51 protein-coding genes and 1 pseudogene (1 of these 52 running past the window's edge) are annotated in these 57,671 nt (G+C 43.7%); 19 read left to right on the top strand and 33 right to left on the bottom strand.

Translation table 11 applies throughout. The features are described from left to right. Window positions 1–526, bottom strand: the 5' end (the start) of a protein-coding gene (locus NG798_RS21360; RefSeq protein WP_261225731.1) for an ATP/GTP-binding protein. It extends 593 nt beyond the left edge of the window; 526 of the gene's 1,119 nt are visible here — the first part of the coding sequence; it begins with the start codon at window positions 524–526; its stop codon lies beyond the left edge, outside the window. Window positions 527–774: 248 nt separating this feature from the next. On the opposite strand from NG798_RS21360, the gene NG798_RS21355 reads away from it, so the two are divergent. Continuing rightward, window positions 775–1,848, top strand: coding sequence for a GUN4 domain-containing protein (locus tag NG798_RS21355; protein ID WP_261225730.1), 1,074 nt, complete (start codon window positions 775–777; stop codon window positions 1,846–1,848). A gap of 95 nt (window positions 1,849–1,943) precedes the next feature. Here NG798_RS21355 and NG798_RS21350 read toward each other — a convergent pair whose 3' ends face one another. Both NG798_RS21350 and NG798_RS21345 read right to left on the bottom strand, forming a co-directional pair. Further along, window positions 1,944–2,408 (bottom strand): regulatory protein RecX, encoded by a 465-nt coding sequence (locus NG798_RS21350; RefSeq protein ID WP_261225729.1) that lies wholly within the window; start codon window positions 2,406–2,408, stop codon window positions 1,944–1,946. Window positions 2,409–2,506: 98 nt separating this feature from the next. After that, window positions 2,507–3,085, bottom strand: a complete 579-nt coding sequence (locus tag NG798_RS21345) for a DUF4126 domain-containing protein (RefSeq protein WP_261225728.1) — start codon at window positions 3,083–3,085, stop codon at window positions 2,507–2,509. A 167-nt stretch (window positions 3,086–3,252) separates the two neighbouring features. On the opposite strand from NG798_RS21345, the pseudogene NG798_RS21340 reads away from it, so the two are divergent. From NG798_RS21340 to chrA, 5 genes and pseudogenes are all read left to right on the top strand, one after another. Further along, window positions 3,253–4,746, top strand: a pseudogene (locus NG798_RS21340) (pseudouridine synthase); the annotation flags it as partial. Window positions 4,747–5,018: 272 nt separating this feature from the next. Then, window positions 5,019–6,959, top strand: a complete 1,941-nt coding sequence (locus tag NG798_RS21335; protein ID WP_261225726.1) for a lipopolysaccharide assembly protein LapB — start codon at window positions 5,019–5,021, stop codon at window positions 6,957–6,959. A gap of 302 nt (window positions 6,960–7,261) precedes the next feature. After that, on the top strand, window positions 7,262–8,056 hold the full coding sequence (locus NG798_RS21330) for a DUF2993 domain-containing protein (RefSeq protein WP_261225725.1): 795 nt from the start codon (window positions 7,262–7,264) through the stop codon (window positions 8,054–8,056). A gap of 167 nt (window positions 8,057–8,223) precedes the next feature. Further along, window positions 8,224–8,868: a MotA/TolQ/ExbB proton channel family protein gene (locus NG798_RS21325; RefSeq protein ID WP_261225724.1), complete on the top strand. Its 645-nt coding sequence runs from the start codon at window positions 8,224–8,226 to the stop codon at window positions 8,866–8,868. Window positions 8,869–9,041: 173 nt separating this feature from the next. Then, on the top strand, window positions 9,042–10,277 hold the full coding sequence (gene chrA, locus NG798_RS21320; protein WP_261225723.1) for a chromate efflux transporter: 1,236 nt from the start codon (window positions 9,042–9,044) through the stop codon (window positions 10,275–10,277). Window positions 10,278–10,320: 43 nt separating this feature from the next. Here chrA and NG798_RS21315 read toward each other — a convergent pair whose 3' ends face one another. Beyond that, entirely contained in the window at window positions 10,321–12,309 is a 1,989-nt protein-coding gene (locus NG798_RS21315) for a response regulator (protein WP_261225722.1), read from the bottom strand. A gap of 3 nt (window positions 12,310–12,312) precedes the next feature. Next, the gene (locus NG798_RS21310; RefSeq protein WP_261225721.1) at window positions 12,313–13,479 is read right to left on the bottom strand and encodes an ATP-binding protein; all 1,167 of its coding nucleotides are present in this window, start codon (window positions 13,477–13,479) and stop codon (window positions 12,313–12,315) included. A gap of 525 nt (window positions 13,480–14,004) precedes the next feature. Here NG798_RS21310 and lysS point away from each other — a divergent pair. Continuing rightward, window positions 14,005–15,567, top strand: coding sequence for a lysine--tRNA ligase (gene lysS, locus NG798_RS21305; RefSeq protein ID WP_261225720.1), 1,563 nt, complete (start codon window positions 14,005–14,007; stop codon window positions 15,565–15,567). Window positions 15,568–15,677: 110 nt separating this feature from the next. On the opposite strand, the gene NG798_RS21300 is transcribed toward lysS, so the two are convergent. The 3 genes from NG798_RS21300 to NG798_RS21290 form a co-directional block, all read right to left on the bottom strand. Then, on the bottom strand, window positions 15,678–16,670 hold the full coding sequence (locus NG798_RS21300) for a glycoside hydrolase family 104 protein (RefSeq protein ID WP_261225719.1): 993 nt from the start codon (window positions 16,668–16,670) through the stop codon (window positions 15,678–15,680). A gap of 294 nt (window positions 16,671–16,964) precedes the next feature. Continuing rightward, window positions 16,965–17,198, bottom strand: a complete 234-nt coding sequence (locus tag NG798_RS21295; protein ID WP_261225718.1) for a hypothetical protein — start codon at window positions 17,196–17,198, stop codon at window positions 16,965–16,967. Window positions 17,199–17,360: 162 nt separating this feature from the next. Continuing rightward, complete coding sequence (locus tag NG798_RS21290) at window positions 17,361–18,878, bottom strand: ABC transporter permease subunit (RefSeq protein WP_261225717.1); 1,518 nt, start codon at window positions 18,876–18,878, stop codon at window positions 17,361–17,363. A gap of 30 nt (window positions 18,879–18,908) precedes the next feature. On the opposite strand from NG798_RS21290, the gene NG798_RS21285 reads away from it, so the two are divergent. The 3 genes from NG798_RS21285 to NG798_RS21275 all read left to right on the top strand — a co-directional run bounded on the left by NG798_RS21285 (window position 18,909) and on the right by NG798_RS21275 (window position 20,890). Further along, the gene (locus tag NG798_RS21285; protein ID WP_261225716.1) at window positions 18,909–19,661 is read left to right on the top strand and encodes an amino acid ABC transporter ATP-binding protein; all 753 of its coding nucleotides are present in this window, start codon (window positions 18,909–18,911) and stop codon (window positions 19,659–19,661) included. A 177-nt stretch (window positions 19,662–19,838) separates the two neighbouring features. Then, window positions 19,839–20,375, top strand: a complete 537-nt coding sequence (locus NG798_RS21280) for a hypothetical protein (RefSeq protein ID WP_261225715.1) — start codon at window positions 19,839–19,841, stop codon at window positions 20,373–20,375. A 269-nt stretch (window positions 20,376–20,644) separates the two neighbouring features. Then, window positions 20,645–20,890 (top strand): ChaB family protein, encoded by a 246-nt coding sequence (locus NG798_RS21275; RefSeq protein ID WP_261225714.1) that lies wholly within the window; start codon window positions 20,645–20,647, stop codon window positions 20,888–20,890. 56 nt (window positions 20,891–20,946) lie between these two features. On the opposite strand, the gene NG798_RS21270 is transcribed toward NG798_RS21275, so the two are convergent. Beyond that, the gene (locus tag NG798_RS21270) at window positions 20,947–22,467 is read right to left on the bottom strand and encodes an adenylate/guanylate cyclase domain-containing protein (RefSeq protein WP_317619619.1); all 1,521 of its coding nucleotides are present in this window, start codon (window positions 22,465–22,467) and stop codon (window positions 20,947–20,949) included. Window positions 22,468–22,733: 266 nt separating this feature from the next. Continuing rightward, on the bottom strand, window positions 22,734–23,207 hold the full coding sequence (locus NG798_RS21265; protein ID WP_261225712.1) for a TspO/MBR family protein: 474 nt from the start codon (window positions 23,205–23,207) through the stop codon (window positions 22,734–22,736). Between the two features lie 166 nt (window positions 23,208–23,373). On the opposite strand from NG798_RS21265, the gene NG798_RS21260 reads away from it, so the two are divergent. After that, a complete protein-coding gene (locus tag NG798_RS21260; protein WP_261225711.1) occupies window positions 23,374–23,691 on the top strand; it encodes a zinc ribbon domain-containing protein in 318 nt (105 codons plus the stop codon). A 54-nt stretch (window positions 23,692–23,745) separates the two neighbouring features. Here the strand turns inward: NG798_RS21260 and NG798_RS21255 are convergent, their stop codons facing one another. Further along, complete coding sequence (locus NG798_RS21255) at window positions 23,746–24,765, bottom strand: N-acetylmuramoyl-L-alanine amidase (protein WP_261225710.1); 1,020 nt, start codon at window positions 24,763–24,765, stop codon at window positions 23,746–23,748. A gap of 349 nt (window positions 24,766–25,114) precedes the next feature. On the opposite strand from NG798_RS21255, the gene cax reads away from it, so the two are divergent. Beyond that, window positions 25,115–26,203 (top strand): calcium/proton exchanger, encoded by a 1,089-nt coding sequence (cax, locus tag NG798_RS21250; protein ID WP_261225709.1) that lies wholly within the window; start codon window positions 25,115–25,117, stop codon window positions 26,201–26,203. A gap of 85 nt (window positions 26,204–26,288) precedes the next feature. Here cax and NG798_RS21245 read toward each other — a convergent pair whose 3' ends face one another. From NG798_RS21245 to NG798_RS21230, 4 genes are all read right to left on the bottom strand, one after another. Then, a complete protein-coding gene (locus NG798_RS21245; RefSeq protein WP_261225708.1) occupies window positions 26,289–27,212 on the bottom strand; it encodes a DUF4351 domain-containing protein in 924 nt (307 codons plus the stop codon). 69 nt (window positions 27,213–27,281) lie between these two features. Further along, entirely contained in the window at window positions 27,282–30,506 is a 3,225-nt protein-coding gene (locus NG798_RS21240; RefSeq protein WP_261225707.1) for an efflux RND transporter permease subunit, read from the bottom strand. 64 nt (window positions 30,507–30,570) lie between these two features. Then, window positions 30,571–31,902 (bottom strand): efflux RND transporter periplasmic adaptor subunit, encoded by a 1,332-nt coding sequence (locus NG798_RS21235; protein ID WP_261225706.1) that lies wholly within the window; start codon window positions 31,900–31,902, stop codon window positions 30,571–30,573. Between the two features lie 148 nt (window positions 31,903–32,050). Then, window positions 32,051–33,151, bottom strand: coding sequence for a PAS domain-containing protein (locus NG798_RS21230; RefSeq protein WP_261225705.1), 1,101 nt, complete (start codon window positions 33,149–33,151; stop codon window positions 32,051–32,053). A gap of 547 nt (window positions 33,152–33,698) precedes the next feature. Here NG798_RS21230 and NG798_RS21225 point away from each other — a divergent pair. The 3 genes from NG798_RS21225 to NG798_RS21215 all read left to right on the top strand — a co-directional run bounded on the left by NG798_RS21225 (window position 33,699) and on the right by NG798_RS21215 (window position 37,537). Next, on the top strand, window positions 33,699–33,899 hold the full coding sequence (locus NG798_RS21225; protein WP_261225704.1) for a hypothetical protein: 201 nt from the start codon (window positions 33,699–33,701) through the stop codon (window positions 33,897–33,899). 433 nt (window positions 33,900–34,332) lie between these two features. Continuing rightward, window positions 34,333–35,967, top strand: coding sequence for a TolC family protein (locus NG798_RS21220; protein ID WP_261225703.1), 1,635 nt, complete (start codon window positions 34,333–34,335; stop codon window positions 35,965–35,967). A 250-nt stretch (window positions 35,968–36,217) separates the two neighbouring features. Further along, window positions 36,218–37,537, top strand: coding sequence for a 3-isopropylmalate dehydratase large subunit (locus NG798_RS21215; RefSeq protein WP_261225702.1), 1,320 nt, complete (start codon window positions 36,218–36,220; stop codon window positions 37,535–37,537). A 23-nt stretch (window positions 37,538–37,560) separates the two neighbouring features. Here NG798_RS21215 and NG798_RS21210 read toward each other — a convergent pair whose 3' ends face one another. The 4 genes from NG798_RS21210 to NG798_RS21195 form a co-directional block, all read right to left on the bottom strand. After that, window positions 37,561–37,689 (bottom strand): hypothetical protein, encoded by a 129-nt coding sequence (locus NG798_RS21210; protein WP_261225701.1) that lies wholly within the window; start codon window positions 37,687–37,689, stop codon window positions 37,561–37,563. 31 nt (window positions 37,690–37,720) lie between these two features. Then, window positions 37,721–39,448 carry a DUF3685 domain-containing protein gene (locus tag NG798_RS21205; protein WP_261225700.1) on the bottom strand — a complete coding sequence of 576 codons (1,728 nt, stop codon included), beginning with the start codon at window positions 39,446–39,448 and terminating at the stop codon, window positions 37,721–37,723. Between the two features lie 92 nt (window positions 39,449–39,540). Then, a complete protein-coding gene (locus NG798_RS21200; RefSeq protein ID WP_261225699.1) occupies window positions 39,541–41,688 on the bottom strand; it encodes a hypothetical protein in 2,148 nt (715 codons plus the stop codon). Window positions 41,689–42,220: 532 nt separating this feature from the next. After that, window positions 42,221–42,691 carry a Fur family transcriptional regulator gene (locus NG798_RS21195; protein WP_261225698.1) on the bottom strand — a complete coding sequence of 157 codons (471 nt, stop codon included), beginning with the start codon at window positions 42,689–42,691 and terminating at the stop codon, window positions 42,221–42,223. A 335-nt stretch (window positions 42,692–43,026) separates the two neighbouring features. Here NG798_RS21195 and NG798_RS21190 point away from each other — a divergent pair, with 335 nt between their 5' ends. Next, window positions 43,027–43,512: a CRR6 family NdhI maturation factor gene (locus NG798_RS21190; protein WP_261225697.1), complete on the top strand. Its 486-nt coding sequence runs from the start codon at window positions 43,027–43,029 to the stop codon at window positions 43,510–43,512. Window positions 43,513–43,581: 69 nt separating this feature from the next. Here the strand turns inward: NG798_RS21190 and NG798_RS28040 are convergent, their stop codons facing one another. Both NG798_RS28040 and NG798_RS21180 read right to left on the bottom strand, forming a co-directional pair. Then, window positions 43,582–44,721: a peptidoglycan DD-metalloendopeptidase family protein gene (locus NG798_RS28040; RefSeq protein ID WP_261225696.1), complete on the bottom strand. Its 1,140-nt coding sequence runs from the start codon at window positions 44,719–44,721 to the stop codon at window positions 43,582–43,584. 592 nt (window positions 44,722–45,313) lie between these two features. Further along, the gene (locus tag NG798_RS21180; protein ID WP_261225695.1) at window positions 45,314–46,288 is read right to left on the bottom strand and encodes a glycosyltransferase family 9 protein; all 975 of its coding nucleotides are present in this window, start codon (window positions 46,286–46,288) and stop codon (window positions 45,314–45,316) included. A 203-nt stretch (window positions 46,289–46,491) separates the two neighbouring features. Between NG798_RS21180 and ispD the strand changes: the two genes are divergently transcribed. Further along, window positions 46,492–47,178: a 2-C-methyl-D-erythritol 4-phosphate cytidylyltransferase gene (gene ispD, locus NG798_RS21175; protein WP_261225694.1), complete on the top strand. Its 687-nt coding sequence runs from the start codon at window positions 46,492–46,494 to the stop codon at window positions 47,176–47,178. Window positions 47,179–47,400: 222 nt separating this feature from the next. Here ispD and NG798_RS21170 read toward each other — a convergent pair whose 3' ends face one another. The 6 genes from NG798_RS21170 to NG798_RS21145 form a co-directional block, all read right to left on the bottom strand. Beyond that, complete coding sequence (locus NG798_RS21170) at window positions 47,401–49,419, bottom strand: alpha/beta hydrolase (protein ID WP_261225693.1); 2,019 nt, start codon at window positions 49,417–49,419, stop codon at window positions 47,401–47,403. Between the two features lie 19 nt (window positions 49,420–49,438). Beyond that, window positions 49,439–50,101, bottom strand: coding sequence for a hypothetical protein (locus NG798_RS21165; protein ID WP_261225692.1), 663 nt, complete (start codon window positions 50,099–50,101; stop codon window positions 49,439–49,441). A gap of 70 nt (window positions 50,102–50,171) precedes the next feature. Further along, a complete protein-coding gene (locus tag NG798_RS21160; protein WP_375338990.1) occupies window positions 50,172–50,447 on the bottom strand; it encodes a DNA cytosine methyltransferase in 276 nt (91 codons plus the stop codon). Between the two features lie 208 nt (window positions 50,448–50,655). Continuing rightward, complete coding sequence (locus NG798_RS21155; protein WP_261225691.1) at window positions 50,656–51,147, bottom strand: YajQ family cyclic di-GMP-binding protein; 492 nt, start codon at window positions 51,145–51,147, stop codon at window positions 50,656–50,658. A 21-nt stretch (window positions 51,148–51,168) separates the two neighbouring features. Next, the gene (locus NG798_RS21150) at window positions 51,169–51,591 is read right to left on the bottom strand and encodes an MAPEG family protein (RefSeq protein WP_261225787.1); all 423 of its coding nucleotides are present in this window, start codon (window positions 51,589–51,591) and stop codon (window positions 51,169–51,171) included. Between the two features lie 120 nt (window positions 51,592–51,711). Next, entirely contained in the window at window positions 51,712–52,215 is a 504-nt protein-coding gene (locus NG798_RS21145; protein ID WP_261225690.1) for a DNA-processing protein DprA, read from the bottom strand. A gap of 256 nt (window positions 52,216–52,471) precedes the next feature. Between NG798_RS21145 and NG798_RS21140 the strand changes: the two genes are divergently transcribed. After that, a complete protein-coding gene (locus tag NG798_RS21140) occupies window positions 52,472–52,774 on the top strand; it encodes a carotenoid oxygenase family protein (protein ID WP_261225689.1) in 303 nt (100 codons plus the stop codon). Between the two features lie 342 nt (window positions 52,775–53,116). Here the strand turns inward: NG798_RS21140 and NG798_RS21135 are convergent, their stop codons facing one another. From NG798_RS21135 to NG798_RS21125, 3 genes are all read right to left on the bottom strand, one after another. Further along, window positions 53,117–53,272 carry a hypothetical protein gene (locus NG798_RS21135; protein ID WP_261225688.1) on the bottom strand — a complete coding sequence of 52 codons (156 nt, stop codon included), beginning with the start codon at window positions 53,270–53,272 and terminating at the stop codon, window positions 53,117–53,119. Between the two features lie 9 nt (window positions 53,273–53,281). After that, window positions 53,282–53,578 carry a CHAP domain-containing protein gene (locus NG798_RS21130; protein ID WP_261225687.1) on the bottom strand — a complete coding sequence of 99 codons (297 nt, stop codon included), beginning with the start codon at window positions 53,576–53,578 and terminating at the stop codon, window positions 53,282–53,284. Window positions 53,579–53,937: 359 nt separating this feature from the next. Then, the gene (locus NG798_RS21125) at window positions 53,938–54,531 is read right to left on the bottom strand and encodes a DUF4417 domain-containing protein (RefSeq protein WP_261225686.1); all 594 of its coding nucleotides are present in this window, start codon (window positions 54,529–54,531) and stop codon (window positions 53,938–53,940) included. Between the two features lie 80 nt (window positions 54,532–54,611). Between NG798_RS21125 and NG798_RS21120 the strand changes: the two genes are divergently transcribed. Beyond that, window positions 54,612–55,151, top strand: coding sequence for a thermonuclease family protein (locus tag NG798_RS21120; RefSeq protein WP_261225685.1), 540 nt, complete (start codon window positions 54,612–54,614; stop codon window positions 55,149–55,151). 968 nt (window positions 55,152–56,119) lie between these two features. Here NG798_RS21120 and NG798_RS21115 read toward each other — a convergent pair. The 3 genes from NG798_RS21115 to NG798_RS21105 all read right to left on the bottom strand — a co-directional run bounded on the left by NG798_RS21115 (window position 56,120) and on the right by NG798_RS21105 (window position 57,240). Beyond that, window positions 56,120–56,413, bottom strand: coding sequence for a hypothetical protein (locus NG798_RS21115; RefSeq protein WP_261225684.1), 294 nt, complete (start codon window positions 56,411–56,413; stop codon window positions 56,120–56,122). A 239-nt stretch (window positions 56,414–56,652) separates the two neighbouring features. After that, window positions 56,653–56,970 carry a hypothetical protein gene (locus NG798_RS21110; RefSeq protein ID WP_261225683.1) on the bottom strand — a complete coding sequence of 106 codons (318 nt, stop codon included), beginning with the start codon at window positions 56,968–56,970 and terminating at the stop codon, window positions 56,653–56,655. Window positions 56,971–57,105: 135 nt separating this feature from the next. After that, window positions 57,106–57,240, bottom strand: a complete 135-nt coding sequence (locus tag NG798_RS21105) for a hypothetical protein (RefSeq protein ID WP_261225682.1) — start codon at window positions 57,238–57,240, stop codon at window positions 57,106–57,108. Window positions 57,241–57,671 lie beyond the last annotated feature (431 nt).

Below are 57,671 nucleotides of genomic sequence, written 5' to 3'. Positions count from 1 at the left end.
CATACAAAATAGAGTTTTGTCGAAACTTTGTAATATCCCTATCCAACAAAAAAATTCTTCTAGTTTTTTTTCCTTCTTTTGCTACCATGAAAATTTCCACATTAGATAAATCTTCATCAAAATTTCCATCGGGAATACGAATTTTTTTAACCCTACCTTCATCATCATTTGTATTCTGGTAAGCAGCAATACCCAGTTCCAGCTTTCTGTTTGAAGATATCTCTCCCAGAGAAATCCCCTCCTCTCCTATTTTCGGCAATTTATGACCAAAGAAAAGATGCCGTACCGCATTACCGATAAAATTTTGAGAATGTGATAAAGCCTCACTAACCCATGTTTCTTGCCTAGACTCTACAATCTCAACCAACACTGTTGAAGAAGCATTGCTGGCATAGAGTTGTACTGCTTCCAGAAACGTACTTTTACCCGAATTATTTTTGCCTACAATTAGGTTAACTCGTCCCAACTTTCTAACTTCAAGTTGTTGAAAAACCCTAAAATTATGTATCTGAAAAGACTCCAGCATACAAACTCACCTTAATTGCTTCCAACTCACTTATATCATCTCTGGTAAAAATTTACCACAAACTGATTTTAAAACATCATTCCGTAAACTCACTCAACCAAAAATCCCCCTGTGTATCCCTAGCATCAGTCTAAGCCAACAATTCCCAAAGTCTCAAAATATAATATTATCTAACTCCCTCCCACAAATTCCCGAAACCGAAACCGGCCCATCGAAAACACAAATAAACCCTTAAAACCCCCCCTACTATGAAAAACTACCCTCTCTATTTCACCATAACCGTTACCCTACTCACTATAAACCCAGCAATTTCTAACACCGCCAACAACTCATATCCTCAACTCAGCCAACACTTAAACCAACAAAACTGGAAAGCCGCCGACATCGAAACCAGAAAATTAATTCAACAATGGACTTATCCAAACGGCGACCTCTATTCCGAAGCCCAATTCAACAAAATACCCTGCGAAAATTTACGCGCCATTGATACCCTTTGGATGCAAGCCAGTAACGGGCAATTTGGCTTTAGCATCCAACAACAACTCTGGCAAAAACAACAATACACCAACCCCCGCCAAAAAGTAGAAGCATTGGGAAAAACAGCCGGTTGGATGCGAACAAAACCCCTCACCGATGCCGAATTTCAAGATAAATGGTATGCCTCAACTTGGCTCATGGAAACCGAACTGAATTACACTACAAAAGCACCCAAAGGACACTTACCTTGGAACGGAATCTCTGCGGAAACTATTAACTCCTTAACAAGTCAAATAGGCAGCGGTTGTGGCAGTTGCAGCATTGATGCTATGTATCTGCAAGAAGAACGAAATTATAAATATTTACCCGGCTTTTATGAACGAGTAAAAACTTGTGTAGCCGCCTCTCCAAGCCCTTCTAACCCCCTAGAAAAAGCCCTCACCTCAAAAAACTGGCGAGAAGCCAACCGGCTCACTTCTAACAAACTTTTAGAACTGGCCGGTCAACAACAGCAGGGATATCTCACAGCAAGTGATATTAAAAAACTTCCGTGCACCGATCTCCAAACCATAGATCAACTCTGGCTTAAAAATAGTAACGGACAATTTGGTTTAAGCGTCCAAGCAAAAATATGGCAAAATATTAACGGCAAAAACTATCAAGATTCCTTGCGCTTTGAAGAAATTGTCGGCTGGGATAAAACACAACCAATATTTGACCAAAAAACCGCACCAAAAGGCCATTTACCCCTACGACCGGCCCTTTCAGAAGGCATCATGGATGCTTGGGGAGGTTGGTGGATTCAAGAAATGTCTACTCGCTTAAAAACTTGCCGAGTTTTTTAATTTATCACCAACAATTGCTCAATCCTACTATCAGCAAAAATAGCCTTTCCTCTGCCGGCTTGTTTCATAGCCAGCCGGCACTCCAAAAATACTTGTTAATTTTCCTCCTCTTGCCATTCCCGTAACAATTGAAAAGCATTAAAACCCCTATATTGAAGATAGCTAATAATCTTGCTTTTAACTTTAGGATCAAGCTTTTGAAAATCCGTAATCTTGTATTTTCGCATCACTTTAGCTTTTAACTCCATCAAGGCCGGTGCATCTTCGTTTTCCACCTCCGCAGTTGCAGCAGCCCAAACTTTCTCAAAAAGATCGCCTGCAATACCTTTTTGCAAACACTTCCTTTTCAAAACCGGCTTACCATACTTTTTTTGATTAGCAAGAATCAAATTTTCCACTAACCGTAAATCTGATTGATATCCTAGATTTTGTAACTGCTCAATTGCTTCTGCTATTTCCTCAACCTCAAACCCTTTGTCTCGTGCTTTTTTATTCAATTCCCACGCGCTGTAATCCTTGCGTGAAACGAGCGACAAAAAATAATTAAAACACCCACTCATACAAACTCCTCCTTAAAATTTCAAACGCCATAAACATTTTAACTTTAAGGAGGAGCAAATCAGTTAATTATTTTTTCCCGCTTAGCCTTTTTTGCAAATTAATTAGGTTTTTCCACCGGCCTTATTTCAGACCACTTCTGCAACCCTTTATAACCCACAAAAATCAATCCCATTGCAAGCAAAGCTAAAGCCAAAAGCGGCACAAAAAGCGCCATAATCGATAAAATCACAGCCCCAACTAATTCCAGAGTCGAAATTACACCATTACCAAAACCTCCTGTTAACGCCGTAGAAGATAAGCGAGTCATATTCATCAAAACTTGAATAATACCCGCCGAACCGCCCCCAGCAATAGCCGCACCGGCCCATTGCCACAAAGGATCACTATCAGGAAAAAAAGCCGCCGCCATCATCGTTCCTACAGCCATTGCTCCAGGCGTAGAAAATATATCCAAAATGTGATCAACCCAAGGAATATAATAACCCGCCACCTCAAAAAAAGTAGCCGTTGCAAAAGCAATTAAAGCAGGCGTTGTACCCGCCCACTGCCAATCAGGAGAAAGCGGCAAATGTCCGAAAACTGCGGCTGCACTTATCACCAAAGGCGGTATAAAAATTCGGAAGCCGCAAGCCGCACTTAACGTAATACCAATCGCAAGGCTTAATAGTGTGTTCATAATAATTAAACTTTTGCAAAAATCACCTCATTTTGCCCTCTGCATAAAGTTAGAACTTTTCCTCGTTCTTAACAAAATTTTGTAAACTTTTTTATTGCCACTGGGAAATGGAACAATAAACTGCTAAAATTCACCCGTGCCAAACTTACACTTTTTCTTCTAGGGTGATGCTTCACGAAATCTCCGATTTTATTGATAATAATTCTGCCGACAAAAGCGCTTTTCCTAGTTATTATTATGAAGGCATTTGTCCTCAAACAGGAGAATTATTAAGACTCCCCCGCACTCGCTTATCTGAAGCCATTGCCCAAGGTTTAATGCAGCAACTCGCCAAAGATGAGCGTTATTTCTGTGAAGGCAAAATGTATGGAATCTTACTCGTAGAATTACCCAACGGTAAACAACGAGTCCTCAAAGCCTTCTCTGGTCTTTTAAACGCTCAAAGCCAAATTGAAGGATGGGTACCGCCTATTTCCGGACGCGAAAAAATTGCCCTAGAAGAAACCCGCACTTTAACTGAACTAGAAACCATTAAACAAGAATTAATTAGGCTTAAAAACCTTCCAGAAAGAGAAGAATATAAAAAGGTTTTTGACCAGTTTGAGCAGCAATTATCTCAACTAACAGAAGACCATCAAATTTGTAAAAAACAACGACAAGAAAAACGAGCGTTACTCTGCCAAAGCCTCAGCGGAGAAGCGCTGAATTTGGCTTTAGAAGAACTGACCAAAGAAAGCCAATTACAAGGCATTGAGCGGCGTAAATTTAAACAAAATCAAAATTTAGTCTTGCAACCCATTAAACAAAAAATTGAAGCCGCAGAGCAAGAAATTTCAGAATTAAAAAAACAGCGCAAAATTCTTTCTCGGCAATTACAATCCCAAATGCACTTAGCCTACAGCCTGACAAATTTTTCCGGCCAAACTCTCTCATTACAAGAATTAATGCCGGTTAATTCTATACCCACCGGCACAGGAGATTGTTGTGCGCCAAAATTGCTCAACTATGCCGCAAAACACAATTTAAAACCTTTAGCAATGGCAGAGTTTTGGTGGGGTGCGGTTTCTGCAAATCAAGATAAAATTCAAGGACAATTTTATGGAGCTTGTGCCGAACGTTGTCAGCCAATAATGGGATTTTTACTGTCTGGATTAAATTCTCAAAAATCTTCGTCCCAGCTTATTTTATCGCCAATTAATCTGCCGGTTATTTATGAAGATGAATGGCTAATTGCTATCAACAAACCCAGCGGTTTACTTTCAGTACCCGGACGTTATAGCGACAAGCAAGATAGCGTTTTAAGTCGTCTGCGTCATTTGTTAAGCGATGGCAATTCTCTGTTTGCTGTACATCGATTAGATCAACAAACATCAGGCATTTTGCTATTTGCGCGCAGCCTAGAAATATATCGTCAAATTAGCCGGCAATTTCAAAACCGGCAAGTCGAAAAAATTTATGAAGCTATCCTTACCGGCACACTTCAAAACCACCAAGGATTGATAGATTTACCCCTCTGGGGAGATCCCCAAAATCGCCCTTACCAAAAAGTAGATATAGAACACGGTAAACTTAGTTTCACAAAATTTCGAGTTATTGAAAAACTAGACAATAAAACTCGTGTTGAGTTTTTCCCTCTCACAGGACGCACTCATCAATTAAGAGTGCATTCCGCTGATTTTAGAGGACTGGGAATGCCAATTTTAGGAGATTTTCTTTATGGGTATTCTGGCGAAGTCAGCCGATTACATTTGCACGCCAGAGAACTACGTTTTGAGCATCCGCAATTAAAAAAAATTATCCATTTACAAACTACTACGCCTTTTTGAATAATTCTTAATATTTTTTTTATTTAATAACTCGCACTTCTAGCTCTAAAATTTGGTTAGGGCTTTTGTAGCTATCTTTTAACAAAATCTCAAGGAAACTAAAAATCATGGCAAAATTTAAACCAACCACCTCAGCTAAAGGATTTGGTAGCAGTAAAGGACAACTTATCGCAGAATTAACAAAAGCTCATGCTCAAATGCGCCGGCAAAACTGGGATCAAGCTATTGAAATTTTGCAAAACCTCGAAACAAAATATCCCCAAGAACCTGATGTTTATATCAGTCAAATTAATCTTTATTATGAAATAGGCGATATGCTGCATTATCAATATGCCTGCGAACGCCTAATAGAAATTCAACCCAATAATGCTGATGCAACATTAGGGTTAGCCGGCGCTTATATGACCAATGTACGACCGATGTTAGCCTTGCAAACATTTCGCCGCTTTGTTGAAACTTGGCCGCAACATAAAAAAGCCGAAGAGGTGCGAGAAACTATCAGAGAACTGGAGACTAAAACTACAGAAATTATTACAGACTTAGGATTAACCGGCCCCGATGCCATAGAAATAGCAACTCTCCACGAAAAAGCACATGGTTTCTTAGAATTAAACAAATATTTAGAAGCACGGGAAATAGAGCAAAAAATCTTAGAAATGTGTCCTGATTTTGTTCAGGCCATCAATAATATTAGCCAGACTTACTGGATGGAAGGAAACCTCCAAAAAGCCATTGAAAGCTGCCAAAAAGTTTTGCAAATCAATCCTCAAAATTATCATGCTTTGTCTAATATTAGCCGTTATTTAATCTTAAGCGGCAACATCGAACAAGCTAAACAAGAAGCAGAAAAACTTAAAGCTGTTGAATCAGAAATAATTGATATTTGGGTAAAAAAAGCCGAAGCCTTTAGCTTTTTAGGCGATGACGACAGCGTATTAGAAGCCTATAGCAACGCCGAAAAAGCCGGTTTATTAGAAGGACAAATTAGCGCTCCTTTACTATATCATTTAGCCGGTTGTGCCCAATTGCGAAAAGGTAATCAAGACCAGGCTCGGAAAATCTGGCAAAAAGCCTTAGAAATTGACCCGAATTTTTACCTTACCCGCGTTAACCTCAACGACTTAAACCAGCCGGTGAGCCAGCGTCATTCCCCTTGGCCATTCCCTCTGGCAAATTGGATTTCACAATCAACAATTGACGATTTAGTTAAAGCAGTCAATGAAGGATTTAAAGGTCAAGACGAAGAAGCAGCCCAAAAAACAACCCAGGAATATTTAAAACAACATCCAGAAATAGAAAAACTGATCCCAATTTTATTAGATCGTGGCGATCCATCAGCACGAGAATTTGCTCTACAGTTGGCAAAAATGGCAAGAACTCCAGAAATGTTAGAAGCCTTAAAAACCTTTGCTTTTGGCCAAAGAGGGCCAGATGAAAAACGGCATGAAGCCGCTATGGTTCTTAAGAAGACAGGGTTTTTAGACACTCATAAAGTCGAAATGTGGCTGAAAGGAGAATGGACAGAAATTATTTTAGTTGGGTTTGAAATCACAGACGAGCCAACTGTCACATACTCTCCAAAAGTCTTAAATATGTTAGGAAAGGCAAACCAAGCATTGAAACAACGGCAGCCATTAGAAGCAGAAAAATTGCTAAAAAAATGCCTCGAAATTGAACCAGAAAACCCATCTTTACTCAATAACCTTGCCCGTGCTTGGGAACAACAAGGACGCAAACAAGAAGCCAAAAATTTAATCCAAGAAATCTACGAAAAACATCCCGATTATGTTTTTGCCTGCACAGCAATTGCCGGAAATTATATCGAGGAGGGAGAAATAGAAGCAGCCGAAAAATTAATTACCCCCTTACTTAGCCGTCAAAAATTCCATGCAAGTGAATTTGCGGCCTTATGCAATGTTCAAGTAGAAATTGCTATGGCCAAAAAAAGCCCCCAAACAGCGAAAACTTGGCTGCAAATGTGGGAAAATTCTTACCCCGAACACCCAGGTTTAGCCTATTGGAAAAAACGCTTAAACAACGAGGCTTAATTGTCAGGGGTCAATGGTTAAAGGCAAGCCTTACTACATTTATTCGGGTTTGTCAAGGAAGAACCAATCATTAATTACTATTAGTAAATGAAGTTTAACTAATCACTCTTGACCCCTGAATTTTCCGCTCAAAACTGATGCAGTCAAAGTCAAAAGAGGTATCTTTATAGATATCTCATTGAAAATCAAAGCATTTTCACGGGAAACCTGGTTTCTTAGCCTTTCTCCTAAAGCAGAGGCATTTGCTGGAAACTTCATATTTTGTTACAAATGATCAAGACCTTCTGGAAACGAGAAACCGAATGTTTGGGAATCTCATCGGCAAAACAACTCCTACTGGCACTGACTGGGGAGAGCAAATGCTCAACACCGTCGCCAGCCAATCCATACGCCACCTATTTTCGCAAAGCGAAGCGGTGGAGGTCTTTGTACGTTGCCAACCTTCCAGCAAATTGTTGCAGGGCAGTATTGACAGCTTTAAGATGACCGGCCGCCGTTTAGTCATTCGCAGACAGTTTCCCGTTGAGGAAATGTCCTTTGAAACCGATGCAGTCGCCCTTGACTTTGGCTCAATTTTAAGCGGGCACATACGCCTCAAACAACCGACCCAAGCCGTCGCCGAAGTCACCCTCACCGAAGCTGGTATTAACCAAGCCTTCCAAGCCGAACTGGTGACAAAACGCCTGCTTAACCTCGAATCTCCCGCCCTAGAGGCAATCAGCGACGGCCAGCCAGTCTCCTTTACCGAAGTAGAGGTACGGTTATTACCACAAAACCAAGTGCAAATATACGCCAAAGCAGAATTAGCCAATCATGGAATCGTACCGCTCAGTTTAACCGTAACCCTAGCCATTGAACGTCGCAGGCGAATTGTATTTAAAGATCCTCAAATTCATCTTCAAGAGATCCCCGACACCTTGAAAGAAGTTTCGGAGGCTTTATCAAAAGCTCTCTGCGAAATTTTAGATAACATGGTTGATCTCGACCGCTTCGACCTTGATGGAGTAATGTTGAGACTAAACCGGCTCGAAACCCAAGGCGACAAGCTGCTCTTCAGCGGTTACGCACAAATTGAACGCTTCCCCCGTACACCCTAATGTGATTTTAGATGCAAGAGCAAAAACCCGGTTTTTTGGCAAGAAAAAACTGCCGTCAAGGACAATATTTTTCTGAGCAACCGGGTTTTTAGCATTCGGCAGCCAGCATTCAACTAACAGCCATAAGCATTTAAAATCTAAAGTCTGGAATATTAAGGAAAAATTCAATGGCTGTTAACAATTTGTTCGCTGCCGGCGGCGTTGTCATGTGGCCGTTGCTAGGATTTTCTGTGCTCTCACTAGCACTGATCTTAGAACGCATCTATTTTTGGTTTCGCCTACTCACCAGGCAAGACAAACTCGTGCGAGACGTTTTGGCAGTTTATCGCCGCAACCCAGACGCCGCCCGCAAACAGTTACAGGAAAATCTCGATTTACCCATGTCGCGGATCTTTCTCGCCGCGTTGAGTTTAGACCGGCCTTCCGTAGATGAATTTCGCCTCTGCCTAGAAAGCGCCGCCCAAGCAGAATTACCACTGCTGCGTCGGTTTAACACCATTTTTGACACTACAATCAGCATTTCACCTTTGCTGGGGTTATTAGGCACAGTCTTAGGCTTAATTCAAACCTTTGCCTCATTGCGACTTGGCGACATAGGCGGAAGTAACACCGGCAATGTCACCGCCGGCATCAGTGAAGCCTTAGTCTCGACCGCCAGCGGTTTAGTAGTGGCAATTTTTACCCTCTTATTTGCTAACACTTTTCGCGCCTTATACCAACGTCAGCGAGCCCTGATAATTGAATATGGAGGACAACTCGAATTACTCTACCGGCGCCAATATAGAGGACAAAAAGACAAACCGATAAAGTGATTCTATACCACCTTATTTGTAACCCGTAACGACCCTCTTGGATAATTGGCGAGGCATCCCCACAGTAAAACGGGGCATCGCCACCAAAAAATCATCAACTTATCCGCTAAATTGGGGGAAACCAGGGCAATTGCCTCTACAGTAAAAAAAACCGTTATCAACCCCTTACAAAAATGACTTCCTCCACAATACTCCACCGGCTCAAAGAACTAGCCAAAGTATTTTTTAAACTCGGAATCATAGGATTTGGAGGCCCAGCAGCCCATATAGCCATGATGCAGGAAGAAATAGTCACCCGCCGCAACTGGTTAACACAACAAAAATTTTTAGACTTATTGGGCGCAACCAACCTAATACCCGGCCCGAATTCAACAGAAATGGCAATTCATGTAGGATACACTTACGCCGGCCCTCTAGGCTTAATAATAGCCGGCATAAGTTTTATTACCCCCGCCATAGCCATAACAGGAATTTTTGCTTGGTTTTATACCCAATATGGCCAGTTACCCCAAGTAGCGCCGGCGTTGTATGGAATCAAACCCGCAGTTTTGGCAATTATATTAGCAGCAGTTTGGAAATTAGGAAAAACCGCCGTCAAAAATCGCAAATTATTGTTGGTAGCGGTGGCGGTAGCGGTGACGGTATTAGCAGGAGTGAATGAAGTTTTAGCCTTGTTGTTGGGTGGCGTGTTGGGGATGCTGTGGTTAATGGGAAATGGTGCCGGTGGTAAAACTTTAAAAGCTTTTATTCCTTGGCCGGTGTTGAGTTTATTTTCTTTCCCAAATTTGCCACCAATTGCCAGCAATTTTTCTGCCTTTGTTGTGACTTTAGCAAAAATCTCTCCCCTGGGAGAAAAAATTTCTCTGAGTGCCGGTGCTTCCCCCTCATTATGGCAGTTGGGTTTAGTTTTTCTCAAAGTTGGAAGTGTTTTGTTTGGGGGTGGGTATGTATTGGTGGCGTTTTTAGAGGGAGAATTAGTAGCAAAAGGATGGTTAACCCAACAGCAATTATTAGATGCCATAGCCATCGGACAATTTACACCGGGGCCGGTGTTATCAACAGCCACCTTTATCGGTTATATGATTTCAGGGTGGGCCGGTGCTGTCGTGGCGACGGTGGGGATATTTTTACCTTCGTTTGTATTTGTAGCATTGTCTAATCCTTTGATTGAGCGTTTGCGTTCTTCTAAATGGATGTCAGCCTTTTTGGATGCAGTAAATGTGGCGAGTGTCGCCTTGATGGCAGTAGTAGTATTGAAATTGGGATTGGCGGTGGTGACAGATTATGGGGCGCTTTTAATAGCAGTAGCGGCGGCAATAGCCGTGATCAGATTTAAAGTAAATGCAGCATTAATTGTGATGGCCGGTGCTTTGTTTGGGTTAATTTTCAATTTGGATAAATTGCTTTAATTGAATCTGCACCGGCAGCAAAAGAACCTCAAGAAGCCGCGCATCATTCCAACAATTTCACCTCAGTTAAAACAGCCACCGCAGCAATCAAACTCAAAGACTCAACCGGCTTAGTAATATGCTCTTGAAACCCCGCAGAAAAAGCACGTTGTCGATCTTCCTCTCTCGCATAAGCCGTCAGAGCAATTGCCGGAATAACTTTATCTGCCGACATCCTTGTTCTCACCCTTGCAATTAAGCTATAACCATCTTCTTCGGGCATTCCAATATCACTAATAAGCACATCTGGTTGAAAACCCTCCCAAACCTCAATTGCCGACTGAGCAGAAGTCACACCAGCCGCAATAGCACCGGCATCTTTGAGCATCCAAGTAATTAACTCCAGCGTATCGGTTTCATCATCCACCACCAAAACTCTTATCCCCGCCAGCGGTGAAATTGGTGGCAAATGTTCTCGTACCCAACTGTCAGCAGTTTCGCCGAATCTTTGCTGAGAAATCGGCTTTAGTCTTGAGGTTTTATTTTCGTTAAAAACAGGCAATTTCACCGTAAATGTTGCACCCATACCCTCTCCTGCACTTTCAGCTTCAACCACACCCCCATGTAACTCAACCAAATGGCGAACAATTCCCAAACCCACGCCCAACCCGCCAAATTTTCGAGTAGTCGAGCTATCTGCTTGACGGAAATAGTCAAACATATAGGGAAAAAAGGCCGGTTCAATTCCTTTGCCGGTATCTTTAATTTTAACTTCCACCCAGTCCTCAACTTCTTGCAAAAATATTTGTACTCGGCCCCCAGAAGGTGTAAATTTAACGGCATTAGAAAGCAAATTCCACATCACTTGCTGTAACCGGCCTGCATCCCCGCGAACTTGACCGACATTTTCCGGCATTTGAGTTTCAATTTCTATTGACTTCGCCTCTGCTGCTAATTGCACAGTTTCCAGAGCCGCAGTTATAATTAATCTCAAATCTAACAAGCGCACATTTAAACTAATTTTTCCTCGTAAAATCCGCGAAACATCCAGCAAATCTTCTATTAATTGAGTTTGTATATTCGCATTGCGTTCAATAGTTTCTAAACCCCGGATTAAAGTTTGTTCATCGGGCTTTTTCATTCTCAATAACTGTGCCCATCCCAAAATCGGGCCCAAAGGAGTCCGCAATTCGTGAGAAAGCACGGCCAAAAATTCATCTTTAATACGGTTGGCGCGATCTAATTCCTCGGTGCGCCGGCGGAGCGTTTCTTCAACTTGTTTTTGCTTATCAATATCCGTTAAAGTTCCATACCAATGAATAATCTCGCCTTGTTTATTTTTCACCGGCACCGCCCGGCACAAAAACCACCGATATTCCCCATCGCTTACCCGCTTCAAACGAAACTCTGTTTGATAAAAATCGCCACTTTTTAAACACTCTTCCCACAAAAAATTAGTTTGCTCAAAATCATCAGGATGAGTCACCTTTAAAAGAAAGCCTTTGTGGCGAGTTTCTTCTAAAGAAAAACCTGTATATTCTACCCACTGCTGATTTAGATATTCTGGTTCCCCATTTGGCAAAGCAACCCATACAATTTGCGGCATGGCATTAGCCAGTTGACGAAATTGCTCTTCAGTTTCTTTTAAAGCTGCTTCAGCAGCGGCGCGAGACCGGCGTTCTTTAACTTCTTGTAAAGCTCTCTGTACCGAGGGCACTAATCGCTCTAAACGATGCTTTAATACATAATCTGTCGCCCCGCTTTTTAAAGTTTCAATAGCCAATTCCTCACCCAAAGTCCCCGACACAAAAATAAACGGGACTTCTGGGCAAATATTATGAGCAATTTTTAAAGCAGAAATTCCATCAAAACCAGGCAAGGAATAATCGGACAAAATCACATCAAATGTCTGGTTTTCCAAGGCTGCCAAAAAATCTTGGCGGGTTTGAACTTTCAGCCATTCAAATGTTATTCCTCCTTCGCGGAGAGTGGCCTGGATAACCGCAGCATCTAGTCCACTATCTTCTAATACGAGAAGCCGTACTGCATTCATCTGTTATTGATCTCCTTTCGCTTGATTTATTGGCAGCGAAAAATAAAAAGTTGCTCCCACATCTAGCTTTCCCTCAGCCCAAGTTTTACCTCCGTGCCGGTGAACAATGCGGCGGACATTTGCCAGCCCCACCCCCGCGCCTTCAAACTGTTCTTGAAGGTGCAGGCGGCTAAAAATGCCAAACAATTTATCGACATACTGCATATCAAATCCTACTCCATTATCCTTTATATAAAAAATAATTTGTTGAGCCTGCTTGATACTGCCTAGGGTAATTTTTGCAGGCTGGCGAGTTCGAGTATATTTGACTGCATTAGAAATTAGGTTGTGCAGCACAACTCGCAACATCGCTGGATCGCCTTCTACTTCTGGTAAAGGTTCGATCTGCCAATTAATAGTTCTATCCTGAATGTCCAATTGAAAAGCGCTTAACACCTCCTGAACTAATTGTTCCATATCGATTGTTGTAAATCGCAGTTCAGCACGCCCAAGGCGCGAAAATTGCAATAAATCTTTGAGTAAAGAATCGGCTTGTTTTGCCGAATCTGCAATAATTTGTAGATATTCGCGGCTGGTTTGATCAAGGGTAGCGGGGTTTATTTGTTTTTCTAGCAAATCAATAAAGGTATTAATATAACGCAGAGGTGTTCTAACATCGTGAGAAATGGAGTAAGAAAACTGATTGAGTTCTTGATTACCTGCTTCCACTTGGGCTCTGCATTCTTGGAGGCGCTCTTCTAACTTTATGTATTTTTTTTGGATCTCACTCAAATAAATCTCACGCTCGGCAGCTTCTTGTCGCATCTGGGCTAATTTTAGCTGTGTCTCTACCCTTGCGAACAACTCGCGCTCAGAAAACGGCTTCCTCAAATAATCTTGCACCGCTTCTTCTGGTGTTTCTATGGGCGCTTCTAGGGCTGTACAAACCAAAATCATCGGCACTTTGATGTTTTGGGGGTTGCTTTTATGCTCTGGCAACAGTATCACATTGCTTAGCACTAAATCCGGTGGTTGTTTTTCTATCGCTGCTCTGGCTGCCACTGCATCACAGACGGCCTCAACGTTATAACGGTTTTGTAATAAAGTCTTGACATATTCTCTAGTATTTGGATCATCTTCAATAACCAAGATACGGATAGAGGAGGGAGAAGTTAAGTTTTGCCTGTTCATATTTTAATAAATAGTAAAAATGCCGGGGTGTGGTTGATGGGTTAAGGTTTTCTGAAAATATCTTTCATTATAAAAATATTTGGCTATTTAGGCAAATTTGGGGCTGAAGCAAGCACAAACTGTATTTTTATGAAACTTCTTGTTTATAGACCTTGACAATTTTTATTAGATTTAATAATAAACAAAGATTGTCTTGGGGGTCAAACCCAGCACTTGTTAGAAAAATGCGGTTTTTCCCCTTAGTTAAAAATCAATTTAAAGCCAGATACTCCGCCTGTGAATAATCAAGCAAATTTGGTTTTTATTAATTTTTAAACAATAACTAGATATTATCTTTTAAATAAATTAAGTGGTGGGTATATTTTGTAGATTTAATAGCAAAAAAAACCGAATTTTGTAAATACAATAAACCTGGCTATTAAACATTAACAACAGTAACTTTTTAGGCAGTTTTTGTTACTATGTTAACCCAAAGCAAAACTTATGATAAGATAAAACGTCTTACCTTCACTAAAACAAGAACGGATGACCACCCCAACCCGGAGCGAAGCCGAAGTTAGATCCCAAAAAATCGAAGAACTACGCAAACTTGGCATCGAACCCTACCCCAGCCAAGCCTACCGGCGCAGCCATACCACCCAACAAATACACGAACTCTTTAACCAACCAGGCAAAGAACTCCAAAACGGACAAGCCGATCCTGAAGAAAAACCCCTCAGCGCTTGCGGACGCATCACCTCCAAACGCGACAGCGGTAAAATATGCTTTATTGATCTCACCGACAGCAGCGGCAAAATACAACTTAAAATCGAAAAAAACCTCGTCACCGGCGAGCATGGTTTATCCTTCGATCAAATCAAAAAACTCCTCGACGTCGGCGACTTTATCGGCGTAGTTGGTATTGGATGTCGCACCCAACGCGGTGAACTTTCCCTACAAGTCACAGAATTGCTCGTTTTATCAAAAGCAACCATTCAATTTCCCGACGCTTATTATGGCGTAAATGACCCCGAAACTTGCCGCCGGCACCGGGAAATGGACTTAGCCGGCAACCGCGAATCTTTCCAAAGATTTCAAACTCGTTCTCGCATTGTTCAAAGCCTCCGCACCTACCTGGTACAAAAGGGCTTTTACGAAATAGAAACTCCCACCTTACAAGCTATTTATGGTGGTGCCGCAGCCAGACCATTTGTTACTCACCACAATGCTTTAGATGTGGATTTATATCTGAGAATTGCCCCGGAATTGTTCTTGAAACGGGCAATTTGTGGAGGCTTTGAGCGTGTATTTGAGCTTGGCAGAGTGTTCCGAAATGAGGGCATCGATAGCACCCATAACCCAGAATTTACGACGATTGAAGCTTATCAAACTTACGCCGATTATTTCGACATTTTAACGGTTGTTGAAGACCTAATCTGCTACAGCGCCGAAACGATCTTTGGCGACCAAAAAGAAATCGAATATCAAGGTCAAACCATCAGCCTCGAACGTAAATACGACCACAGCCAAAAATACCCCGGCTTCACCGGCACCCATTGGCAAGTTAAAACAATGGTAGAAGCCATCAAAGATGAAACCGGCATTGATTTTGATAATATTCAATTATCAGAAGCAATTGCCGCTGCTGAAGCAAAAGGGCTGACTTTTTCCAACCTCGAAAAACAAAGTCTTGGCTATGTTTTATACACCGTTTTTGATAAACTTGTTCAACCGAGTTTAATGGAACCTACGTTTATTATTGATTTCCCTGTAGAAGTCAGTCCTCTTGCCAAAAAACACCGCGATAAACCGGGTTTTGTCGAACGTTTTGAATTGTTTATTGCCGGCACTGAATATTCCAATGGTTTCTCGGAATTAAACGACCCGAAAGAACAACAAAAACGCTTTGAAGAACAACTCGCTCAAAAATATGCCGGTGATGACGAAGCACACCCAATGGATGAGGAATTTATCGAGGCTTTATCACTCGGTATGCCAAATTGTGCCGGTATGGGCATAGGAGTTGACCGTCTGGTGATGTTGTTAACCAATACTCAAAGCATTCGAGATATTATCATGTTCCCAACAATGAGGCCGGTGAAAGAGTAATTTCACTTCTCCCCCACCCCTCTGAGCAGTAAAAACTACGGTGGGCTCTGCCCACCAAAAACTGCCCATAATGTGCCACGCCAAAATTACTCGCTAATCACTAATTCTCCTCATTCCGCCTTACTCAACTCATATTTTTGCCGGTGTGTCTGATAAATTGCCTCTAATTTATCTAAAGAATGCTCTGGCTGACCGTAACCGGCCCCCTCAATATGTACCCAAATTGCTGAAACTTTTTTGAGGGCTTTTTGAATATTTCCCGCCTTTATATCTTCTACAGCGCCTTCTTCTCGAATCAATTCTAAGGCGGCTAAATCTTGTGATTGCGGGCTAAAATCTGGGAGATTAAGTTTCTTTTGCAAACGGTCAAAAGTCGGTTTTAAAAATTGATATCTTCCCGCCGCACTTGAGCAAAGTCTTCTTCCGTTGGAATAAGCGCATTTTACCTCGTCCGGGTGCCTGCTGTAATCGCTGAAAGTTTCCCCCGCAAAGATTGTGCGATAACCCTCTGGGCCCGACGTTCCTTCGGCTTGAGCAATGGTATCTAAAAAAGCTTTGATATTCGGATTTTTTAATGATTCGTTTTGTGCGTACACTTCGCTAGGTTCCGGAATTGCCGGTGTATTCCAACTTCTTACTAAGGTAAAAACTCTCTGGCTTGGTTGCAATTTGCTTAAGATTAATAGGGGAATTGCTGCCGCTAAAAACCACACTCCTAAAGCTAAAGGCAGGTTAAATTTCCGCTGTGGTTTCTTTTGGATAGGTCTTTTTCTTAACCTAAGTTCCTGCCATTCCGTCGGACTAATATTGATGGGTAAACTGCCGGTTTGGTAGCCAAAAGTCATTAAAGATTTTATGGCAGCAATATTTTTTGCTATTTGGCGATGGGGAATTTTCTGCAAAGTTTGTGAACTCGCAAAAGCTTTGATATCTCCTAAACCGACTTCTGCTAAAGGTTTCTCGATAAACAATTGAAATTGTTTTGCTAATAGCCAGTAAAACCGCCGCTGATGGGGACGCTTTCGGCGCACCCAATTATGAATTAATTCATTGTCAAAATAGCCGACCGTCGCATATCTGCGGGTTTGCTGTTCAATGTACATTCCGTTCTCTCCTCTCCTGTAGACAGGCTTGTCTTACAAACTCGAAAGTAGCGCCGGCTGACCGGTATCCTTTCCTCTCGAATATGTTTGTGTTCAAGCCGATGTTTGCACTCCTGAGCGTTGCTTAAAATCCTTTCTACACAATGATCCCCACGATTTTAGCGCTTTTTGGAACTTTTGGGGAGATTTGCTAAAAAAAAACTAATCTTTTAGGGGGATAAAAGCGTTTTTCAGTTTAGTTTATGGCTTTTTCCCCCGGCGTTTTTTTCTCAAATCCGGCCAGGTTTCCAAACTTTACATCTTACCGTGTGCCATCACTTGTTGCAAATGTTCGCGGATTTCTTGCGCTTGCTTTAAGTCTTGTTGTTGCAGTTTGCGGAATAATTCGGCGCAAGGTTGTGAGCCTGTTTGTTCGGCATCTTGAATATAAGTTTCGTAGGCTTTGGCGGCCTCGGCTTTGTTGTGCAACACGGTGAGTAAATCATACTCCAGGTTGGCAATCGGTTGTGCAGAATCGTTGATAGCCATAAGCTTTTCCTCAAAAGAATTTACAACCTCACTTTGCCCCAATGTCGCGCTCATGTTCATCTATCTAAAAGAAGATAACAACTCCCCTCTGGTGGGGGATTTATTTTGGAGTGGCGCTGGTTTTTGAAAGTTGCTTTCTTAGAGAAACCGGGTTTATATACCTCATTCTTTCTTATTACGAACCGGATTCATCAAAATTTCCAGCCGCGTAAATGCTTGGGAAGATAACAAAGTCAAAGCTAAATAAACTAAGGCCACCATTGCATAAATTTCAAAAGACCGATAATTTTCAGCGACAATTAATTGTCCGCGTCGAAATAACTCTTCAAAACCAATCACTGCAACTAAACTTGTATCTTTCAAAAGGGTTATAAATTCATTTCCTAACGGCGGTAGCATTCGCCGCAATGCTTGGGGAAAAATTACATATCGCAGAGTTTGCACCGGCCCCAATCCTAATGATATTGCCGCTTCGGTTTGTCCTGGTTCAATTGATTGAATACCGGCCCGCACAATTTCTGCAATATAAGCGGCACTATTCAGGCTTAATGCTAATACCGCCGCCGGCAATCTTTCAAAGCTGAAAGTAATTCCAAACTCTTGAATTAAAGCCGGTAAGCCAAAATAAATCATAAAAATTTGCACCAGTAACGGTGTCCCCCGGAAAAAATCAATATAGACTCGCGCCAATATCCTTAATGGCCGCGAAGATGACAAACGCAAAATCCCAATTAAACAGCCGAAAATCATTCCTAAAAAAACCGAAAAAGCTGTGATTTGCAAGGTAATTAAAGCTCCTTGCAATAAGGGTGGAAGCGATGATAAAAACACACTAAAAAATGTGCCTTTTTTTGCTTGAGATTCCGCCAAAGCTAAAGAAACCGGCAAGTCAGGCGGTTGGCTATTAAACCATTTTTGATAAATTTGCGAATAAGTGCCGGTTTCCAACACTTTCGTTAAGCCTTGATTGATGCGGCTGAGGTTGGGGGAGTTTTTGGCAGTGGCGATGCCATAATATTCCTCTGTCAACAATTGACTGACAACTTTAATGCCTTTGAGATTGCCGGTTTTTATCGCATAAAGTGTCACCGGCCCATCATTAATTACCGCCTCTACATTGCCATTTACTAACTCTTGCAAAGCCAGAGGCGCTGAGTCAAACGTGCGAATTTTTGCCCCAGTGATAGTTTTGGCTGTTTCCGCGCCGGTGGTGCCAATTTGTACGGCAATAAGTTTATTCTTTAAACTCTCTAAACTTGTAATTTTATTATTGTTGTTGCGGACGGCAATCGCCAAACCGGCTTTAAAATAAGGGCGAGAAAAAGATATCGTATTTAGCCGTTCTTTGCTAATCGTAATCGCACTAATTGCCGCATCAACCGTGCCGGCTTGCAAAGCAGGAATAATCCCATCAAAAGGCAAACTTTGAAACTTTACTCCAAATTTCCCCGCTTTGCCAATTTCTTGCATTAAATCAATATCAAAGCCTTGTAATTCGCCGCCGGCAGATTGAAACTCAAAAGGCGGAAAAGCCGGTTCTGTTGCCACCGTAACAATTTCGGAAAGTTTCGCCGCCGAATTCAGCGAAAAAGTGCAGCCGGTGAGCATTAAGCAAGCAAAAAATATTGCCAAAACCCGCGCCACTTGACGACCTGCTATAATCAAACTTAATTTTCTCATGTTTAACTCCTGCAAATAAACGCAATTCCAATGTCTAATGATCCTCTTATCGTTTTTGATAGTTTAGAAAAAAACTACGGTTCCCTAAAAGTTTTGCAAGGCATCACCGGCAGTATCAACAAAGGTGAAGTTGTCGCGGTGATTGGTTCCTCTGGATGTGGCAAAAGTACCCTCCTGCGTTGTTTTAATTGCCTAGAAACTATTGATGGGGGTTATCTTTCCGTTGCCGGTGTCGATTTATCCCACTCAAAGCTTAATCTTACTCGACTACGCCAACTCCGCACACGAGTAGGGATGGTGTTTCAACAATTTAATTTATTCCCTCACTTGACTGTTTTAGAAAATTTAATTTTAGCGCCTCAAAAAGTGCAAAATAAATCGCGTCACGAAAGCGTCCAGCAAGCGAGAGTTTATTTAGAAAAAGTGGGATTGTCAGAAAAAGCTAATTTTTATCCTGAACAACTTTCAGGCGGCCAAAAACAACGAGTTGCTATTGCTCGCAGTTTATGCGTCAATCCAAATATTATGTTATTTGATGAACCAACCAGTGCTCTCGATCCTGAATTGGTGGGGGAAGTTTTACGAGTTATGCAGCAATTAGCAGAAGATGGGATGACGATGGTGGTTGTTACCCATGAAATGCAATTTGCCCGCGAGGTTGCTGACAGAGTAATTTTTTTACATCAAGGGAAAATCGAAGAAGAAGGGCCGGCGCGGGAGGTTTTAAATCATCCTGAAAGTGACCGTTTAAGGATGTTTTTAAGCCGGTTTCGGGCTGCGTAAGGGGGGATTTTTTTGGGGTTTAGGCTGGCGAGGATTTAAGATTTTTTAACCGCAGATGAACGCAGATGAACGCAGATGGTTTTTCTGCTTTTTTCTGGGTTTGGGATGTTTTTTTATGAAGTTTGATGTTATAGTTGTTTAGGTTGAGTTTGAATTTAAAACAATCTACTCGTAACTATGTTGTCAGCTAAATTTTTCAACAGAATTGCATTTTTTGTAGTGATTACCGGCTCTTTTTTTGTTTCAAATTTACAAAGCGCCGGTGCGGAAGAGGCCGAAACTTATCAACCTGTGCCGGTGGCTGAATGTGGTAAAATGCGTCAAGAAATGAATCAGGTTTTGAAAGTGCGTGTCTTGGGAAATGTTGCGCCTTTTAATGATACACGCACCGGCGAAAAAGGCACGGGTTGTTTGCTCATTACCGCCGGCACCGGCCAAAATTTTCAAAGCATCAATCAAGTGGCAAAAGATTTAGAAACAATGTTAACAGATCAAGGCTGGCAACCCGATAATAATTATGCGGCAGATAGCCCCACCGGCAAACAGCGGGGTTTTCGCAAAGGCAACAATTTGGCTTTATTGAAAGTAGAAACAAATCCTTCTGAAAATGCCAAATGTCCAGAGAATCAACCGATTTCTGCGTGTCAGGTAGCGCCGGAACAAATGGTTTATGACATTTCTTTGAATATTGCCACGCACTCGGCATCAAAATAATTAAAGTACCCGCTGTCAGTATCAATATTTTTATGCCAACAGCAAAACTTTAACCTTCCCCAACTGCAAAAGCAAATCCCGAAACCAACCCCAACAATTTCAGCAGAAACAAAAATATAATCCGCACAACAAACAACCTCAACAACCAAAGATTATCATGCCACCGGCAGAGATAACTCGCCTCTATAACCCCCCCAAAGAAAGAGGAAACAGCCTACATTTACTCATTACAATCATCCCTGGTTAACAAAACAAATGGAGTGCATTTTATGGAACAAAAACACATGGAAGACGTGCCCTCAGACTTGCAGGGCAAACTATTAGATGGTTCCGAAAACATCTACAAAGCCGCCTTTAGCAGCGCTCGCAGAGACGGTTTAGATGAAGACGGCGCCCGCTCCGTTGCGTGGAACACCGTATCCTACGCCTACGCTCAAGGAGAAGATGGCTGCTGGCACCGCAAACCAGATGTCAGCAACATTTCGCATAAATCTGTACAGTCTGGCGGAAATTAATATTTCATTTCTCAGAAACCCGGTTTTGACAAAAAGCTGGGTTTCTCCTATCATGTTTATTTTTTTCCAACTAACAAATAAGTCATCATTTCTCCCTTGCCTTTTACATAAATAAAACCCCGTTCTTCAACCTCATATTCATCGCGCAACAATTCATAAGTAGAAGGGCTAATCTGAATTCTGCCAATAACTCCTTGAGACTCCATCCGTGAAGCTGTATTCACTGCATCTCCCCACAAATCATAAATGAATTTTTTAGTGCCAATTACTCCTGCCACAACCGGGCCGGTGTTTATGCCAATTCTGATTTTTAAATCAGTGTTTTCTTGAGCATTGAATTCTTCAATCGCATGAAGCATTTCAAATGCCATTTCGGCAATTGCTTGAGCGTGATCTAATTTGGCAATTGGCAAACCGCCAGCCACCATATAACTATCGCCCATTGTCTTAATTTTTTCCAAGCCATAGCGTTCGCTCAACATATCAAAAACGGAAAATATTTTGTTAAGATAAAGCACCACTTCTGTGGCCGTAAGATTACTGCAAAAAGGCGTAAAATTTACCAAATCAGCAAATAAAATTGTTACTTCTTCAAAACGTTCTGCAATCAGTCCTGGTTCCTGTTTTAAGCGTTGGGCAATGGGTTTAGGTAAAATATTTAAAAGTAAATTATCGGTTTTTGTCTTTTCAGAAAGTAGGGCTTTTTCTAAACGTTTCCTTTTAGTAATATCGTGAAAAAAAATCGAAATTCCATCTAAGGAGGGGAAGGCCCGAACTTCAAACCAGCGTTTTAATGGCTCATAGTATTCTTCAAATGTAACCCCCATTTGTTTAGAAACCGCTTTATAGTATTGATGATAAAAAGTGGAATTAACCATAGCGGGAAACTCCTCCCAAATAACTTTTCCAAACAAAGTTTCTGGTTCGTTTTTCAATATTTCCGCAGCTTGTTGGTTCACATAGGTAAAACGCCAATGACGATCAAGGGCAAAAAAAGCATCGGTAATTCCTTCTACTATGTTAACAATTTGGGCATCCGAAGCTCGCAGTTTTTCTTCTACTTGTTGCTGGCGTAGGAGGGTGCGTTCTAAATTGGCTAAATTCAGCCTTAATTCCATTTGACTGATAACTTGCCGGCCTAATCTTTGCAAAGCTTCTAATTGTTCTGGGGAAAGATTGCGAGGAGTATTATCAATCGTGCAAAGTGATCCAAGAGGGAATCCATCGGGGGTTACTAAAGGAGTGCCGGCATAAAAGCGAATATTGGGATCGGAAGTTACTAATGGGTTGCCGGCAAATCTCTGATCTTGTGTGGCATCAGAAACCACTAAAACCTCATTAGGATTGAGAATTGTGTAAGCACAAAAAGCAAGATCCCTAGGGGTTTCTGTGGCATCAATACCAAGTTTTGATTTAAACCACTGCCGGTTAGCATCCACTAAACTAATTAAAGCCACCGGCGTACCACAAATATACGCCGCTAACGCTGTTAAATCATCAAAAGCTTCTTCTGCCGGTGTGTCTAAGATATTATAGCGTTCAAGCGCTTTTAGGCGGTCGTCTTCATTGGCCGGCACAGGCGGTTTTACAGACTTAGCTTTAACAGATTTGGCTGGACGAAAATATCTTTTAAAAAATAGAGTTTTTATAAAAAAAAATCTTTTGGCTAACAATTTAATTAGCTGGCATTCGCTTACTTTATAACTTTTTCGCATTCTACCGATTTTGCCTCCGAGTCTTTTTTTTACCCTCTTTAATTTAACCAAAAAAAGTAACGGCTAATTTAAGCGTTTTAGCGTAAATTTAACAGCCTATTCGCCTATTTTTTGATGCGCGATTTCATCTAAGCATCCGCTGGATTCTCAGCAATCATCGCCCAAGTTGTATAAGTGCCAATCGGACTCCACAGCATATAAGGAACTAACAAAGCACCGCTGGTAGCGGAAACCGGCCACACCCCAACCGTCAGCAATGCACCGATTAAAATGCCAGTTGCTCCTATCACTGTACCCACTTTTAAACTTCGCAATAAACTCATAATTGCGGTATAGGACATTATGGCAATTTCTAGCAACAAATAAAGGCCCATAAGCAGCCAAGTATAACGTGAGCCAGGGTCTTTTTCCCAGACAAGAACCGCAGACCAAACCCCACAAATAAAAATAAAAGTCCAAATAAAAGGAATCAGCCCTTCAAAGGTCAACCAGCGTGGTCTTTGCAGGCGATAAAACCACCTGCTGCTGTCACGAAAAACCCCATTAATGCCAAAGGCAACCACAAGCGCCACGCCCCCGATTACCATCCATGATTTAATCATTTACCTGACTCCAACTGCTTTACGCTGAATACGTTTATTATCTCAGTAAATCCCTAGAAAAGCCACCCGCCACGCTCAATTTTTCCTAGATGTGTAAAATTCCCCAGAAATGGTTTATACTATTTAGCAATCAGCCAACTAAACTTTTAAATCCAACAATATTGCCATGCCTACTTACGATTATTTCTGTCCGAGCAATAACCAGAAAGTCGAAGTGATGCACAGCATAAATGATAAAATCTCTACCTGGGGGGAGTTGTGCAAACGAGCAAAATGTGAACCCGGAGATACTCCAGAAGCAGCGCCGGTGCAGCGGTTGCTGAGTGTCCCCAGTTTAATCACCCCCACCTCGGATACCGATTACAAAAATCTCGGTTTCCAAAAGCTTGTAAAGCGAGATCAAGGAGTCTATGAAGACGTCACCGCAAAAGAAGGTCAAAGTCGGTTTGTAGACCGGCAGGGTAAACCATTAAACAACCCATAACTGATTTTAAAAAAGCCGGTTTTTTAAAAAAATAACCGGCTTTCTTGCTATTGATCACCGCGTCATCCGAAGCGAGCGATCTTGAGAACCGAAAGCCAACTTAACACCCAATTCGTTGCAAAAATCGGCCAGTAAAACATGAGTCGTACCGCGTAGAATAATTCCCTGCATAAAAGGCTGAGATGGAAAATCGCGGTCATCTACCGGATTTCCTTCTCGATCTTCGGGCCGGTTCATATAAATATCCACCGTTAAAAAGCCGTTGATAACCGGAGAATCGGCTAAATATTTGGGGATAAAATCTTCGGAGAAAAGGTTGATATAGCGAACACTTCCGCCGCGTACTTTGCCAATTTCAATCTTTAACGGCTTGATTAAATCCAAAAGACGAACATAACAGCGATGATCTGAAAGCAGATAGCCGGTGCAGATTTCTTTATCATTGAAAAAAACTTTGCATTCACTAGAAGCCGGTGTACGTTCAATGCGCGTAATTTCTGGATCTGCGGTTTCTTCCATAAATTCTCGAATGCGCCGGCGCAAAATATCGCCACCAACTCCACCTTGATCCGAGGCTTTTATTTGCCACCAATCCCAACGATCTGCCACCCCTCCTGGCCAGCCATCATGCCAGCGCTGCGGCCCATAATTATCATGGGGTAAACCCCGCCGGCGAGCCACTTCTAAAGAAACCCCACTTCCTCGCCGCGCCAATTCCTGAGAAAAATCTCGATTAGCAGCAGCTTCCGCATGAGTAAGGACACGGGTAACATTTATATCTGTGGGTTTCCAGCCGAGATTTTTAGCAAGCGTAGCAGCTTCTTTGCACATAGCGGTGATTTGAGCCTCGGTGGGAGGGAAGTCTTGCCAAGCCGTTCCCCCCATACAAGAACAGCAGATACTTACCGAGTTTGAATTGCGAGCATAGGTGTGAGTTTTGAGGGTTTGATCGTAGCCGGTGAGGCGTCGAACTTTGCCGTTTCCCAGAATAATTGTGTGGTAATAGCCAGGTACACACCAATTATAGTTAGTGCCGGTCCAGTGGAGATAGATTTTGTTAATTGTTTGACTCATATTAGTCAGAAGGGTTTATGCTACCCAAAAAGTTTTAAAGCACTCAAAGCTGATCATATATAACCTTACAGCAAAGGTAGTTAAACTACATAGGCTAACCCTTAGTTACTCCGCGTTTAACTCAACTTTCGTAGCTTGGGTTGAGCAAAGAGAAATTCAACAAACCCCCATAAAAAAAATTTAAAATTTTTGCATTAATAAGTAGAAAACCCCTAGACATTTGCCCACCGGCATGATATGATAAAATTGATGAGGAAGAACTATCTTCAAATGTAAAGATTTGTAACAGTCGTCAACCCCAAAGCACATCGGCTATAGTTGCGAAAGACTCGAAAAAGCAACCATAACCATGTCAATCAAAAAAATTCTCTCCTACGTCCTCTTAATATTCGTCCCCATATCCATCGCCGCCGAATATTTACACTGGGGAACGATGCCGGTTTTCATCACCTCAGCATTAGCCATAGTCCCCCTAGCCATTTGGCTAAGCACAGCAACCGAAGAAGTTGCCTTAACAACCGGCCCCTCAATTGGAGGATTATTAAACGCCGTATTTGGCAACGCCACCGAATTAATTATAGCAGTCGTTGCCCTAAAAGCCGGCCTTGTTGATATTGTCAAAGCCAGCATCACCGGCACCATCATCAGCAACATTTTATTAGTCATGGGACTGTCGATGTTTTTAGGAGGATTGCGGTATAAAGAGCAAGAATTCCAGCCGGTTATTGCCCGTGTAAACGGTTCCACAATGACCTTAGCAGTAACAGCAATATTGTTACCAACCACCGTAATTTATACCTCCAACGGTGTCGAACCATCCGCGATAGAAAACCTCTCACTTACCGCCGCCGTCGTTTTGATCATCGTCTATGTACTCACCCTGATTTTTTCCTTAAAAACCCACAGCTATCTTTACGATGTTAGCGTGGTTGAACTCGAAGAAGGAACCGCCGAAAAAGAAACCCCCGAACACAAACCGAATTTGTGGTTATGGTTGGGAGTTTTGGTAATATCAACCGTAGCGGTAGCGATAGAATCAGAGATTTTTGTGGGAGTTGTAGAAGAAGCAACCAAAGGATTAGGGTTAACACCATTATTCACCGGCGTAATACTTTTACCCCTCGTTGGTGGCGCCGCAGAATACGTTACAGCCATCGGAGTTGCACTGAAAAATAATATGGATTTATCCGTTTCTGTAGCGATGGGTTCAAGTTTGTTAGTAGCCTTATTGGTGGCGCCGGTTTTGGTGTTATTAGGGTTAGTGTTTCATCAACCAATGGACTTAAATTTTAACCCCTTTGAAGTCGTGGCGGTGGCGATAGCAGTGGCGCTAGGAAATTTGATTAGCTTAGATGGAAAGTCTAACTGGTTGGAGGGTAGTTTGTTGTTAGCAACTTATGTAATTTTAGGGGCTGCTTTTTATTTCCATCCGGCGTAAAATTTAACCGCAGATGTTAGGCGTAGCCGCGCGTAGCGCTACGCAGATGAACGCGGATAGGTTATCTGTGTTCATCTGCGTTTATTTATGAATGATTTTGCAGCCAAGTTTGTAAATCATCCACAGTTGAGAAATCTAGCAAAGTCACAGCTAAATCTTCTAAGTTGATCAGAGTTAACTGATTCACAGATTCTTCTAATTCAGGACTTAATAAACCGACGCGGCGTTGAAGTTGGCGCTGAACTAAATTTAACGCTTCTTGTCGCCGGCCTAGCTGCATTCCTCTTTCAATTCCTGTTTCCATCCAACTTGTGACTATTTCCATAACTTCCTCCTGTTCTGGTGGTAAAATTGTCCTCAATTGCTCCTGAAATACGGCTTCCTCTTCAGGATTTAACCGCAAATAAATGTCAATAAATCCAGAAATTAACTGCTTACGCGCCTCGTCAATTTCTAACTGAGTTAGCATCCGCAAACATTCTAACTTAACCGTAGGCCGGTCTGCCAGATCCATCTGCATTTTTGCCATCAAAGCACACACAATTGGATTCCGCACATTGACAAAATCGCGCCAAGAAAGCCGGTTTAATTGCAGAGTTTCATAATTAAAAGTATTGACCTCTTTACCGCGAAATTTCACCTGATAAAGGCTCGGATAAGGACGCTTTGGCCGGTCAAAAGAAAAAACAGCAATCGGAAAAACCGGCATCTCATACTTCTCATGCAATCGAGAAAAATACACAAACATCCGTCGCGGAAAAGTTAACTGACTTTCTGACTGATGTTCTACATGAATAATCAAACTGCTTTCTTCATTCTTAACCTTAGCCTGAACAATCAGATCCGCCTCATATTTCTTCCCCGAAGTTACATCCGTAAACACCTCCTTATCAAGAAACATCCAAGAATCCGACTCTATCGCCTCCCAAACCTGCGGAAAAAACACCTGCAAAAACTCCGCAAAAAACGTAGAAAGCAACTCCTTAAATAAACGGTCGTGATCAATCATTGTTACACGATTGGTGATAAGATAATTAATAAAATCCTAACACCATAACCCCTCCTGTTTTATTTGCCTTTATCTGCGGCTTTTAAATAACTTATTAGTCCGAATTCTTCGCAACATTAACCGGCCATCTTTCACCCACTTTTTCCAACCAAAAAGCCAAGAAAAATCATGCAGTAGCGTATAAAAACAAGGAATAATAAACAAAGTCAAAATTGTTGCAACAGACATCCCAGCAAACACCACCACACCCAAAGGTTGCAAAAATTCTGAACCCTCCCCAATACCCAAAGCCAAAGGAAATAAACCCAAAACAGTAGTAATTGTTGTCATCATAATCGGACGCAAACGTTGCGGCGCAGCTTTAAGCATCGCCGTCTCATAATCAACACCATCTCGCTCTTGAATTTGGTTAGCAAACTCAACCAAAATAATCCCAATATTCACTACAATTCCCACCAACAAAACCGCCCCCACCAACACTGTAGCCCCAATCGCAGTTTGCGTAATATAAAGGCCAAAAATACCCCCCGCCAACGCCAAAGGAACCGTAAACATAATTACCAGCGGATCTAGCAAAGAATTGTATTGAACAGCCATCACAACAAATACCAAAAATGCTGATAATCCGCCTAGCAATTTTAACGAATTTTGAAGCTGTAAATTAGTCTCCTTAGCAGAACTTGGGAGCACAGTTACTCCTTCTGGTAACTCTACACCGGCCACAACTGAATCTACCTCCTTAAACGCATCACTTAAACTCACACCTTCAGTTAAACTACCCGCAATCAAAAACACCTGACGTTGGTTAATCCGCTGAATTTCTCCCGGTGCTTGTCCTTCTTCAATTTTCGCCACATCTCCCAAACGAACTTGACGATTATTATTAGCAAACAAAGGTAAATTTTGCAGTTGACTAGGCCGGTTTAATGACTCCTCACTTAACTGAACTCGCACATCTACCAAACGCTCACCCCGTTGCAATTGAGTAGCAATAGAACCCTCAATTGCTGTTTGAATTGTCTGGCCAATATCTCGCGTAGTTAAACCCATTTCTTGCACCCGCAACCAATCAGGGCGAATTTGAATTTCTGGTTGCCGATCATCCGCATCTGGTCTAAATCTTGCCGTTTTTACATTCTCATCTAAAGCCGCTAAAATTTGTCTTCCCGCTTGTCTTAATTTTTGCTCATCATTGCCTTGCAAAATAATATCCACATCCGCACCCCGTACCGGCGAATTTGTTAAAATAATCCCCCGAACTTGACCCGGAGAAAGTCGCAAACGAATCCCCGCTAAATTCAACTTTTCCAATTCCGTTGTTACCCGTTTCACAAAAGCTTCAACATCACTACCGGGTTTTAGCGTAATCGTACTAGAGGCGCGCAAAGGATTCGCCGTTGTATTACTACCAAAAAGAGAGCCTCCAGATGTGGTAAAAATATAATCAGTTTCCGGTTGTTTCAGCAAAATATCATCCACAATTTCCATCACTTTTTGATTTGTGCCTAGCGGAGTTCCTGGCGGAAATTGAGCAGAAAGTGAAGCTTGGCCGGTGTCAATTCGCGGTAAAATTTCTTGGGGAATTTGACCGGCCATCCACCCACTCCCCCCACCCAATAACAAAAAAGCCAATCCAATCGCCAAAAAGCGATGACGCAACACCCAACTTAAAGTCCTAATATAACTGCGGGTCGCATCTTCAAAACGATTATTAAATTGTCGCAGCAACCAAAAGTTACTAATGCGACTAGACCACCGAATTGTTAGCAACCTCGACATCAACACCGGCGTCACCGTCAACGCTACCAAAAGAGACGCACCAACGGCAAAACAAATCGTCAAAATTAACTCACTAAATAACAGCGAGAAAAATCCCCCAATCAGCAAAAACGGCACCACAGAAACTAAATTTGCCCCCGTAGAAGCAATCATTGCCGATTCTACTTCTACCGCACTGTTAATAGATTCTTCGATAATTTCCTTTGAATCTGACAGTCTTTTCTTCTGTGCGCCTGGTGTCATGCCGGTGTTTTCGGCAATATTTTCTAAAATCACCACACTGGTATCAATTGCTTGCCCAATTCCCAAAGCAAGGCCGGCTAAACTAAACAAATTTAACGACAAACCAAACACTTTCATCATGCTAATTGCCGCCAAAGTACACAGCGGAATTGTTAACGAAATAACCAATGTTTGCCGCAAAGAACCTAAGAAAAACAACACCGCCACCGCCGCCAGTAAAGCCCCCGTAAGACCCGAATTTGTTACATCCGCCAAGGAATTACGAATAAAGCGAGATTCATCTAAGGTCGGATTTAAAACCATTTCTGATGAAATTAACCCAGAGTCTCGCAATTGTTGAATCCGTTTTTTAACTCCATCTACAACTTGAATCGTATTTGCATCCGGTTGTTTTTGGATGCTGACTTTAACTGCCGGTTCTTTGTTTAACTTCACAAAAACTCTTTGGTTTTCTGTTCCATCAATCACCTCAGCAAAATCAGCTAAAACAACTTTTTTTCCTATTCCATTATTCCCGCCCCCAACTTCAAAAGCTAACTCCTCAATTTCAGCCGCATCTTGAAATTTACCTGCTGTCCGCGTTAAAGCTTCCGAATTTTCTCCCTGAATTCTCCCCCCGGAAATATCTTGATTTCGCACCCTGATCGCATCTAAAACTCTCGTTAAATTTATCCCTTGTGACTGCAAGCGTTTGAGATCAATATTCACTTGCACTTCCTCTCTGACACCCCCCGCTACATCCACATTTGCTACGCCTGGTACTACCCCCAATTCTCTCCCTAATTCTTCTTCCGCAAAAATCCTTAACTCTGAATCATTTAAAGACGCAGATTGCAAAGCAAATTCATAAACCGGCAACTGCGAAGGGTCAATTTTAAACAGTCTTGGTTCTTCAATAATATCTGGCAAATTACTCCGCGCACGGTTAAAAGATGCCGTCGCATCATTCAGCGCTTGGTCAATATTTCCCCCAGGCGCAAAAAACAAATCTATACTAATTTGTCCTTCACGAGTTTGCGAAAAAACTTGCACCACTCCTTCTGTAGCGCTGAGTGCTTCTTCTAAGGGTTTTGTTATTTCTTGCACCGCCACTTCTGGGGAAACTCCTGGTGCGTTGATTCTCACTCCAATCCGAGGATAAGTGATAGCAGGAAGTAGGTCTACTTGTAAGTTTAAGAGAAAAAATATCCCTAACACAATTACTGCTAAGGTTAAGGTTAATGTGCCGATATGTTGGCGAATTGAGGTGGCGCTTAGACTGAAGTTTGACATGGTTTTTTTGGTGTATTTAACCGCAGATTAACGCAGATTAACGCAGATTAATGGGATGGGTTTATTATTGGTTTTTGGGTGTTTGTTCGGAGAGGATGCTTAGACGGACTGGATCACCGTCTTTTAAGGGTTTACCGGCTCTGGCTACAAATCTCTCACCGGCTTGCAATCCTGAGATAATTTCTACTTGTTTATTAGCTTTTTCTCCTATTTGAACTTTTCGAGATTCAACGGTGGTTTTTTCGCCTTCTTGTTTAATCACAAAAATCGTTCCTTCTTGAGATTTCTGGCCTTTAGTATTATTAGCATTCTGTGGCGATTTAGCTGAGTTTCCTCTTTCTCTACCTCCTGCTTGCAAGGCAGTTTCTGGAATAATTACACCCTCTTTTTGATTTCCAGAAAAATTGACTCTCGCTAGTAAACCACTACCGATTTTTCCACCCCGATTAGAAATCGTAATTTCCACCGGCACCAATCTTGCCACAGGATCAGCCGCCGGCGAAATTTGTGTAATTATACCATTAAATTCTTCTTTTGGAAACGCATCTAACACAACTCCCACACTTTGGCCGGTGCGAATATTTGCCAATTCTAACTCTGACACATCAACCACAATTTTAACTTGGCTGAAATCTCCAATTTTTAACAATTCTGTCCCCGGTTGTACCACATTTCCCGCCTCGCTTAAACGTTGTGTTACCACACCCGAAATCGGTGCATTTAAAACAGCATAAGAAAGTCTTTCTTTTGCTTGAGCAATAATCGCCTGTTGCGCCGTCACTCTCCCTTCCACAGCCGCCACCGCTTGCTGTTCCGTATTAATTTGCACCTGTGCCGAGCGTAAAGCTTGCTCAGCCGTTTGCGCTTCATTTCGCTTTTGTTCCGCCGACTGCCGCGAAACGGCACCCTCATTTGCTAGACCTTCCAATCGCGCCGCATCTGCCTGTAATTGTTGCAATTTAAGTGTTGCTTCCTGCACATCTGTCCGCGCCTTACTCACCTCCGTTTCCGCACGAGCCACCTCCGACCGACGAGCCGCAAGTTCCGCCTCTGCTTGCACTACAGCCGCCACTAACAGCGCATCATCCAACCGAGCAATCATTTGTCCCTGTTCTATTGCATCCCCAACATCAACATTTAAACTTAATAATTTTCCCTCAACTTGCGGACGCAACGAAACCTCCCGCACAGGTGCAGTTGTCCCCGTGTATAGCACATCCTCTTGTAGTGTGCCGGTGCGTGCAATTGCCACATCCACCGCCGTTGCAGTGTCAGTTTGGGAACCTTGGCCAGGTTGAGGTTGCGCGTCCGCCGCATCTTTGGGCAGCCACCCACAACCAGCCGACATCATCAAAACACTTGCCAATACTAACCAACCGTAATTTTTTACAGGCATAAGGTTTTTATTTTTAATAATTTAGATTTTATATCTAGCACAAAACCTCTCTCAAAAGGAAGATATTGCTCGCCCTCATTATTCTTTCAAAAAAAAATTATCCCTTTTCTCCCCATTCCCCTCAGCCTAAACCAAAAACCCATAAATTTCAATCACTATCATCTTTATCACAGCGAACATAACGCACCCAAAAAAGATTTTTTAAATTTTTAGTAGCCTCCATAATTTGCAAAGCATCCTCAATCTTATTGTGATCAGTCACATCAGAAAATATTCCCAGACTACCCAAAAACTTGCCCTCCACATCTAAAATTGGAGTCGTCGAAAGGTAAAGCTCCAGCAGAGAACCATCTTTCCTTATTCGTCGCACCGGCACCCCCAAAATCACCTCACCTTTAAACTGCGCCTCAAGTAAATCATTAAAACTCTCTTTTTCCTCTTCAGGAACCCCCGGCAAAGCATTTCCTAAAAGTTCCGTCTCACTCCAACCAAAAACTTTTTCCGCCGCATCATTCCACACCATCACCAACGCCTCACGAGTAATACCAATAATCGGAAAAGGTGAAACTTTAATCAGCGCTTGCAAAATATGACTCGTTTCTTTTAAACCCGCTTCTGCCTGCTTGCGGCGAGTAATATCTCGTGAATTAATCACAATTGCATTAATACTAGAATCATCCAGCAAATTCTTAACTACAGCCTCTAAATAAACCCAATAACCATCCTTGTGCAATTTTCGATACTCCATCATCAGCACATCCCCAGAACTTTCAGAAAGATTTTTCAGATAAAATTCCACCCTCGGCAAATCATCAGGATGCAGCAATTCCCCAAAAACTTTACCAATTCTCTCTTCAGCTTTATATCCTAAAATTTCCTCAATAGCTGGGCTGTGATAACGAATGCGCCTATCCGCTTCTAAAATAGTAACTAAATCTGCCGAATGTTTTAAAAAAGTTTGCAGCCTCGCTTCACTTTTTACTAAAGCTTGATTAGCTTTTTTGTGGAGAGAGTGTTCTTCCTCTAACTGCGCCTCTAACTGAATCATTTCCGCAGTCTTTTGCCGAAGTTTTAATTGTATATTCTGGTTTTTTTGGTCATTTACTATCGTTAAATAACTCCGTATTAGAGCTTGCAATAATTCGCTGAAATTTTCCACCCTACTTTTGAGAAATTGCTGTTGTGCCGGTGGCAGTTGATTAATCTTTTCCTGCAAAGCTTGCCAGTTCTTCAATACGCTATCAATCATAAACAAAAAAATCCCTCCCCCGTTTACTCACCCTTGATTTAGCAAAACAAATTTAAGTAGTTTCTCCAAATCAACACTGATAATATAAGATTTTTTACTTTAAAACAATAATTTTCAATTAAATCAACTTCCCTTTCTATTTCTGGCTTCCAAATCTTTACCCTTACTCCTAGTATAGTCCGCTTCTGACTCGCCCCTAAACCGGCGGCGTTTGTACACTTGATAACCTACAAAGCTTTATTTAGCCATCCGAGAGTTGGCGTCAGGATATCATAATAAATTGCCCTAAAACAACCAATCTAACTCGTGCAAATTATAAAGCCAGCCTCAACAAACAAACCCAGAGTCTGCACCTAGCAAACCCCATCAAGCTTCACCCCACAAGAAAACAGCCAAGCTTATCCTTTTGTATAGCAGCATCCGCCCCTGTGATAGATATCACGAATTAACGCCAAAAAAATCACACCTACAACCCCATCTCAATCACTTTACCTAACCGAGAAATTACCGATATTAGAAAAGCCAACCTTCAATACTCTATAATTCAATGAACACCGAAACCCTCCTCTCCCAACTGAACATTACTCAACTCACCGACAAAATTTTTAACACCCGCCGCATCACCCGCACCGATCAACGCTTACTAATGTTTTTGCTTTCTAGTTGTAGCTTAGGCGAACACGAACAAAACCTCGTCAATCGGATGTATGAAATGTTGCACAAAGGCTTAATCCGAGTCAACGATTGAAAACTTGAGCAATCTTCTTGATAATCTGTATTATCCACCATGCCTAAACCTTTAAAAACGCTTTCCTCCAGGGGATATTTACCCACCTATCCCCAAAATATTATTTAAAAATCCTTTTTATCAAAAAAAATCGTTTAAAAAAAATCACCTATTACCCCCTACAACCTCAACCATCATCGCCTCACAAAAGCGACGGTTCAGACCAAAACTAAAGCAAAGAGAACGCCAAAACCTAAAAGCCTCAACCGGCCCCATATCGCTTAAATGCAGAAAAAAACCGCTCATAAAACCCACTTTGGACAAAAACACCCCCCCAAAGAAAGTATAAGAGAAAAACTTAGCTGAAAATCCCCCAACGAACTGCTATTCTGCTTAAGGTGATTTGTCTAAAACCAGGTAGTGTCGCCTGAAAGCAAGATCGAAAACAAAAACTATGCCAAGCCTTCGATATCTAATAGCAGCCGGTGTGGGTGTCGCCCTTGTCCTGTGCGACATCAAAACCGGTACCAGCCAAACCACAGCCATAAACAGCAAAACCGGCCAACATCCAACCCCTATCTCTAACCAGAGTTCAGAAAAAGCAAACTACACAAACCTCGCACAAACAGTAAGGCAAAATCAACTTCCTGTTAGCTGTGCAGAACTCAGACAGCGCAGAGAAAACCCAGAGCCCCAGACCACCCCTAACTATACAGCCCCCGCCACCCTCCCCGAATACCTAAACCCCAACCCAAACCCCCTACAATTCCCCGTCAAACCCTCCGAAGTCGAAATCATCGGCATCCAACCCATCACCCTCCAACAAGCCATCGAACTCGCACGGAGAAACAACCGCGACCTCCAAGTAGCCGAACTCGAACTCGAACGCAGCCGAGCCCAACTACGAGAAGCCATCGCCGCTGAATACCCCTCCCTCGACCTGGCAGGCGACATCACCCGCAGCGACTCGGCCCAAGCTCAACGTCAAAACGAACTGCAACAACTACTCACCGGCCAAGACGTCCCCGATGAAACCGTCACCCGCAGCCTCAGCGGACAACTCGAACTTAGTTACGACGTTTACACCTCTGGGCGCCGGTCTGCCACCATCCGCACCCGCGAAAGACAAGTTGAGCTAAGCCAACTCGAAGTAGAACGCATCGAAGAACAACTCCGCCTCGATATCTCCAACTCCTACTACGACATTCAAGAAGCCGAACAACAAATACGCATCTCCAGCCAAGCAGTCACCGCATCCCAACAAAGCCTCTGCGACGCCGAAGCCCTCGAAAGAGCCGGCGTAGGAACCCGCTTTGACGTCCTCCAAGCCCAAGTTCAGCTTGCCAACGAACAACAAAACCTCGCCCGCGCCCAACGCGACTTTCAAGTAGCCCAGCGCCAACTCTCCCAACAACTCAGCATCTCCCTTCCCCTCAACATCACCGCCGCCGATCCCGTCGATATCGCCGGCTACTGGAACATCAACCTCGAAGACAGCATCATCGAAGCCTTCAAACGCCGCGCCGAACTCTCCCAGCAACTACTCCAACGCGAAATTAGCGAACAACAGCGCCGTGTCGCCGAAGCCGCCACCCGCCCCCAAGTCAGCGTTTTTGCCAACTACAACATCCTCGAAGTCTTTGGCGATCAAATCGCCGTCACAGACGGTTACTCGCTCGGTGCCCGTTTGCGCTGGAACTTATACGACGGCGGAGCCTCCCAAGCCAGAGCTACCCAAGAAGACAGAAATAGAGATATTGCCGAAACCCGCTTTGCAGACGCTCGCAACCAAGTTCGTTTTCAAGTCGAGCAAGCTTACTATGACTTGCAAACCAATTTTGAAAATATCCAAACCGCCAGCGTTGAAGTTGAACGCGCCAGAGAAGCCCTCCGTCTTGCCCGCTTACGCTTTGGCGCCGGTGTCGGTACCCAAACCGATGTCATCAACTCCGAAACCCAGCTTACCCGTTCCGAAGGCAACCGCATCCGTGCCATCATCGGCTACAACCGCGCCCTCGCCGCCATGCAACGCGCCGTCAGCAACAACCCCGCCGGTAGCGCCAGCAACACTCCCCCCACCCCTCGTTAAATACCCATAGACGGTTCATGGGCAATTGCTCAAAAAACAATGTCCCATTACCCCCAATTAACAAATATTATGAGTAATGGGGATAAGTCCATCGTCATTTGTCAAAAGTCCTTTGTTTTTTCTCCCCACGACTGTACGGGCGGGTTCACCCAGATCCAAGCTACGAAGGTCAGATATTGGTATCCAGCCCGCTACAGAGGACTAATGACGAATTATTAATTTCAAGCATTGCCGCAGGAGAACTGTTTTTATGGGGATGACCCTCACCGAAAAAATTTTAGCCCGTGCCGCCGGCCGGTCTTCTGTTCAGCCAGGGGAAAATATCTGGGTGTCGGTTGATCTTTTAATGACGCACGATGTCTGCGGGCCCGGAACCATCGGCGTTTTTAAACGCGAATTTGGCGCCGATGCTAAGGTCTGGGATAAAGAAAAAATTGTTTTAATTCCCGACCACTATATCTTTACCTCAGACGAACGTGCTAATCGCAACGTCGATATTCTGCGCGAATTTGCAGCAGAACAAAACATTAAATATTTCTACGATATTATCGACCGTGCTAATTTTAAGGCCAATCCAGATTATAAAGGCGTTTGTCACGTTGCTTTGGCTCAAGAAGGTCACACTCGCCCCGGTGAAGTTCTCTTTGGCACCGACTCTCACACCTGCAATGCCGGCGCTTTTGGTCAATTCGCCACCGGCATCGGCAACACGGATGCTGCGTTTATTATGGGCACCGGCAAGCTTTTAGTTAAAGTTCCAGCCACCATGCGTTTTATCCTCGATGGTGAGTTACCCCCCTATCTTTTAGCCAAAGACCTCATCCTCCAAATTATCGGCGATATCTCTGTCAGTGGTGCCAACTACCGGACAATGGAATTTACCGGCACTGCTGTTGATGCGATGTCTATGGAAGAACGCATGACTCTCTGCAATATGGTCATTGAGGCCGGTGGTAAAAATGGTACCATCGCCCCCGACCAAACTACTTTTGATTATGTCCGTGCTCGCACAGATAAGCCTTTTGAGCCGGTTTATACCGATGCTGATGCCAGCTTTTATAGCAGTTGGCATTGTGATGTCTCTAAACTAGAGCCGGTCGTCGCTCAACCCCACTCCCCCGATAACCGCGCCTTAGCACGAGAATGCAAAGATGTCAAGATAGACCGCGTATATATCGGTTCTTGCACCGGCGGCAAAACTTCTGACTTCCTCCACGCTGCCAAAATTCTCAAAGGCAATACAGTCAAAGTACCCACCTATATTGTCCCAGCCACCCAAAAAGTCTATGAAGACTTATTTACCGTCAAACATGAAGGACAAACCCTCTCAGAAATCCTATTAGCAGCCGGTTGTATTGAACCAGCAGCCCCCAGTTGTGCAGCTTGTTTAGGCGGCCCTAAAGACACCTTTGGCCGGTTAAATGAACCCGAAGTTTGTGTCTCCACCACCAACCGCAACTTCCCCGGACGTATGGGCAACAAACAAGCACAAATTTATCTCGCCTCGCCCTACACAGCCGCCGCTTCCGCCCTCACCGGCCACGTCACAGACCCCCGCGAATTCATGTAAATCCTACCAACAATTATTAATTATTAATTGATAGTTAATAATTGATTTGTAGCTGCGGTATGCAAAAACCCGGTTTCTTTACGGAATCGGGTTTTCAAAAACCCCAAACTGAGGCGTTCATCATTATCTGCGTTCATCTTATCTGCGTTCATCTGCGTTTATCTGCGGTTAAAAAACTCCCCCTCAATCTCGCCGCGAAGTATTCTTCCCCAGCTTACCTTCCGGCCAAGAACTACCAATACCTTGAATAATACCACGAGCAACTAAACCCAACCCCCTACCAATCACCTGAGTAAGCAAATAAACAACCCCACTGCCCAAAAAACTTACCGCCGAACGCAAACGAGGAGCAATTGCATCCCGACTTTCCAACACATAAGTCACCACCAAAGGAATACCAGAAAGTTGCCCTAACTCCTCCGTGCGAGGCGCATAAATAGCCAATTTTCTAATCCCACGCTCATCTAAAATAAACAACCAATACCGGCTTTCAAAAATAGCTGTCGGTTCAGTAATATATCTTTCTACCCGATATTTCCAAGATAAATTATTCCGAAACTTCAAAATAGACCGATTAGAAAGCCAGCGCCGGTCAAAAAACTCATGTTTAATTTCTTCGCTTTCCGAAAAATGATTAAGTAACGGTTGAATCACCGCATTAGAGATTTGAATAGCCAGATTTTGTAATAAAAATTCCGCTCTAAATCGAGCTTCGGCACTTTCACCGGCATAAATTTGATTATCAATTTTTAGCGAACTTTTAAAGAGAAAATAAGCAAAAACATTTTCCACATAGGGAATTTTATCAAAAATTTCTGTTTGAACCACACCGGCATCTGCAAGTAAAACCGGCACCACTTCCAGCACCGAGTTACCTAGCAAAACAGTATAGTATTTGCCAAAAAACTCTTTCAGGACTAATTGCCATAAATCTTGCAAAAGAGCGTTCCGTTTTTGCTCAATTTGTGGTAAAGAAACATCAGCTAAACGTAGTTCCTTAATTAAAACTTCAATTTGGCGCAAAGTTATAGACAGTAATTCCCGCTTTTTATGAGTTTGTAAAATATCAATTTCTAAAGGAATATCCGTAAAATTAAACAAGCTAGAATTGAGCTTATAAAAAGTCGATTCAAAAATTTCTGGTTGTAATACAATATCCGTTTCGCTATTTGTAGTCCTCAAATCTGCCTTTGGACGCTCCTGAAAATTTCTAGGTTCCGGGGGTTGAAAAGGCGGGGGAACAAAAGCCGGTGCGTCTTGTTTATCGTTGGCAAACCACTGCTTAAGCAACCATTGAGCCAAGCGTAACTCCCGCTGACGTCCCTGCAAAAAAGCCCGGTCTAAAGGCGACAAAAAAGGGTTATCTAATTGAGTAGAAAGTTCGGCGAGACTGCGTTCAATTTGCCGGCTTCCCGACAAAAAAGTACGATATTTCCAGTTAAACTGCCGGCCTGGCTTTGTTTCGGCGCTCCCAAGAGCCCGACTGGAAGTTGGCATCAAAGGCCAGTAATTTTGCCCTTGTCCAACTAAACGAATGGCATTAATTAATTCTGGGGTGACGGTTCCTTTGGGACAGTAACCTTCAATTCCTAAACGCTGGGCTGCCAAAATTACCGAGCTATCGCTGAGGGAAGTTAGCAACAACACCGGCACCTGAGAAAAAGAAGTTTTTAGCTGTTGGCAAAAGACTAAACCGGCTGTTGAGTCTGGATAAGAATCGGATGTTTGACCTTGAATGGCTAAGTCTAAAATTACCAAATCGACATTGGCAAAGGCACCGGCCAGAAGTTGAAATGCTTCTCTGTTTTTGCCGGTTTCTGCTACTACTTGTAAGTCTGGTTCGCGGTCGCAAATTGTCCGCAAACCGGTACGAAAAATCAAGTCATCATCAATAATGAGTAATTTCAACATTTTTCCAGCCATCAACTCCCCAACTCCAGGGGGGGAAAGGAACGCTTCCTCAACGCCCCAATCCCCTCAAAACACCCTTAATTTGTACCAGCTTATTCAATGCCATCAGCCGGCAAAGGAGCCGCTGCGGGTGCCGGTTCCGGTGCGGCGACGGGTGCCGGTTCCGGTGGGGCTGGCTCTGGCGCTGGTGCGGGTTCGACTGGGGGTTCGTAAGATTGAACCGGGGGAACGTAAGGTTCGGGTGCTGGTTCCGGTGGGATGTAGGGTTCTGGTGCCGCTGGAGGGTAATAAGGTTCGGGTGCCGGTGGGGTATAAGATTCTACCGGCGGCGGAGCGGGTTCGGGTGCCGCTGGAGGGTAATAAGGTTCGGGTGCCGGTGGAGAGTAAGGTTCGGGTGCCGGTGGAGAGTAAGATTCCGCCGGAGGTGGAGAGTAAGACTCTGCCGGAGGTGGAGAGTAAGATTCAACCGGCGGCGGTGAGTAAGATTGTGTTGGGGCCGATTCTTGAGCCGGTTCTGGGTAGGAAGAAAGTCGGATAGTGTTGCGCTCGGCTGCCCAGCGGGCAATAGCGTCTTGGGCTTCGTAATAGAGGGCGCGACCGCTACCTATTTGGGCTGCTTTTTGAATGGCTTCTGAGAGTCGGCCCACAGAGGCGAGTTTTGCAGCTTCATTTAGTAGAGGCCGGTCTTCGGTAATTTGGATTTCCGCTGTCCAGTCACTTATGGCAGCTATTGCTTCTTTATAAAGGGCACGACCTTTACCTATGCGGGAAGCTGTGCGAATTGCAGCGTCTAGTTTGTTTTGTTTGGCGAGCGCTAAGCTTTCTTCAAGGATTGGTTTATCTTCGATGGTTTCGATTTGTTTGTTCCAACTAGCGATCAGGGTTTGAGCTTCTAGGCGTAGAGGCCGGTTAAGTTTAATTTGACGTGCTTCGGCAATGGCGGTTTTGTAGGAGTCTACAGTTTTTGCTTGGGCGAGGGTTTGAGCGCGTACCAGATAAGGCCGGTCTTCTGATTCTTTCAGTTCTTTACGCCACTGGGCAATCAGAGTTTGGGCATGGACGCGGCGGGGGCGGTTCCGGGAGATCGTGTTTGCTTGTTCGATAGCCATTTGCAGCATCCAACCTTGACCAAAGCTGGCGGCGGAGCTTGCAACTTCTAGCTGTACTAAGTCATCGAGTTGTGCTTGCCAAGAGGCAATTTTTTCTTGAGCTTGTTTGTAGAGCGGGCGATCTTGGCTGAGTTGGCGTGCGGCGGCTTGAGCTTCGATGAGAGCAAAAACGTGACGTGCCACCGGCCCAGAAAATTCTTTTTCTTTGGGTAAAAGCATTTCAGCTTTACTCAGCAGAATAAAGTCTTGGGCTTCGGCATAAAGCGACGAGATCGAGGGGATGCTGTTGGCTAGGTTGATTGCTGCTGGTAGGTTTCGTTGTTTGATTTGAACCGAGGCAATTTGTAGAACTTTGCGGCTCCATTTTGTAATGTCGGTTTTGGCTGTGTTGTGGGCGTAGGTTTTTTCTTCTACCTTTGTGGCCAATTGCAAGGCTTTTTGGAGGTTATCGGCTGTTTGGGGGTTCGCGGTAACGCGAGCGAGTTTTAACTGTTCCCACGCTTGTCTTTCCCGGCCTATTTGATTGAGTAAATCAGCCGAGCGCTGCTGGCCCCAGTATTCGTTTCGCAGACTAGCGAGTTGTTGGGCATAGCCGGTGGCCAGTTGCCATTGTTGTTGTTTGAGGGCTTCTTGGGCTTTGTTATAAATTGTTTTGCCTTTGTCCCAGTCCGTTTGCCAAGTGGAAACGACGGCCTGAGCATCTTGATAAACGGAAGCATTGGCAGGGATTTTTTTGGCCAGTTCTTCGGCTCCTTTTAAATCTCCACTTTCCAATTTATTGCGGGCCAATTCCAAAAGCCATTTTGACCACTCATCGCGCAATTGACTGGCTTGCGGGTAGAGGGGGTTGTCTTCGGGCCAGTCTTTTACCACCGCCAGTCCTTTAATTAATTCTTCGACTTTGCGGCTGGAAGCAGATTCTTTGGCGCACTGCAATCTTTGCATCTCTGGAGAGAGGGGCGAGATTTGCTTGCAGTCAATCGGCGGCGGCATTGTGATCAGCCAGAAAAATGCGCCGGCGGCTGTTCCTCCAAACACGAGCAGCACGCTCAGCCAAACAAACGGCCACCCCCAATCTTTTTGGCGGGAGGTTTTTGTTTCGATAGGCGTGTCAGCGGGAGAATTCGTCATTGTTTCTGGGGTTGGTTTTAGCATGGCGGCATGGGGTGGGTGGCCGGCGACCGAAGCTGCTTTTGGCAGCCATACCTCTATTATCAAATAGCGAAGGGTCCGCTTTTGTTGGTTGGCTGTTATCCCGCGCCTGAATTTTGCGCCGCTCTCTCTGGTGTTCTGCGAGCCGGTGCTTAATTGCTTTAATTAGGCCGGTGCGCTGAGGCTTATTTTTTGTCTCCCTAAAGAGACATTTTTTGCTTGCTAATCACTTGGCGCGGGAGACAGGCGTTTTTGGCGGCGAGTCAAAATTACTCTACCTCAATACTCAGGATTTTTGCGGACTATACGGATGGTTGCCGGTTTTTTAGTCGGTGCAGTGTTTTTGCCTGGGTGTAATCAAGAGATCGCTTACGAAATTGACGCGGGCTAAACGCCCTGAGAATGAATTAGCAATTTGCCGTCTTATTATAAAGGCCCATAGGAATTTTGCAACGTTACAAATTTTATAAAATGCTTTTTACAGTCCAGTTAGGTTGTATGGCTATCCCTATCAGGGTGAAGTCGGTTGATACCAGCTTTCTACGTCGTCTGGGGTTTGGGGTGGCGAGTCTAAGCGATAGCCGTAAAAGTCGATCCGGTAATCGGTGATTTTTACGCCGGTTTGCTGTTCGATTTGTTCGATAAGTTCTGGTGGCAAGTCAATATGAAGATCCAAAATTTGTTTGGTGTCTAAACAGTTTATATGACTGTGGGAGTCGCTGATATTTCCATAAAGCCGACCATCAGAGCGTTCTATACACTCTATGATGCCTCCTCTCGATAGGGCTTCTAAATTCTGGTAAACGGATGTATGACCTATTGCTTTTCCTTCCTGATTTAAGCGGTCATAAATTTCTCTGGCTGAGAGGTGTTCTTTTGCTTGCCAGAGCAGTTCCAGAATGAAGCGGCGCTGGCGAGAAAGGCGCATTCCCAGGTTTTGGCAACGATTTAAAGCATCTTCTAATGAGCGAATTGGTTTCACAGCTACCGCCTAATTTATGTTTTTAATTTTAAGTATGTGCCGTACACTCGCTTTTACGGCGGGTTGTTCTTTTATTTTATCCTATGATTTTTAGGGCGGTCATTTTTTGGCGTCTCTGTTGTGGGCATTTGACCTTGAATACCTTGCAGGGCTATTTTCAATGTTAGTGATCGTTGGTGCCAAGGGATGCCGACGGTCTATCTTAACTTTGCCACAATTAGGCATCTTCGGTGAAACGGAGATTCCTTAAGGACTTCCTACGGATAGGGGAGAGTGCTTTAGGACTCTCTACGGATAGGATGACAATTTCAAATTTAAACCGGAAAATTCCTTAAATGTTATTGACAATTCCTCTAAACTCTGAAAACATCGATTCGCTGGATCTCTCACCGGCCCAAACTGCTATCGAGGCTGTGCTGGCAAAAGGCTCTGAAGCTGCATCTGAGCAGTTGTCCTTTGAAATTGATTATCCCACTGAACCCGAAGATCCCCGCGAATTATCGGAAATTCCGGAAGTGCGTCTCTGGTTTCTTCGTTTAGATGCTCGTTATCCTTGGTTGCCGGTGTTGTTAATGGGTAATAGTGGAGAGTTGGCCCGTTATACTGCGATGTTGGTGCCCCACCAATTTCACCGCACAGAGGGAATACAGTTTAACCCCGAAGCTTTAGAAATTTTTATTATGCAAAAAATTTTTGTGGTTTCTGATTGGTTGTTTTCTATTAACGCTCCGAGCAAGTTTAAGTTGATGGCTTTGGCTCAAATGTTGGGTTATGAACTTGACGAAGCGTTTTTTGAGGCGGTGGTTATGGGCAATAAGTAATGGGTTGGGATCAAGATAATTTTCTTTTCCCCCTCACCCTTATTTTTGATGTCCCTGTTTGTATTTAATTTAAGTTCGCAAATAGGCAAGGGGATTTTCTGCGCCTTTTCCTTGGGGGTGAATTTCAAAGTGTAAATGCGGGCCGGTGCTGTTGCCGGTGCTTCCCATTTCGGCAATCTGCTGGCCGCCTTCCACTTGTTGCCCTTCTCGGACTAAAATGCGGTTGTTGTGAGCATAGCGGGTGATGCTGCCATCTGGATGCTGTATTTCTACGAGGTTTCCATAGCCTCCTTCATCCCAACCGGCAAATGTGACAATTCCCCCGCCAGCCGCGACTATCGGTGTGCCAATGGGCCCGGCAATGTCTATTCCAGCGTGCATTCTTCCCCAACGCCAACCATAGCCAGAGGTTAGTGTTCCTTGGGCCGGCCAAATATATCCCTCAAAAATGGCTGGAGTTTTTGGCAGGTAGGTGTCGGGCCGGTTTAGAGGTGGTAAGGCCGGTGAAACAAAGCGCGGTTTGATGTCATATTCGTAGGCTTCTGACCCCAAAGGCGCTACGGCTATTAATTCTTGGCGATTGGTTTGGAGATTTGTCGGATTTTCTAATGAACTATTGCGAACTTGCAACTCTAGGTTTCTTTTTCTGCGTAAATTTTCTAAGTTGAGTTGCACGCTTTGAGTCGTTTGCCTGAATTGCAAATCTTGCTGATCTTCGGTAATAGAAGTGGTTTGAGACAAATGGGTTTGCGGCTGTTCTTTAAGGCGTCGGTATTTTTGCCGCAGTCGGATAATTTCTTGTCTTAAGCTGTCGCTAGAGTTGTTTTGGAGTGATTGGTTGTAGGTTTCTGGCTGTTGAATGGCAACTGGCATAACTTCCGCATCAGGCGTTGGGTTAACGTTCTGGGTGGCTGTTGCAACACCGGCATCAATAGCATTTTGGGGGGCTGATTCGATTTTTTTGGCAGCCGGCCCGCTCACTAAAGATTGTATCTGGGTTTCGGCTGAAGTGGCTGTGACTTCTGAGGTGTGAACAGCACTCTGGGTGCCGGTTGGGGGGATATATTCTGTGGCGTTGGCTTGATCGCCCTGGCGGGGCAAAAATAGGCTGGTTGCTCCTACGGAAAGGGCCAGTCCAATCAGTGCATAGTGAGTGCGAGTGCGCGAATGGGGATGAGGATCGGCAAGAACTGGCGTTACGGTTTCCACGTTTAGATTCTCCTGAAATCAAGTGCAACTATAGGCTGCTATGTAGTTGCTGTACCGGCAGATGCACCCCAAGCGCCAAGAATTTGTCAGAAATTTGGCCAAAAAAATGTGTTTAATTAACAGAGGTTTGAGGGGATTTTTTGGTTGGGCTAAGGCGGGCTTTTCTTTTTGCAAAGCCGGCACTTTTTATCCTGGCTTTAATTCTGTTTAGGCAGAGCAATGAAACTGCCTGAACTTTTTTGCTTTTTTTGTTTAAATGTTAGATGCTTTCTGCCCTTAAAACCCGCGCTTACTAGGTTGTTTGCTGTTTTTTGAGCAGCTAAAACACGTCCTCCGGTCTGTGGGTGATTTGTGTCTAAATCAGCCGGTGAGGAAGTAGTTCTCCAACCTTTGCTTAATACCCTAAATCTAGTTTGTCTTTTGTGGGAAAAAAATATATCCGTAGATTCCCTGATTTTTGCTGTAGGTGCTTGTGACTAGATGAACTTATATCTGTAAAAATGCGGTGGCTTGGCCAAAATCGAAGCATAGGGCGGTATTGGGGAAAAATTCGGGCGTTTGATTTTTCCCCAATGGCCAAAAGCCTATGGTTTTAACTTTCTCCCCAAATTTTCTTAATAACTGTTTCGGGTGAGATATCAGCCATTGCAGCGGTATTAGATTGAATGCCGATGTATTTATCGCTGTTTGGCAACAGTTGTTTCGGTTCGCTGGGGCCCAATAAGGCGATGGTATAAGTTTGGACTGCGACGGCTAGGTGCATGGGGGTGCCTGGAGTGCAGATCATTAAGTTTGCACCGGCAATCATGGCTGCTAACTCGCCGACATTTTCCGGGGAGGTGAGTTTTAGCCCCGGACAAGCCTGCAAAAGTTCGCTGACTAATTCTTCATCTTCTGGGCCTTTGATGGCAACCACCGGCAGTTGAGGCTGGCGTTTTTGGATGTCTTGAATAATTTTTTGCCAGTTGTTGACGGGATAAATTTGGTCAATGCCGTTGGTTTTAGTGACTTGAGTCACGCCGCTGTGCAACAGAATATAGCCGCTGTTTTTGATACCTAGTCTTTGCTGTTCTCTTTCGGCCCAGGCGATATCCTCTTTGAGGAGGGTGACTGAGAGATTGGGACAAGCTGTGGTGATACCAAAACCTTGCAGGAGATCATGGTATGTTTCGGCTTTATATTGGTCGGTTTTCAGGGGGAGGCTGTTGGTAAGAAACCAGCTTGCAGCCGTGTTGTAGCCGACTCGTTTGGGGATGCCGGTTAACCATAAAAGTAGGCCAAGGGTGGGTATTTGTCCCAAGGAGAGTACGGCATCATACTCGACATCGCGCATGATTCCTAACAAGTTTCCCCAGTCTGCTAGACCGTTGCGGTCTTTGAAGTCGAAGTTAACGACGTTGAGGGATTTGTCGTGAAAGTATTTATTAACGCGGTAGGCCGCTTTGGATCGCGGTTCGGCGATAATGTCTATTTTGGCGTTTGGGTATGACCGTTTGAGGTCTTCCAGGGTTGGAAAAAATAAGATTTGGTCGCCAATTCCACCGGGGACAAGTGCCAGTATTCGCATTGTGGTTGATTTAGCTTGCCAAAGTCTTATTCTATAGGTTGATAGGTAATTTGTGTGGTAGATCGAGTTTGGCTAACACTCATCTGGAGATAACCCCTGTGTGGGGCAATCACGGCGTTATCCCTAGAGGGCGCTGCGCGAACGGCGCTACCCACTAGCGGGGTAAGTACGCCCTAGTTGTTTTTTTTACAAAGGAGTAAGTTGTGCATTTATTGATTCCAGCAGCGGGAATGGGCCGCCGGATGGGCAGTGACCGCAATAAGCTTTTATTGAGTTTGTTGGGTAAACCGATTTTGGCTTGGACTCTGGCGGCGGTGGGGGCGAGTGATTCGATTGAATGGGTGGGTATTATTGGCCAGCCTTCGGATTGGCCGGCTTTTGAGGAAATTTTGGCGATGGTTTCTTTGCGGTTGCCGGTGGTGTTGATTGCGGGGGGGGAAACTCGTCAAGAGTCGGTTTATAACGGTTTACAAGGGTTGCCGGCTGATGCCAAGCGGGTTTTAATCCATGACGGCGCGAGGTGTTTGGGGACTCCCAGTTTGTTTGATCGCTGTGCTGAGGCGCTTTTGGGTTGTCAGGGGTTAGTGGCGGCGGTGCCGGTCAAAGATACGATTAAGGTTGTTGATGAGGCGCTTGTAATTCGGGATACGCCAGACCGGCGCAATCTTTGGGCGGCCCAAACTCCCCAAGGTTTTGAAGTAAATCTTTTAAAACAGTGTCACGAAAAAGGCCGTAGTTTGGGTTGGGAAGTGACAGATGATGCAGCTTTGTTTGAGTTGTGTGGTTTGCCGGTGAGTGTCGTAGAAGGAGAAGAAACAAACTTAAAAGTCACAACCCCAGTAGATTTAGCAATTGCTGAATTTATCTTACGTCAGCGTCGTAACCAATAACTTCCTCTGTAACAAAAAATCTTATCCATAAAAAACCCAACAACCTAAAACCAAAACAGATAGCCCATCTGCGTTCATCTGCGTTCATCTGCGGTTAAAAAATCCCTCAAAACCAGATCAACTATCCACATCAAATCAGCCCAGACTTTCAACAGTCAATAGAGGTTTCTAAACTATTACTATCTTGTTGAATGCTGATAGTAGATTTTTTGTTGGCGGTTTCTACGTTTCTTTAGATACATTTAAAGTTTGGCTCAATGGAGGGGGAGGAGTCATAAAAGGTTGGCTGGCTAAAAATCTGAGCTTAGTTTTTTCGATGAGGGTGTTAATTTGCAAATTGATATTTGTGTCTGAGGCATCTTCTAGGGTGATTAGGAGTTTAATGATGGCAAAAGATGGGGTGAAAGTGAAAAAATAACCGCCGTGTGGGTCAATTTTGAAGGCATAAAAGACGGCGTTGAGGATGTCAATGGGGAGGGCGGTGATGGGGTTGAGGGGAAGATTTACGCCGTTAACTCCCTGCATTTCTGAGCAGTCGATATAGTTAAATTTTTGAAATAAATCGTAGGCGGAGGTGGCTTTAACGGCGGAACGAGGATGAAACATATTACGAATTAACAGCCGGTAGCTAGAAGTCGGATCTTTTGGACTGGTTCGTTGTAAAAAAACGTTGCCAAGTCGATAGCCTGACATTTCAATGCTGGGTTCACTAAACCAGTTGCCCAAGGTGGCGAGGTAGCGCAGTACAATGTCGCGGTCACTGGAAAATAAATATATCTGCCGGCACCGGCGCATGGCTGAACGCACATAGTTATTGCGTCCTTCGCGTAAAAATTCTAGGGGAATATCTGGGGAGGCTAAGATAAGTTTATCGAGCAATAAATGTTCGCCTATGGAGTCGGAGTCGTCTTCGTTTTCGGGGCGTGCTCTTAATTCTTGTCCTTCTTCGGTGGTAATGGTGATAAAATCGGGTTCTAGGGAGCCTCGGTCATCTTTACCAAATCGGTCGGCTAAAAGTCTCAAGACGTTTACTAATAGCAATCCTCCCATGCTATGCCCAATTAAGTTTACAATAATTCGGGATTTTTTTGGGGGTGGGGGAAGCGGTTCTTCGATATTTGATATTTTTTCTTTTGTTTGATTGCGTTTTTCTTGGGTGGTGAGGGCTTTATCTAATCGCCAGAAGAATTCGCCTAAATCGGGGGCTCCATAATGGAGGGCGCGATAGCGATCTCTTTGGTAGGCAACGACTCGTAATATCTGCATGAAAATTGCCCACAATACGAAGATTGCGGGGATGATCCAATACAACGAAACGGCTATATCGACGGTGTTGCTAAAGTTTATTGCCTTTCCGAGTTCTGCTACGCTGGAAAAGGTTCCCAAGGAGACGAGGAGGGGAATAACAAAAAGTTTTAATAATAGGTATAAAATGGTGCCAAAGGCGAGAGAAAATAGGGCAATGACGAATAAAAATTTGCTGACTATGTTGGCATGATAGCGAAAGTCTACCCACAACCCCGGACTAATTATTGGTTGTTCACTCGGCCAATGATAGCCTACATAAAAGTGTTTTTCGTCAAGGCTGGTTACGTCTGTGTCGGTGTTTTCTTGGCTGGGATTGTTGGTGCGGTTTAGGGCGTCGGCTTCTGCCATGAAGGCTTTATAAAAGTTTCGGGAGTTGTTGGCGTAGCCGTGTGTTCTGAGGGTGAGGCGTTGACAGGATTTTTGTTTAATAATTTGGGCAAATTCTTGGATATTAAAAAGTGGTCGATAGCGAACTAAGGGGGGAAGTTGGCGTTCAACGTGGAGGGAAATTGAGGCGGTGCTTGTTATTAAAAATACGTTGTTGTGTAGGCGATCTGCATAAATTTCAAAGTTGCGACTTACGGCTTGGCTAAATTTTTTTGATCTCCAACTATTGAGGGTAAGAGTTACATATTGTTCGTCTATAGTTTCGGCTAAACAGGGGTATTGTTTGAGGTCACAAATTGAGCGGATGGCTTGGACAATTTCTCTTTCTGATTCTAAGCCGGCATAGGTGGGGATATTGTCGGCGGAAGGGACACTTCCGGGGGGGTTGGGATAGGCGAGTTGAACTATTCTGGCTTTAATCCAGGCTTCGGAAAAGGGGGCGCTTGTCCGAATAATTAATTCTAACCATTGGCAATCGCTGGTTATGTTTTCGGGGGTTTTGTTTTGCCAAGAAAAGGGGAATTCGTAAAGGGGTTTAATTTTCATAAGGGTTTTTATTGGGAAATTAATCTGTGCGTTGAATGATTTGTTTGCTGGCTTTGATAAAATAAGTTTGATTTTTGTTGTCTGTGACTTGAACTACTATATCAACGGCGGTGCCTGGTTGCAAATTAGGGCCATTTCGAGCAATTCTTTTAATTTGATTTGATGGGGGTTGCCGGTTTTCGTCTGCTAAGTTTGTTTCCCAAAGAATTTGTCCGTTTTCTATTAACCAGATTCGGTTAGCATTAAGGGAATTCGGGACTATTTTACCATCGGCTGCGCTGAGGCGAAGGGAGGCGATTAAGGGGGTGCCATCGGGGGGTGTCATTGGCATGAAATCTCGCCACAGATAGGTTTCTAAGTTATATTGTCGATTGTCTATTTTAAGGGTGGTGGGGGCGGATAATAAGGTTTTGATATTTACTGAGGTTTGTTGTTGTACTCTGCGTAATTCGGCTTCGGCTATTGGCCCGCGCACGCCTCCACAATAGTACATATTTATAACGGCTTCCCGTGCCCAATGGTTGTCTGGGATGTCTGTAAATGGCATGGGGAGAGTTTGTGTTTGTTGATAGGCGCAGGCTTGCAGAATTTGCTCGATGGTTGGTTGGCTTTGGGCGTTTGCTGGGGGGGTGAGTAGGAGGGTGAGTAGGAGGGTGCCGGTGAGGAGGTGTTTAAGTTTCATCTTGGGTTTGATAGGTTGGGGTATATCTGAATTTTAAGAGAAAAAAAGTTTTGATGCCGGTTCTGATAGATTAAAGGGCTTTGTAGGTATGCTTTCCTACAAAATTAAAAGATAGCTGTATCGGGTGATTAAGTAAATTATCTTTATTTCTTGTTGAGGTTTGATGAAATTTTAAATAAGCTTTTACATAAACCGCTAAAGCTTTTGCCAAAAGCGGCGGGACGGCGTTACCAATTTGTTTACACCGGCTTTCTTCGGAGCCTTTAAATTCAAACCAATCTGGAAAACTTTGCAAACGGGCACTTTTTCTTGCCTTGTAAATTATGCCGATAAGTAGCGCCGGCATCTTCTAACATTCACTAAAGGCTTTTTGGCTGTTAGGGAGGGTAATTTTATCTCGTGGTTAAGAAAGTCCAGATAAGCAATTTTTTTATTTAAACTTGCTGCCGGTTTCATCTCCATAAGCTGTTAGGCTTACCTTTTAGTAATGCACTAGGCTGAGCCTATAAAATTGCATTCTGTGGCTGAGCCACAGAACGAAAAAGCCGGCAAAATTAGCGGTAGTTTGTAAACTGTAAAGCCACCGGCAAATCTTCTTGTTTTAAGCGCTGAATCACCAATTGTAACTCATCTTTATCTTTTGCAGTAACCCGCACTGCATCGCCTTGAATCGAGGCTTGAACCTTCTTAAATTCATCTCGAATCAATTTGCTAATTTGCTTGGCTATATCTTGAGCAATGCCTTTTTTTAGGGTGATTTCTTGTCTGACGCGATTCCCGCTGGCTTGCTCAATTTTGCCATAGTCAAAAATCTTTAACGACAGATTTCTCTTGACTGCTTTTTGTTGCAAAATCGAAGCAACAGCATCAAGGGTCATTTCGCTGGCTGTGTTAATTGTAATCGCGGTATCGCCCAGTTCAACCGTCGTTTTTGTATCTTTGAGATCATAGCGGCTGGAAACTTCCCGCACGGTTTGATCCACAGCATTAACTAATTCTTGCCGGTCAAAATCGCTGACAATATCAAAAGAGTAAGTAGACGCCATAATCAAAATCCAAAAAAAATTTTAAAGAGTTCCTGAAGCCGTTACACTTAACAGACTCAAGACAAATAGTGTAGCAGTGGAAAGCGTACCAATGCCAAACATTAAAGAACGCAGAATCGGTACATCCAAGATATAAAAAACTGAGAAAAACACGCGCGCCACAACAAAAGCAATGGCTGCTACAGCCGCAGTTGTTGAATTTTGGCCGGTGACATAAGCCATCAAAGCCGCCGCTGCAAACACCATAAACGTTTCAAAAGAGTTTTGGTGTGCCCACGTTGCTCGTTGAGCATAGGGCGGTAATTTATCAAACATGGCACGGGGTGCAGAGACATCATAGCCCACTTTAGCGCGAGCAAAACCCACAACCATAAACGGCGCATAAATCAAGAAAGCCGCCGCCGCAATGGCATATAACAAAATAGCAGAGACTGGCAATTGCATGATTGATTCACAAATAGGTAAGGGGTTAGTTGCCATTGGTTATTTGTCAAAAGTCCCCCCCCTTTTTAAGGGGGGTGGGGGGGGATCAATGACCAATGACCAATGACCCATGACAAAATTTCAATCAAAGTAAAATAAAGTCACAACACGGCGCTGTTCTTCAGCTTCCCGACAAGTGTGTAATAGTGTGTGACTGTCGTGGAATGCAAAACAAATCAATTGCTGACAACGCGAGACAATTTCTTGGTTGCATAAAGCACTCGCTTCTGCTAAAGAAAGCGTATCATTGCCAGGATTTTCGACTAAGTGCATTACCTGTTCTAGCTGCTCGCGTGATTCTGCTGGCTGGCGTTCCAGACTTTGGGGTAAAATCACCGTCAGCATATTTGGATCGGCTCGCATGGCACCTCGGATAGCAGCCGCATTTGTGCCGGTGGCGCCGGAAGTGATGATACGGTTTCCTGATAAAACCAGGGCGTAACTCATCATCTCAATGAGGTGCTGGTGGGTAATGGGAACATGACGCGAACCTAATAGCGCAATCCGTTTTGAGCCGGTTTGCTGGATCGTTGCCAGTTCTTGCGCCAGAGTATCTATTTTTGAGATTTCTATGGATTGACTCAAAGACGCGCTTAAAATTTACAAATACAACCCCGTTATTGTAGCAAACCTTGCTTGGATTACAATTTTTGATTCCTAGACATAGGGCAAGGGATCTAAGCTTGAAGAGGTCTAAAGCCCTACTACGAACCATTTTTGATTGGCGGCGCTCTATGATGTATGAGGGCTAAAGCCCTACTACGAACCATTTTTGATTGGTTGTGATCGCGCAAGCTTTCTAAGATGGAAGAGGGCTAAAGGCCAACTACGAACAACTTTTATGACGAATATGTCCACCAAACCCGCAACACAACCGGCCCCAACATGGGCGACAGCCCTACGACCGAGCGCCGCTGAATTTGGCCCGGCAATATTACCCTTAGTAGCCGGTCAACTTCCGCGCCGTTTACAGGGTTCTCTCTACCGAAATGGCCCTGCTCGTCTGGAAAGAAATAATCAGAGGATGGGACATTGGTTTGATGGCGATGGAGCAGTATTAGGAATTCATTTCACCGGCACAACGGCCACAGCCACATACCGTTACTTGAAATACTCACCGTCCTTTAGGAGCGGTGATTCTTGACGCTTCACAGGGTTTTGCTACTTCGGTAGTCTGACAATCCCTCTGCGTCCATTTTGAGTCGTGGCGATTCCCCATCCCGACTTTTTCTATATTCTCTCTACAATTGTGAATCGAGATTGTGTGAATTGGATTGTTGAAGTCATTTTTGTTTATCTCCTAACTTAATTAAGCGGTATTAATTCTTCAAAACAATCAAATGAAATCACATCTTTGGGTGTTTGTTCTGCACTATTTATAGCTTATGATAAAATCCCTATATGTTGTAGAGCCGATACCACAAATTCCGAGCAAAAGAAGGAAGAAGAACATGGTTTGGTTTCCCCAATAATTCTATCAAATATATCAATGCCCGCGACTCGACCCTTCGGCAAGACTTCGGACGTTCGGCGAGACGTCTCGAATGGCTTGGCGATAATCGTATGTTTTGGTATGACCCCCCTCGACGTATGACGAAATTCTAACTTGTTGTTCGTCGGTTAGCGGTGTTTTTAAAGGCAAAAGAAATTTTTATCCAATCGAAGATGCTCCGGTAATTCTGTTAGATAGCGCTGCTATCTGCACGCCCTCAACGAGCTTTTGCTGCTTATAATCCAAGCCAGATAAAGTTGATTCAGCGATGAAAATTTGGCCTTTCTCCACCGAAATGACAATTGCGACATGGGAATAAGGACTGCGGGTAACAAATTGAATTAGCCTCGATACGATATCAACTCCCGAAAACACAATAACATCGCCTGGTTTAATGGCCTTGTTTGGTAGGATATCGGCTGGAGTGATGTTGAGAGGTGTGATGGTTGACTTCATAATCAATTATTAGGGCCAAGGCACTGTAAAGCCGGTTAACTACGAAAAATCGCTAAAATCCCCAGACTCCGATTTCCGAATTTGAAAGGGTGGTTCAAGATCGGTTTTTATTAGGTAATTTTGAACATCTCGAATTTCGCCTCTAACTTCCCTGAAATGATTGCGGGATATTCTCCTAGTCTCATTAATCAGCTTTGTATTCGTGGCGATTTCTAGCTCTAGTTTGGCTTTCCATGCAGAAATTATTCAAACCGCACTAGCGCTACTGGTGATTAGCCCGATAATAAAACCAATAACCGCAAAATCAAATTTATACATAACTAAGTTGCGTGGTCACTGAGCTTGCCGAAGTGTGGTCACTAAGCCTTCGTCGAAGTGCTGAAATAGAACCGATCCCCTAATCTAAGATGCGGTTTGTATCTTTTTATTAATTCCCCAAATTCTAACTCTAATTCGGGAAATTTGCAACCCACAACTAAAATTTTGGAAGGATGTAATACCTCGATCATTTTCCGTAGACCGAGATGAAATGACCAAAAATCAGCTTCAAAAACAGTATTTGTTGTAATTGCCATAACTGTATTAGGAAGAATACCCTCAAAGCCATATTCAAATGATTTTGAATCACACCAATTAACGGAGGGAATAACTTTAATGCCTTTGGATTCCCAAAAAGCGCCTACCCAACGACTGCGATAGGTTTGCCAGCGATTTACTGGTTCTGCCCAAGTTGAATCTAATGTGTAATCTGGTGTGATAGCAATTCCGATTCTTTGAATTGTCCTGGCTGACTCTATCGGGTAACTCCACAGGCAATTAATTCGGACATCATCTGTAAATCCGTTTATGCAATATATTTCAGACTTTATATCTATCTCTTTTATTTTCTTAGGCTCATATACTATTAATTTCATGCCTTCAATGGGTTGCTCGATGCCTTTAATAATTGGCATACCAGAAGGGCTTAAGAGCGGATAAAAGTCGAAGTGAGTGTTAAATGATGAGAGTCCCATGATAGTATAATAACGAAATAATGGAAATTATGGTGGAAATTATGGAAAAGTTTGTAGCAACCCCTGGCAATTTTTTTGTAGTAGACGGCGACACCATAAATTGTAATTTAAACGGCCAACGAATAGCCATCCGTCTCAGATGGATTGATGCGCCAGAAACGCCCAAACGAACAACAGCGGAGATAGATTCTCAAATTTTAGCTCATTGGCAGTGGGGCGACGCATCTAAAACTTTTTTGACCGACTTACTCGCAAACCAAACTCTAATTGTTCAGCCATACTCGCAAGATTTCTTTGGTCGATGGATTAGTGATGCGTACTTGAATAACACCAAATTGTCCAACAATATTCAATCCATTTTATGCGAAAACGGGATGTGCTGGCACTTTTTGCCTTTCGGAATTTATGACTTTCCCAAACGACGGCATCTTAACCTTTATTGTCGAATAATTCGGAAAGGTGAGGAAGCTTTTCGCTTAAAAAAAGGCATCTGGAGTGTCCCTAATTTGCTAACCGCTAGGGAAGTCAAAGAATTACTTACAACTACCTCCCAAATCTAATTTAATTTCCTGGTTGAGAAATTATATATGGTAAAATAAATAAAGTGTTAACATCAACAAAATAATATTTGGAAAGTATATCAAGAAACAAAATCAGGAAAATAGAAGGACTTCCGAGCGACCAAAACAGCAACAAATTCTCTCGGCCTGTTTCTGAAATATAGCAACCGCAAGGGCGGTTAGGACGCGCTTGTGTAGAACATACTCCATAGCATCAAGTGGTCACTGAGCGCTGTCGAAGTGTAGATAATCAAACTGGTCGAGAGGAAGTTTGATTGTTATTTAAACTTTTAGAAAGCCAATTGCCAGGATGTTCTGGATATTGAATATCGACCGATCCTTGCAGATCCGCCGACTCTATTGTATCCGCCGGCCCCTATAACATCCACCGATGCGGTCTATCGAAATAGATTTTTAGTTGCCTCTTGAAAAATTCAATTTCCGCCGGCAATTAATTTCCCCAAAGAGTTGGGAACACAAAATGGGCCGGTTTAAACAAGAGAATCCTACACAGGTTTCCATTCAATTAATTTCCCCAACGAGTGGGGAGTTAAGTTTTTGGATGAAAAACACTACGGATTATTAGTGTTTCCATTCAATTAATTTCCGATAGCGATTGGGGAGATCCATCGGGATCTTAACATCCATAGGCCCTTGGCAGATTCCGAAGCCCTGTAATATCCACAGTCCCTTGATAGAAGTCGATGCCGGTGAATCGCGCGGGGGTTCTTAGTTGACTCTTGACTGGCTTGCGGATCGTTGGCTAAACGGTGTGTGGTCTGTCTTTGTGAGAGCGAAGTGGCCATGAGTGCCGATGCGTATTCCGGTAATTGACCTAAGTCTAGTTAGCTGTTGGGGTTTGTCTGGGATGCCGGTGCGGTAATTTGCCCACGTTTATTGGGATGCCGGTGGGATAAGGTATGGGTCGGTGTCCGCCTGGGAAGTCGATGCGATAAAATACCCTTGTTTTAGTTGGAGGCCGGTGGGATACGATATGGGCCGACATCCGCCGGGAATGCCGATAGCGAGACACCGGCCTCTAATGGTTCACAGGCCCAGGAGTTCCACAGGCATTTCAATATCCACCGGCCTCTAAAAATGCACCGGCCCCCAAAAATCCACCGGCCATCCAGCAGAGCAATTGGTGTCTGGAGGTTCGCCACTGTATGCACCGGCCCCTGAGCTTCCACCAGCATCTCTCCATCTATCGGCCCTGCACCATGCACTGGTTCTACAATATCAACCGACCCTGCAATATTCACTCGCTCATTCCCTGACCTTGGAGCATATATCGGCTCCGCTATATCGACATCCACATACTCCAATATTCATCGGCGCTTAAACATAGGGCTGGGTTACCGCGTTTAGCGGCCCTCAAATATAGGCCGACTTAGCCACTGCCCCTCAAATACTTGGCTGCTCACTTACTAATCTTATTGCATCCATCGGCATCTGAATATCCAGAAGTCACTTTACAGAAGTCGGCCCTTAGCGACATTAATCAATCCTGATGAAGATCCTGAGATATGCCGGTATAGTAGGGCGTTTCTGGAAGCAAATGGCTAACCAGAATTTTGAGGAAAAAGAACGGCAGAAACCACTCCAAACCGGACGTGGGAGAAACGAGGTAACAATTGCCCAGCAGCGATAATCCGTAAAGCCCCAGTGCGACTGGACGCTGGAGATAGAGGGGCGAGCGCAGAATCAAAACTGATGCTCCCAACAGGTAGCCAGATGTGCCAAACCAGAACCCCCAATCTCCTTCTCGAAACTGACGGGGTGACAACAAAGCGCTTATCGCAGATAGAATAAAACTCATAGCTCGTTGCCCACTCTGGAAAAAAGGCATCTTATGACGCTTATTCCTCATTAATTCTTCGGCTAAACCCGATCACTTTTCCATTGCTGCTATCGATAAAAGTCCATATTATCTGCCGACAACCTAAAATCCACCCTACCAACGACAATCACGCAGATTCACCGGCCCCTCAACATCCAAAGACTTCGGCAGGTTCACCGGCCCCTCAACATCCACCGGCAAATCGCGAATTCCACCGGCCATCCAGCAGATCCGCTGGTTTGTGAGCATTCACCGGCCCCTCAACGTCCACCGGCCCCTAAAAATCCACTAGCACCAGAAAATTCTCTGGCCTTTGAACATCCACCGGCCCCACTTCCACCGGCACCATAAAAACCCCTAGCCCCTATACAGAAGCCGGATCTATCACATTTACCGGCGCCCGTGAATCCAAATAAGCTTTTAGCTAACTGTTGAGTGGCTTGCGGATCGTGGGGTAAAGGGGGCCGGTGGCGGATCGCATTATTCGGGGTTAGTTGGGTGGCCGGTGGTCTGCATTTGTGTAGGAATGGGCTTCGGAGTGCCGGTCTACGATTTTATTCTGGAGGCTTTATTTAGCGCAGCTTCATAAAGAATTGGGATAAGTTATACCAATTCAAAATTCAAAATTTAAAATTCAAAATTTAAAATTCAGATGAAGTCTGGATTTCAGGTTTTAAATC

This window comes from Ancylothrix sp. D3o (assembly GCF_025370775.1).
GTDB lineage: Bacteria > Cyanobacteriota > Cyanobacteriia > Cyanobacteriales > Oscillatoriaceae > Ancylothrix.
The sequence above is the reverse complement of the archived record's forward strand: the minus strand, read 5'-3'. Positions and strand labels throughout refer to the sequence as shown.

Bases quoted from the DNA above. Each gene is read 5' to 3' on its own strand.
- NG798_RS21355 (WP_261225730.1), top strand. From the start codon at position 775: ATGAAAAACTACCCTCTCTATTTCACCATAACCGTTACCCTACTCACT.
- NG798_RS21350 (WP_261225729.1), bottom strand. From the start codon at position 2,408: ATGAGTGGGTGTTTTAATTATTTTTTGTCGCTCGTTTCACGCAAGGAT.
- NG798_RS21345 (WP_261225728.1), bottom strand. From the start codon at position 3,085: ATGAACACACTATTAAGCCTTGCGATTGGTATTACGTTAAGTGCGGCT.
- NG798_RS21335 (WP_261225726.1), top strand. From the start codon at position 5,019: ATGGCAAAATTTAAACCAACCACCTCAGCTAAAGGATTTGGTAGCAGT.
- NG798_RS21330 (WP_261225725.1), top strand. From the start codon at position 7,262: ATGTTTGGGAATCTCATCGGCAAAACAACTCCTACTGGCACTGACTGG.
- NG798_RS21325 (WP_261225724.1), top strand. From the start codon at position 8,224: ATGGCTGTTAACAATTTGTTCGCTGCCGGCGGCGTTGTCATGTGGCCG.
- chrA (WP_261225723.1), top strand. From the start codon at position 9,042: ATGACTTCCTCCACAATACTCCACCGGCTCAAAGAACTAGCCAAAGTA.
- NG798_RS21315 (WP_261225722.1), bottom strand. From the start codon at position 12,309: ATGAATGCAGTACGGCTTCTCGTATTAGAAGATAGTGGACTAGATGCT.
- NG798_RS21310 (WP_261225721.1), bottom strand. From the start codon at position 13,479: ATGAACAGGCAAAACTTAACTTCTCCCTCCTCTATCCGTATCTTGGTT.
- lysS (WP_261225720.1), top strand. From the start codon at position 14,005: ATGACCACCCCAACCCGGAGCGAAGCCGAAGTTAGATCCCAAAAAATC.
- NG798_RS21300 (WP_261225719.1), bottom strand. From the start codon at position 16,670: ATGTACATTGAACAGCAAACCCGCAGATATGCGACGGTCGGCTATTTT.
- NG798_RS21295 (WP_261225718.1), bottom strand. From the start codon at position 17,198: ATGGCTATCAACGATTCTGCACAACCGATTGCCAACCTGGAGTATGAT.
- NG798_RS21290 (WP_261225717.1), bottom strand. From the start codon at position 18,878: ATGAGAAAATTAAGTTTGATTATAGCAGGTCGTCAAGTGGCGCGGGTT.
- NG798_RS21285 (WP_261225716.1), top strand. From the start codon at position 18,909: ATGTCTAATGATCCTCTTATCGTTTTTGATAGTTTAGAAAAAAACTAC.
- NG798_RS21280 (WP_261225715.1), top strand. From the start codon at position 19,839: ATGTTGTCAGCTAAATTTTTCAACAGAATTGCATTTTTTGTAGTGATT.
- NG798_RS21275 (WP_261225714.1), top strand. From the start codon at position 20,645: ATGGAACAAAAACACATGGAAGACGTGCCCTCAGACTTGCAGGGCAAA.
- NG798_RS21265 (WP_261225712.1), bottom strand. From the start codon at position 23,207: ATGATTAAATCATGGATGGTAATCGGGGGCGTGGCGCTTGTGGTTGCC.
- NG798_RS21260 (WP_261225711.1), top strand. From the start codon at position 23,374: ATGCCTACTTACGATTATTTCTGTCCGAGCAATAACCAGAAAGTCGAA.
- NG798_RS21255 (WP_261225710.1), bottom strand. From the start codon at position 24,765: ATGAGTCAAACAATTAACAAAATCTATCTCCACTGGACCGGCACTAAC.
- cax (WP_261225709.1), top strand. From the start codon at position 25,115: ATGTCAATCAAAAAAATTCTCTCCTACGTCCTCTTAATATTCGTCCCC.
- NG798_RS21245 (WP_261225708.1), bottom strand. From the start codon at position 27,212: ATGATTGATCACGACCGTTTATTTAAGGAGTTGCTTTCTACGTTTTTT.
- NG798_RS21240 (WP_261225707.1), bottom strand. From the start codon at position 30,506: ATGTCAAACTTCAGTCTAAGCGCCACCTCAATTCGCCAACATATCGGC.
- NG798_RS21235 (WP_261225706.1), bottom strand. From the start codon at position 31,902: ATGCCTGTAAAAAATTACGGTTGGTTAGTATTGGCAAGTGTTTTGATG.
- NG798_RS21230 (WP_261225705.1), bottom strand. From the start codon at position 33,151: ATGATTGATAGCGTATTGAAGAACTGGCAAGCTTTGCAGGAAAAGATT.
- NG798_RS21225 (WP_261225704.1), top strand. From the start codon at position 33,699: ATGAACACCGAAACCCTCCTCTCCCAACTGAACATTACTCAACTCACC.
- NG798_RS21220 (WP_261225703.1), top strand. From the start codon at position 34,333: ATGCCAAGCCTTCGATATCTAATAGCAGCCGGTGTGGGTGTCGCCCTT.
- NG798_RS21215 (WP_261225702.1), top strand. From the start codon at position 36,218: ATGGGGATGACCCTCACCGAAAAAATTTTAGCCCGTGCCGCCGGCCGG.
- NG798_RS21210 (WP_261225701.1), bottom strand. From the start codon at position 37,689: ATGAACGCAGATAAGATGAACGCAGATAATGATGAACGCCTCAGTTTG.
- NG798_RS21205 (WP_261225700.1), bottom strand. From the start codon at position 39,448: ATGTTGAAATTACTCATTATTGATGATGACTTGATTTTTCGTACCGGT.
- NG798_RS21200 (WP_261225699.1), bottom strand. From the start codon at position 41,688: ATGACGAATTCTCCCGCTGACACGCCTATCGAAACAAAAACCTCCCGC.
- NG798_RS21190 (WP_261225697.1), top strand. From the start codon at position 43,027: ATGTTATTGACAATTCCTCTAAACTCTGAAAACATCGATTCGCTGGAT.
- NG798_RS21180 (WP_261225695.1), bottom strand. From the start codon at position 46,288: ATGCGAATACTGGCACTTGTCCCCGGTGGAATTGGCGACCAAATCTTA.
- NG798_RS21170 (WP_261225693.1), bottom strand. From the start codon at position 49,419: ATGAAAATTAAACCCCTTTACGAATTCCCCTTTTCTTGGCAAAACAAA.
- NG798_RS21165 (WP_261225692.1), bottom strand. From the start codon at position 50,101: ATGAAACTTAAACACCTCCTCACCGGCACCCTCCTACTCACCCTCCTA.
- NG798_RS21160 (WP_375338990.1), bottom strand. From the start codon at position 50,447: ATGCCGGCGCTACTTATCGGCATAATTTACAAGGCAAGAAAAAGTGCC.
- NG798_RS21155 (WP_261225691.1), bottom strand. From the start codon at position 51,147: ATGGCGTCTACTTACTCTTTTGATATTGTCAGCGATTTTGACCGGCAA.
- NG798_RS21150 (WP_261225787.1), bottom strand. From the start codon at position 51,591: ATGCAATTGCCAGTCTCTGCTATTTTGTTATATGCCATTGCGGCGGCG.
- NG798_RS21140 (WP_261225689.1), top strand. From the start codon at position 52,472: ATGACGAATATGTCCACCAAACCCGCAACACAACCGGCCCCAACATGG.
- NG798_RS21130 (WP_261225687.1), bottom strand. From the start codon at position 53,578: ATGAAGTCAACCATCACACCTCTCAACATCACTCCAGCCGATATCCTA.
- NG798_RS21125 (WP_261225686.1), bottom strand. From the start codon at position 54,531: ATGCCAATTATTAAAGGCATCGAGCAACCCATTGAAGGCATGAAATTA.
- NG798_RS21120 (WP_261225685.1), top strand. From the start codon at position 54,612: ATGGAAATTATGGTGGAAATTATGGAAAAGTTTGTAGCAACCCCTGGC.
- NG798_RS21110 (WP_261225683.1), bottom strand. From the start codon at position 56,970: ATGAGTTTTATTCTATCTGCGATAAGCGCTTTGTTGTCACCCCGTCAG.
- NG798_RS21105 (WP_261225682.1), bottom strand. From the start codon at position 57,240: ATGCTCACAAACCAGCGGATCTGCTGGATGGCCGGTGGAATTCGCGAT.